Consider the following 57,671-nt stretch of genomic DNA (forward strand, 5'->3'; position numbering starts at 1 on the left):
CCGCCATGCCCACCAAGGCATCGACACCAAGCGGCGCAACCAGCTTGCCTGCCTCGATGGCGGCGAGCGCATCGGGCTTAGAGACCAGCCCCACGCCCATACCTGACATGGTAGCGTGATACAGTGTCTCAGCGTCTTGAAACTCCACCTCACTGATGATGTTCATGGGCAGCTCCGTGCCCAGATAGCGCATCACCTTTTTCCATAGGTTTTTACTCAAGGCAGGACACAGGAGCGTCTGTGACAACAGTTCACTTGGGCTGTGGATGTTTTCTGCGATTTTGGGGATGCAGCACAGTATTTTGGGGTCTTTGACCAAAAGGCGCGGCTCGTATTTTTGCCAATCGCGTCGACCATCGACCACCCAATCAGAGCCGTCTTCAAACCCCCATTGAATAGCAACGTCGATATCATCGATATTGAAATCTTGCACCCGCACCATGGTCGTCAGACGGATATCGATGTTCTCCGCCCGCTCGCGAAACGCGTGCAACCGTGGCATCAAAAAATGCGAGGCAAAATAGGGGCTCACATTGATGTTGATGCGGTTGCGCTGCTGCACTCGCGTGACGCGGCGCACGCCTTCATAAAACTCATCAAAGCCAGATTGCACAAAATATGAGAGTATTTTTGCTTGCTCTGTGGGTTCGATAACCCGCCCTCTGCGCTTAAATAAAGACACCTGCAAGTTGTCCTCCAGCAGCTGTATTTGCTGACTGACGGCCTGCGGCGAGACGGAAAGTTCGGTGGCAGCGCGACGAAAGCTGCCGTGCTTCATCACCGCGTTAAACACACGTAATGAATTTAAGGGTGGTAAACGATTGATTTTACTCATGGCTGTCCTTTGCTATATCCTTGATTATAAAGGAAGCCCTATACCTCTAAGGTATGCAATACAGGCAGTCGCCCGTAGGTTATCTCGCATAATTTACAGTGTTTCATGAATGATGATGGTAATACAGACGACAACTGCTGCATCCAGTGTCTTGTTGGTATCCAGCAGATTGCTATAATCCGTATGAAGTGAATCTTCTGCGTCATTTGACTGCGTGCATTGACCGCGCTGTCACGACTGCCCTGATAATAGGTTGGGCATCGCTGCGGCGAATGACGCTACCTTTTCATGCTAAGGCTTATCCCTGTCTATAGCCATGTCACCGTAATAATGACACGCTATCTCGTTGTCTCAATAGTCCATAATATGGTATGACGCCATCAAGCGCCAAGAGAGATGTTATGACCGTATTGCCATACAGTCAAGCTAAATTGCTGACGCGTCCTTACTTTAGAGGTATGCTTACGCACCTTTTATCGGCATAATAGCTGCATAAACCCTTTATTTTGTTGTTTTTTTAGACACTTCGGAGACCACCATGCGAAAACATCTCTTATACCCGCTTACCTTGCTCTCTGCACTGGCAATCGCAGGCTGCGCTGCGCCCAATGGCACGACCCCAACAGGCAACACCACGCCTACAGGCACCGCAGCAGACATTGGCATGACCATTTTTAAAACCGCAGTCGATAACCAATGCCGCGCCACTTTGCAAAATCAGCAGCTTTGGCAAATCGCCAGTGTCGGCATGACGCCGCAGCAAGAAGAAGTCTTACAAAGTCGCATCTGCGGCTGCGTCAGTGAGCAAGCGCCCAAACAAGTCACACTCGTGGATATGGCAAATGCTGCTATCGACCCGCAATACCGCAATCAGCTCGTCACCAAAGTGGTCGCCAACACCATACAGACCTGCTACAGCAGCTTGGTACGTTAATTATCCATCAGCAAAAACAAAAAAGCGGACGTATAGTGTGCATACGTCCGCTTTTTTTATACCGTATTACGATTTGCCATTAATTATCGGTTAATAACAAAAGGCTCAGCGGTGATTGCTGCACCCATCGGCACTATCTTGCTGCTAAAGTATTTGGAGCGACTGTCCAGCGTCTTATCCACTTCCTTTATCAAGGCGTCAATCACGTCATCGTACACACCGTGATGCAGCTCATATTCAAACGCGGTCAATGGGTGCTTGCGCGGTGCTGAGCGCACATCGGTCACCCCATCTTTGCTATAAAAAATATCCACACGCCCATCGCTGTTCAGTACGCAGTTCAATTGCCCGCCTTCAATCTCCACTTCTATATTTTCTGGCATAAAAATATAGTCATCGACGTTGGTGAGCTCTTTTTCTATCCCTCGTTGTAATAATGATTTGATATCAAACATAGTTATTGTCCTAACTTTCTCGTTATTGTGTCGCATGAATCAATTGGCTGATGGACGCCTTATCTCATCATCTTATAAGATAACCCTGATTTGTTAAGGGGCGATATGTAAAGCTGAGTGTGCTGTTGGTAAAAATGCACAAAAAAAGCAGGTCAACACGCCGCTGACCTGCTTCTATTTTACATGCTATTGTGATGATTGATTACACCAAATACGCTTTGAGCTGCAATACTTTGTCGCGGGTCTTAGCCGCTTCTTCAAACTTCAAGTCGCGCGAGAGTTGCTGCATCTCTTTTTCTAGGCGCTTGATTTCTTTGGCAAGCAAATCAGGACTGCGCAAGATGCTGATGTCCACATCAGGCAGGTCACTCTTCACAGGGATTGCTTGATTGTCGTTGGCATCAAGCGATTCGCCCGTATCAATCTTATCGGTGATACTGCGGCGCGCGCCTTTTGGTGTGATGTTGTGCTCTTTGTTAAAGGCAATCTGTTTTTCGCGGCGGCGGTCGGTCTCTTCAATCGCCTTTTGCATGCTTGGCGTCATTCTGTCCGCATACAGTATCGCCTTACCATGTAAGTGACGCGCGGCGCGACCGATGGTCTGAATCAGTGAGCGCTCCGAGCGCAAAAAGCCCTCTTTATCAGCATCAAATATCGCAACCAAAGACACCTCAGGCATGTCCAAGCCCTCACGCAAGAGGTTAATACCGACCAGCACATCATGCACGCCCGTACGCAGCTCATGGATGATTTGCATACGCTCGACGGTGTCGATATCCGAGTGCAAATAGGCGACCTTGACGTCGTATTCTTTGAGATAGCCTGTCAAATCCTCCGCCATGCGCTTGGTCAAGGTGGTAATCAGCACACGCTCGTCTTTTTCGCGGCGGGTGATGATTTCGGACAGCACGTCATCGACCTGCGTTAATACAGGGCGAATCTCAATCTCAGGGTCAATCAAGCCTGTCGGACGCACCACCTGCTCGACCACTTGCTCGCTATGCTCCAGCTCGTATTGCGCGGGCGTGGCGCTGACATAAATGGTCTTGGGCTTGATGCGCTCCCACTCTTCAAACTTCATCGGGCGGTTGTTCATCGCGCTCGGTAAGCGAAAGCCATAATTGACCAGGTTTTCTTTACGCGAGCGGTCACCCTTATACATCGCGCCCACCTGCGAGACGGTCACGTGCGATTCATCAATAAACAGCAAGGCGTCTTCGGGAATATAATCAAACAAGGTCGGCGGTGCTTCGCCTGTAGGTCGCCCTGATAAATGCTGCGAGTAGTTTTCGATGCCGTTACAGTAGCCGAGCTGCTGAATCATCTCAAGGTCGTACTGGGTGCGCTCTTTGATACGCTGCGCCTCAATCAGCTTGTCATGCTCGCGAAAGTACTCCAAGCGCTCGTCCAATTCTGCGCGAATGGTCTTGCTCGCCGCTTCCAGCTTTTCACGCGGGGTCACGTAGTGCGACTTGGGGTAAATGGTAATACGCGGCACGCTGCGCATGGTCTTACCTGTCAACGGGTCGAACCATGTGATTTTTTCGACCTCGTCATCGAACAGCTGAATGCGTACCGCCAGCTCTTCTGATTCGGCAGGATAAATGTCCAGCACTTCCCCGCGCAAACGGTACGTACCACGACCAAAATCCAGCTCGTTGCGCGTGTATTGCAGCTCAACGAGTCGCTTAATCATCGCGGTACGGTCAACTCGGTCACCCACCACGATATGGAGCAGCATTTTTAGATAGCTTTCAGGGTCGCCCAAACCATAGATGCACGATACTGAGGCGATAATAATGGCATCGCGGCGCTCAAGTAGCGCGCGCGTAGCGGACAGACGCATCTGGTCAATATGGTCATTAATCGCGCTGTCTTTTTCGATAAAGGTATCGCTCGCTGCGACATACGCTTCGGGCTGATAATAATCGTAATAACTGACGAAGTATTCCACGGCATTATTGGGAAAGAACGCTTTAAACTCGCCATACAGCTGCGCCGCCAGCGTCTTGTTGTGCGCCATGATGATGGTCGGGCGTTGGCATTCGCTGATGACCTTTGCCATGGTGTAGGTCTTACCTGAGCCTGTGACCCCGAGCAACAGTTGCTCGTCCATGTCGGCATGGATACCCTTGACCAATTTTTCGATGGCTTTGGGCTGGTCGCCTGCAGGCTCAAAGTCGGTGACCATCTCAAAGGCACGGCTCGATATCTGCGTGCCTGAGGCGTTAACGCCTGTGATTTCTGCTTCGCCTTGCAGTTGGCTTGAGAGTTGCTTGCGTTGTCTTGACGATCTGGGTTCGGGTTGGCGCATAGTCGTTTTCTTCTTTTTTGAATTTATGATGATATGGGGGCAATGCCCCGATTTTAAAGCGCTGGGCAGTGTAATCGGGCAATGTTTTGTGCCTTTTTAGCGGCAAGTTTTGTACGGCTTTTTCGCGTATTTTTTACGGCGGGTCATTCAGATTTTTATCACTATTTTTATTCAGTCATGACTCGCTTATGATAAATGCAGTTGGCGAGACAGACGCAAATCACCCTCAAGAATCGCGCGAATTTTACAAAGCTTTTCACGATTAACAGAGCGGTTACACGAGCACATAACAACACCTAACGCTTGGGGGTTTCTTACACTGCCGAACCTGCTATCATCGGTACTTGATTGCTAAGGACAGTCAGCAAGTGATTTATCACTCGTGAGATAATCATTATGAGTATTGATGGGTTGATGCGGTTTTATTAGTGGCGCTTTTTTGGCGTCATTGTTATGAAACATGAGCCTGACAGTGTGCGGCCATTCGCCACTGTTTTAATGAGTACTGATGCTGGTCATCTTGGATAAATAAAGACAATAATGATTTGCTGATGTCATCTATCTATAACTAAAAACAATTTTAATATCTGGAGAACATTATGAGAGAACGTTTTGCAAGTGGTATCGACGACAGCACCGCACAAGAAATGGTAAAACTGCTAAACGCAAACCTAGCCAATGTGATTGACTTGACCCTTGATGGCAAACAGTGCCATTGGAATCTACAAGGCGTGGGCTTTATCGGTGTACACCAACTGCTAGACGAAACTGCCGAGCGTATCCGCGAAGTATCAGACATGATTGCTGAGCGTATCGTTATTCTAGGCGGCGAGCCAAACGGTTTGGCAAGTCGTGTGGCAAAAGATTCTATCCTAGACGACTACCCAACCAACATCACTAACGTAGAAGACCACGTGGTTGAGCTGACCAGCCGTTATAAAAAAGTAGCCAGCACGCTACGCGAAGCGATTGAAGCGGCAGGCGAAGCAGGCGACGAAGACACCGCTGACCTATTCACCGAAGCCAGCCGTATCGTTGATAAAGACGCATGGTTCATCGGTGCCAACGCGCCACAGAAAAAATAAGAAACATTGACGTCTTAACGACGGACAGTTTCTAACAAAAAGGCTTTAGCATCGCGCTAAAGCCTTTTTTATGGTTGCTATGTTTTACTCGCTTGTTTTGATTCACCTCTACCGACTACCCCTGCCTATTTTATGCCGTTTTAGAAGACGGCTTAGGCAGTGGCTCGGCATTGGGAGAGGATAAGGTCAAAATAGCTTCTTGGAACAATGCTTGCGCGCGGAATTTGTTTTCAATGTTTTCAAACATTTGCGTGAGGTTTTCTTCTTTTTGGTTGCCTGCGATATCGACCGCCGCCACCATAAAGATTTTTTTGGGTCCGACCCACTCAAGGTGCAAATACGAGACACTGTCCACATCAGGATGCGCGTATAGCTCGGTCAACACGTAATCGTGAATGCGCTGATTGACCTTAAGACCGACCAGAAAATCACGGTTGCGACTGATTAAAAATATCGCCACGATACCGAGTAAAATACCGACGATAATAGAGCCAAGCGCGTCCCACCACGCCTGCCCCGTATAAGCGTGCATGCCCATCGCTGCTGCCGCAATGACCAAGCCTATCACCGCTGCCAAGTCCTCAAAGAACACCCCTCGTAAGGTCGGGTTTGAGGTATCGACCACATAGCCGAGCGCGCTCACGTTCACCGCTGCGCCATGTTTTTTGCTTTGGCGATATGCCTGCACCAAGGAAAAGCCCTCTAGCACAAACGCAACCGCAAGAATAATAAAGCCAATGGTGTAGTTGGTTTCGCTCTCGGGCGCATTCCACTCTTTAATGCCCGTATAAATCGACACAATCGCACCTGCGGTAAACACACCAAAGGCGGCAATCATCGACCACACATACGACTCTTTGCCATAGCCAAGCGGGTGGCTGGCATCAGCGGGTTTGACGGCTTTTTTCTCGGCGATGATGAGCAGCGTGCCGTTGCCCGTATCTGCCCACGAATGCGCCGCCTCAGCAATCATCGATGCCGAGCCTGTCATCACGGCGGCGACAGATTTGGCAATGGCAATGATTAAATTGGCACCCACGGCAATCAGAACGGTAATCAGCGAGCCTGAATGCCCCGAATCTGCGTCTTCATGTTCAGGAAGTGGCGGCTGTTGTCCGCGTTTGCTGCTCGTGTCGTGTACGTGCCTTGGGGCATTGGCGACAGATGGTTTTAGACTCATAACGACCTCAATAATCAATAAACTTTGTGCATAGCGCTTAGGCAGTTTGAGCGATAGTGGCTGGATAATAGGGTAAACATCGTGGGCAAGGCATGCCGCAGCTACTTGTTTAAAAAATAGGGCTGGCACGGCTTACGCTACATCACGTGCATCTGGGGCTTGCCTCACGACTGGTGACTTATACCGATATTTTATGACGGGTTTGACGCTGTGGGCATATTTTCAATATCACAGCTTGGGCGTTTGGCCTCTTGCATGTGCAAGCGCTTACGCTCAAGGGCAGCATCAAAGCGGCATTTTTGTTGTGGGTTGTCGAGCTTTAACGGCGGCACTTTTGTGGGCTTGCCTGAGCTGTCCACCGCGACCATCGTAAAATAGCAGCTGTTGGTATGGCGGATGGTACGCTCTTGGACATTTTCAGCCTCAACGCGGATACCTATCTCCATTGACGTTTTGCCCACATAGTTGACACTGGCGGCAAAGGTAACAAGTTCACCCACGTGAATCGGCTCACGAAACATCACTTGGTCAACCGACAGCGTGACCACATAGCTGCCACTATAGCGACTGGCGCAGGCGTAGGCGACTTGGTCGAGCATCTTTAATAGGTCACCCCCATGTACATTGCCTGTAAAGTTCGCCATATCAGGCGTCATGAGTACCGACATGTACAGCTCATGATTGAGCGGGGCTTTTTTTGCAGTTGAGGTTGTGTTTGCTTGAGGCATAGTAATCCTTAACGACGGCGACAATAGATAAAATAAGGCACAAAGCGCACAGCGCTCGTATGCCATCTAGTGTAGCGCAACCCCATGCGCTTTGGATACCGCTCCACCTCGAACGGTATCAATATCCATACCCAATGTTAACCAAGCCAATGAAAACGATACGCAAGCCACGCAACAACGGCACTGACTGAGCCTGTCAGCACTCCGCCCCAAGCAAAGTCTACAAGCGCAGTATCTAAAGTAAAGCCTTTATACAGCGCCAGATTGGTAAAGTCGTACGTGCCGTACGCCATCAGCCCAATCAAACCACCCAATAAGAAAATATAGCCAATCGAGCTGCCCGCCTTGATTTGTGGGTACAAAATCAAGATGCACAGCGCAAAGACGTAAAACATGTAAAACGCGCCTGCGGCAAACATGTTTGGCTCATCGGCCAATAAATGACCGATGCGCGATTCATAAAACGCGCCTTTCATGGTTGTCAGCCAGACGGCATCCACTGCCAAAAATATCACCACCGCCGCGAGATAAATAAATACGTAACCCATGATGTGCTCCTTATTGTGCTTTTGTTATGTCCGGTTGCTGCTGTTGTTATCGTAGGGACGTTCTGCTGTTGCGGCTGGTGCTGATGGTCTTTAGCTGCCCATGCCCAGCCATGTGTCGGTGTTTTTTGGCTTTACCGCCGTCACTTGTACCACGCCGATGGTGCGCTCCAAAAAGCCGCCTTCACAATAGCAAAAGTAAAACTCCCATAAGCGAATAAATGCCTCGTCATAGCCGAGCGCGATAATCTCATCACGCTTGTCCATAAATGCCGCGCGCCAATCACGCAGGGTGTAAGCGTAGTCGTAGCCGTAGTCGTGCAGCTGCTTGATGACCATATCGGTCTGCTCGGTGAACTGCGTGGTCAGTGCTTGATTGGACAATAGGCAGCCACCTGGAAAAATATGCGTTTGGATAAAGTCCACCGACTGTAGATAGCGCTCGTAGTTTTGGTCGTTAAAGGTGATGGCTTGCAATACCATGAGTCCTGTTGGCTTTAGGAGCGCATTACACTTGGCAAAAAACGTCGGCAGGTACTCGTGCCCGACCGCCTCAATCATCTCGATGCTCACGAGCTTGTCATAGGTGCCTGTCAGCTCGCGGTAGTCCTCTTGGAGTAGCGTAATCTTGTCGCTCAAACCTGCCGCTTCCACGCGGCGCATAGCTTCTTGATATTGCGCGTCCGAAATGGTGGTCGTGGTCACGTGGCAGCCGTAATGAGTCGCCGCATAAATGGCAAAGCCGCCCCAGCCTGTGCCAATCTCCAGCACCTCATCGTCTGCAGTCAGTTGCAAACGCTCACAAATCAGCGCCAGCTTGTGCTGCTGCGCCTCAGCAAGCGTGCTGTCAAGACTTGGATACACTGCCGAGGAATACATCATGGTCGGGTCAAGAAAGGTCTGATACATCGCATTACCCAAATCATAATGCGCCAAGATGTTGGATTTGGCATTGGACTTGTCATTGCTACGCAGCTGATGTTTGGCTTTTTCGAAGGTTTTGGTAATGCCTGCAAAGCGCGCTTCTAGATCATTAATCACGCTCAGATTGCGCGCCGCCAAGCGAATAAACCCTGTCAAATCATCAGTGTCCCACTTGCCGTCAATATAGCTGTCTGCTAAGGCAATCGAGCCGCCGAACAACAACTGGCGGTACACGTCATCATCATGAATGGTCAAGGTCACATCAAGGCGATGATGTCCTGCCTCGGAGCTGCTCGGTGTGGTACTGTGTTTGTTACTGCCTTTGGTCTGATGACCCTCTGTCGTCGCCGACCCAAAATGATGGGTTTGATTTGCCTTAATGCTGCGCTCATCTGCGTTATCGGTCTTAAAATCTTCAATAATGGTAATACTGCCAAAGCGAATATTTTTGAGCGCACGAAAGACCACTTGCTTGGCGGCATAGTTCACGCCATGACTGAGCGGTTTCAGCACGGCGGTATTGTTCACCGTTTGGCTGATACGCGCAGTGGCTTTTTCAAAAGTCGAGCTTGGGGTACGGTCGGTCGGTCGTGTCGGCATAGGTCTTGTTCCTTGTCCTTAATTGTTGTTATGCGTTGTTCAATGGCGTTTGGTTTTATTACTCTGCGCGCGTTTTGGTTGTTTTTTGCGCGCTGTCTTTTAGCGTCTGATCGTACTGAACATAGGGCACGCGCTTGATGGCATAGAGCTTAAAGGCGTGCCAATAGATACGTAGCAGCGAGGTCATGTTCATCAGCGGGTTTTTGCGTAGGCTGTGCTGAATGTTCTCGGCGGTCATGGCTTGTCCTTGCAGCTTCACGCCTGCGCGCATCACCTCGCCGCGCGCATCATGAATGGTAATCAAGATGCGCGTGTATAAGCCAGCCACCTCGTCTTGCTCGCGCTGCTGCACCGTCACCTGCCAGCAATACTGCTGATCAATGGGGTTAAAGGGCGAGACATGAAAATCCTTGCCATGACAAAATTCGCTTTCTTGCCCTGTTAATAAAAACCCGTAGTAATGGCGCTTGTTCCATGGGGTATTGGACACTTCTGCCAGCAAGTGACTGGGCGCGCCCAAAGCATCAAAGCCAATGTAAAAATTCACAGGGCTAAAGTACATGCCCAGATTGCGGCACACCACCAGCGCCATAATGTCACCGTCAGGGGCGCTGCCCGCATGATTGTGAAAGGCAAGACGCAAGCGCTGCTCAAGTGCTTGATAGGCGTTGGTATGTGGCGCATCTTTACTTTGGTTGGGCGCGGCTGTCTCGTCCTCAGACAAATGAATATAGTCGCTGGAACGAAACTGCTGCACCGCGCGGCGCGTACCTGAGAACAGCGGAATGCCCCATGCGCTTTTGACTTCGGGCAACGACTCACCCGCCGCCAGCGCACGAACATTAATGCCCCAATAGCGGTACGCGTAACAAAACTGATGGGGGCTGGGCAACAAGCGCTGATGCCACGTACTGCCCGCAAACAGCTGATGCGGATATGCGCCAGCGGCTTGAGCATGAGCGGGTCGGGATACGTAGGGCATAGATATCTATTACCATTGGTTTTTGGATTAAGGGCGCTGCTGTTTTAGCCAAGCGCGTTTGCTGGTTTTGCTTTTTGGTGCGCTGTTTGCTGCCTCAGATTTAATCTGCTCAATCTGTTTGATTAGGTCTTGATTGGTCGCGGCACGGATGACTTGGCGGCGCTTTAGGTCGCGTGGTTTTTTGTCCGCTTTGACTGGCAAATCCCGATAGCGAAAGGGCGTGGTCGTTTGCTTCGCATCGGGGATGTGCTGCGCATCGACGTCATCTTTGATATCAATATCCGCGCCCAATGCCTGACAGACGCGCAGCGCACTGCGTACGCCATCTTCGTGAAAGCCATTGAACCAATACGCGCCGCAAAAGTGCGTGTGCTGCTGCCCTGATATGCGCCCCCATTGCCCTTGCGCGGCGACCATCTTGTTCGTATATACAGGATGGCTATAGTCAATGCATTTAATGACATGCTGCGCGTCAATGTCCTCATTGAGCGTTACCAAGTAATTGTGCGCTTTGGTCAGGCGCTGCAAGATATTCATGTGATAAGTCAAGACAGGCTTGTTTTGTGCGCTTTGTGGCGCTTGGCTGTCGGTTTGCTTTGTAGGCGCATCGGTCAGATAGTTCCAGCTTGCCCACGCTAAGGATTTTTTAGGCAGCACGCGGGTATCGGTATGTAGCACTGCCGTATTGGGCGTAAAGTAAAAATGTCCCAGCACCTCTTTTTCATCATCACTGGCATCCGCCAATAGTCGCAGCGCGGTATCTGCATGACAGGCAAAAATCACCTCGTCAAAGTCTTCGCTCTGTACACGCGTTGTCTGTTCGTCTGCTTTACCAAGCGTCTTAAACTCAATACGCACACTATCGCTATTACGCTGCACGCTCTGCACAGGGCTGTTGACCCGTATCGTGCCACCAGCTGTGACAAAGCGCGTGACCAGCGTATTTACATACTGCTTTGAGCCGCCTTTGATGGTGAACCACTGCGGGCGATTGACCACGTCCAGCAGTCCATGATTGTCAAAAAACTGCGCAAAAAATATCAGCGGAAAGCCTTGTACCTCTCGTAGCGAGGTTGACCAAATCGCAGACACCATCGGTAATAAATAGTTATCGGTAAATAATGCGCCGTAACGCTGACCTACCAAGTAATCGCCCAGCGTCTGCGTGGACAAAGCACTGGTATCCTGACCCGCTGCACGCGCAACATCATAGTCGGCGCGCAGCTGGCGGATATGTTTATTAAACTTCATGATGTCACTGATAAACTGCCAAAACTGCGGGCTGAGCACATTTTTGCGCTGTGACAATAAGGTGTTGAGCGTGTGTCCATTGTATTCAAAGTTGCGGGCGCTGTTTTTCACAGAAAAGCTCATGTCAGTTGCTTGAAACGGCACGTCCAATTCATGCAGCAAGCGCAAAAAATTTGGATAGGTGCGCTCATTAAACACGATAAAGCCTGTATCAATGGCGCTGGTTTCAACCTTGCCCTTTTTACCTGTCTGTAGTGCCACATCAATGGTATTGACGTGCCCGCCGATATAGTCATTGGCTTCGAATATCGTGACGTCATAATCCCCATTTAAGTAGTGCGCGCAGGTCAGTCCCGATACGCCAGAGCCAATAATGGCAAGCCGCGATTTTTGCGGCACAGATTCTGCGGCTTGCTCATTTGGCTGCGCCTTACTGCGCGTTTTTAGCGTCTTGCCTAGTTTTTTGATGGCGTTTAGTTTTGGGCGCGCAATGGGCATTAATATGTCCGTCCTTTTTGGTGGTCTTTTACAAGATTTTGTATTTATTTTTGTTCTGGTGCGCCTATTACTGATCGCCGCTTTGTTTTTTGTTGATTCTTTCGCTAACTTGCTGCCAGACCAAATCAGGCAGCGCGCCCAAGGCTTTGAGTGGTAAGGTGAGTTTTTTGGGAAACTCAATCACCTCGTCACCATCCGCGATACCATCGCGAATCGCTTGGCTCGCTTGCTCAGGCGTCTGCAAAAACGGCATCGGAAAGTCGTTTTGCTTGGTCATCGGTGTCTCAACAAAGCCTGGGACGACCAAACTGACCGCCACATCATGCGGCGCTAGGCTGATTTGCAAGGTTTTCATAAGGTAATGAATCGCCGCCTTTGAGCTGCCGTATGCTTCGGCGCGGGCAAAGGGTACATACGCCGACGCTGAGCCGATACCGACCAGACGACCCTTGGAGGCAATCAGCTTGGGCAATACTGCATCGATAGCATGCGCAAGCGTACCGATATTGACCGACATGACTTTCATCAAAACCTCACTGTCAAAGTCGGGCATGTCCAAATACTCGCACATCCCCGCGCCGCAGATGGCAACGTCGATGGTCTCAATCGGCGCAAAGGCGGCTTTGACCTTTTCTCTATCCATCAAGTCAACATTGATGCTGGTCGCACCCAGCGCTTTTAATTCAGCGAGCGCATCTTCGTCACGTCCGACTGCGTAGACCGTGTGCCCCTCTTGCAGATAGTCGGTCGCCAGCTGCTTGCCGATACCTGAAGTCGCGCCTGTGATGAGGATATGGCTGTTGTTTGCTAAGGCGTGCTTTTTGGTGTCGGTGGCGTGCTCACGTTTTGCATCGTTATTGGCGGTTTCTGTGGTGGCGCTACTCATGGCGGGCATCCTTTTTTATGCGTTTATAGGTGTTTGTCAGTTTTTTAGATGGTTTATAGATTGTGGGCATGTACGGGCGTTAAGCGTTTCATTCTTCTTATATTTATGTGCTTTTTTTATTGTTTTTAATAAGTACTCACCACTGCATTCTTGAGTGTATCTTAATGAGCTTGTTGTCAGTATAAGACATGATAAACGAACGAATGTTGTAACTTCGCAAGCAGTAGCGCAGCAATGGTATTTTTTGTAACCGATGACGTGGTTTTTATTAAAATACAGCGCAATTACGTTACTATTGGTCATGTCATATCGCTTTGATGCTTGTCTTATCGGGCATCTGCGCTGTATCAGCTGCGCAAAAATACGACAGAAAACGTCACGTTTTTTTACATGCCTGCATGCGCTGTTAGTTAGTATGACCGTCCTACGCGCCCATCTGCCATGAGCCTGTATGGTCGCGTTGCCATGCCCAATTTTGCAGTACCTTGGTGATATGACCTGCTGTATTTTATAACTATTATCTAAAAAAGGATTTCTAATGAGCGAATTACAACTGTCTAACCGCGTTAATAACATCAAGCCCTCACCGACGCTCGCGATTACCAATAAAGCCAAAGAGCTTAAAGACTCAGGCAAAGACATCATCGGTCTGGGCGCAGGCGAGCCTGATTTTGATACCCCAGAACACATCAAACAAGCGGCGATTGAGGCGATTAATAATGGCTTTACCAAATACACCGCTGTTGATGGCACGCCTGAGCTAAAAAAAGCCATTATTGATAAATTTGCTCGCGACAATGACATCAGCTATCAGCCCAATGAAATCCTAGTGTCGGTCGGTGGCAAGCAGTCGTTCTTTAACCTTGCTCAAGCCTTGATTGACAAAGATGATGAAGTGATTATCCCTGCGCCGTACTGGGTCAGCTATCCTGATATGGTCAAGCTTGCCGATGGCGTGCCAGTCATCGTCGAATGCCCACCTGAGCAAAACTTCAAAATCACCGCCGAGCAATTAGAAGACGCAATTACAGATAAGACCAAATTGCTGGTCTTAAACAGCCCATCGAACCCTACAGGCATGATTTATACCCTAGATGAGCTAAAAGCCATCGCTGAAGTGCTTAAGAAAAACCCACACGTCTATGTTGCCTCAGACGATATGTACGAGCACATCCGCTGGACGGGCGATAAGTTTTACAACATTCTAAACGCCGCGCCTGAGCTAAAAGAGCGCGCCATTATCCTAAACGGCGTGTCAAAAGCCTATGCCATGACAGGCTGGCGCATCGGCTACGCGGGCGGTCCTGCCAAGCTGATTGGCGCGATGAAAAAAGTACAATCGCAGTCTACCTCTTGCCCGACCTCTATCAGCCAAGTGGCAGCAGCGGCGGCAATCTCAGGTGACCAAAGCGTCCTTGAGCCAATGCTCAAAGCCTTTGAGCAGCGCTGTGACCTTGTGGTCGATGGCTTAAACAACATCAAAGGCATCACCTGCTTGCGTCCAGATGGTGCGTTTTATGTGTATCCAAAAATTAGACCACTGCTTAAAGCGGCAGGTCTAAAATCATGCACCGCGTTTGCTGAATGGCTGCTCGATAAAGTCGGCGTCGCGGTCGTACCAGGCGATGCTTTTGGCTTAGGCGGCTTTATGCGTATCTCGTACGCCACGGACGAAGCCACACTAAAAGAAGCGCTAAAGCGTATTGAGCAGGCGGTCTCTGAGCTGGACGTTAAAGAAGACGACGAATAAGCCAGACGCTTGATACGCTCCTATTAATAAGAGGCGCTGGTCATCAGCGCCTTTTTTATTGATGCCCTCACTGATGCGATTGCAAGGGCGCAAACACTCGGCAATGACCGTTTTTTTATAAAAAATGACTTTTTTGGCAAAAAAGTGATAAAAAGTGCTTGACCTATTTTTTATCTTTGCTATCATACGCTCCACTTAGCAACGACGAGCATCGCTGCTTTGCTTAGCACAAGGACATTGTCCTTATCGCTTATTCCTCAATAGCTCAGTTGGTAGAGCATCGGACTGTTAATCCGTGTGTCCCTGGTTCGAGCCCAGGTTGAGGAGCCACATTCTTGCCTATTTAGGCAAACCCTGAATCCTACTAGATTCAATTATGGCACATGCCAAGACCCTCATCGCTTTGATGAGGGTTTTTTTATGCCTATGGTTTTGTGGTTCATACGTTTTGCTAAGCGCCTTTGTCATGCCCTGCGTATATCTTGTTAAATGTTAGGGGCAAGCACGATAACCAAGAAGTGTCATAAACCTGCCTGCTGTGGCTCGTTTTTGGGATAAGGTCATGGGCGATATCAAGGCATACAAAACAAAATAGCAAAAAATGCATTATTTTTACTATTTTTTCTTGACACCTTTTAAACCCTTGGCTACAATGTGCCCCACATAACGAGATGGCAAACGCTAAACGGCAGTTATCTCAACGTTATGACCAACTATTCCTCAATAGCTCAGTTGGTAGAGCATCGGACTGTTAATCCGTGTGTCCCTGGTTCGAGCCCAGGTTGAGGAGCCATATTCAAAAAGACCTTCATCATAATGTGATGGAGGTTTTTTTATGCCTACAGTTTTATATATCGTTTAAAAATCAAAGGTATAGACATTTTTTATACTATTTATGTCGATGCTTACAGATTATTGATAACATTTGGTTTATAATAAGTGTCTAAAATATTGATTATTAACGTTATAATAACGTGTTCATACACCCCTTATTCCCATTCATTAAAAAATAATGGTTTATTATGATACCGATACGCGTAAAAAATAAGTTTTCTGATCATCCTCAAAAGGTAATGCGCCCTATTAGTATTCGTCTGTCTGAAGAGATGATTGAGCTGTTAGAAGCCACGACCAAAGATCTTGGCTTTAAGCGCATTCAGGGTTTGATTCGTCTGTATATCCGTCAGGGTTTGGATCGCGACCACGCGGATTATACGTTGGCACATGATGAGATGTTTATTGAGACGCTACGCAAAAAGGGCGTCAGCCAGCGTATCATTGATGAGGCGATTGTGGTCACGCACAACAAGCACACCTCACAGCCGCTATGTGAGCTACAAGGCAATCCTGAGTCAAAGTAATCTGCCCGACCTCTTTTTTATAGTATGCTGTACTGATAGTGACCAAGTTCTGATAGCACTTGGTCTTTTTTTGTGCGTAAGATGTGCCACGACGCCGTTATTTTTGGGCGCTTAGGTATGTAACCTTTCATACAGCCATTGCAAAAGGTAACACAATCTATCATAAGCCACGTTCTTATCTCTTCACAAAACAAGGTATATTAAAAACGATAGTTGGTAGTTCTTGCCGCTATTGCTACCAATACGACTATAATAAAAATGTGATTATCGATACTGCAAAGGAGGGCTATCATGACGCAACATCTATCCACCAAACGTGGCTATGCCCCTATCCTTGCCGCTGTATTGGCGCTGGTGGCAGTGCCGACGCTCACAGGCTGCGATATGCTCAAAAAATCGCCTGATGAGCAAACCATCCCGACCGACTCCAACCGCTGGCAACAAAAACTCGGCGATACTTTTGAGAATCTGCCTGAAGAAGAGCGCCAGCTGCTCAGCCGCTATATGCTGCGCATGAAGCTGAGCGACGCCTACGAGTCGGGGGCGATGCCACGTACCACGATTAAGAATGCCATCATGCAGCAGCGCGAGTATGAGCGTCTGCACCCCAACAACCCAACGGGTAAGAAAAGCCCTGTGGTGGCTGACAACAACGCGCGGTCGCTCGCTGAGCGCTACCCCATTGCCCTACTGCCTGTCAAACCAAGCGACAACGACAGCCTAAATCAAGTCAAGCTACAGTTTATGCTCTCAAACCATGGCAAATCGCCGATTACCCACTTTGAAGGTGAGCTGCTGATGCAAGATGCCAACCTAAAGATTGGCAAGCGCTTTGTGATTCCGAGTACGGCATTTGAGCCAGCGGTTGCGCCTGAACAATCGGGCAAAATTGTGCTAGAGAGCAGTATCGAGGACATCAACGTCATGCGCGCCATTCGTAACGCGCAAGATGTGACCATCGTGATTGTCGATGGCACGCTCATGCTCGAAGATGGACGCACGATTCGATTTTCTCAGCGTTAAATAAAGTTTCTGGTCGTTAAATAGAAACGCGTACGCGGTGCAAACCGACGCTATAAAAAAACAAGCAATCAGCTCTAAAAAAGCGCCAAGCGGTATGTGCATATCGCTTGGCACTATTATATCGTCTCTAAATACAAGCAAAAAGACGACTACTCTGTTATTCATACATCAAAAGTATCAGTCGTCATCATCGACCATCTCAGCTTGGCTACGGACAATCTGACCCGTCATGCTATCGACGACCACATCATAGACTTGGTTGCCTTTGACTATCTCAATCTCATAGACAGACTTGCCAGCATCTACATCAAACCCTGCCTCAACGATGGTACCATTGATACGTTGGTTCGCCTTTTTGATGGCTTGGTTGAGACTGAGGTTGGACTTTTTCATGGCATTGTATTCAGCAATGTCCTCGTTATCCATCTTTTCTTGTTTGCTGGTCGAGACTTGACCATTCTTTGCGTCCACCTTGACATCATATTCGCTATTGTTAGCGACAATCGTCACCTCGTAGTTGCCTCCTGCTGAGCGATCGTACTGATCAAACTCAGCACCAATGACGTCTCCTTTTACGGTCTTTTGAGCGATACTCATTGCCTGCTCGAGGCTGATTTTGCTTTGTACTGCGGCTACAGTTTCACTGACTGGCAGCTGCGTGTTGCTCTGTCCTACCGCAATAGCCGTGGTACTGATGGCGGTAACGCTGAGCACGGTAATGATGGCTTTATTTAAAGTTGATAATTTTTGCATGAATTGTCCTTTATCGTTCACTATTTTTTATGGGAAAGAAGCGTATTCTTTTAGGAATCCTACGCAGAAGGCGGCGCTATTATGAAAACTTTAGCGAGCTGTTTTGTAGGCATAAGTTTGTCATTGTAGTGCGTCAATATTGCTGCAAATACCATTGAACGTATTTGTCTTGCAACACTATAAAGGAAGACTACATAAAGAATGAGAACGTGCGAAAGGAAACGCGGTGGAAAGAGAACGTATACCGCTCTTGGAATGAAGTTTTTTAACGTGGTTTGGATTGACCATGTTTAAGAAATGTCATACGTAAGTATTAGATTGTTGTAAACAGACGATATAAGTGAAAAGCGGAATGGCAATATTATAATAAAGTATGCTATCGCTGTATGGGCAGCTATATACTTTTAAAAAAGAAATAAGTACGCTAGTTAAACTCTATATTTGCTAAAGGAAAAAGAATGCAACTCGAAATGAATGTCGTTGACGCTTTCACCAACACCGTTTTTAAGGGAAATTCCGCAGCAGTTATTATCACCGATAGTTGGCTAAGTGACGGTTTAATGCAGTCCATAGCAATGGAGAACAACTTATCTGAAACAGCTTTTTTAGTGCCGAATCAGTCGAAAGAAAAAACGCATTATGATATTCGCTGGTTTTCTCCAACGACTGAGATTGCCTTTTGTGGTCATGCAACCTTGGCGGCTGCCTTTGTTTTATTTAGTAAAAACCCTACTTTGAAAACAATTATGCTGTCGGCAAAAGCAGTCGGCATTCTGACAATCCTACAAACAAGCACTGGTGAGATACAAATGGACTTCCCAAACAATAAGCCTGAAAAAGTAACTGATATTCCTGACAGCTTATTGCAAGGTCTATCGATTGCTCCTATCGAAGTCTATCGCAACTCACAAGCATATTTTGTTATATACCATACCAAGTCCGATATTTTAAATATAATACGTAATAATGAGATTCTAAAACAACTTGCGCCTCTGAATATCGTTGTCACTTGTCAGTCTGAATCAGAAAACCTCCAATCTTATGATTTCATCTCTCGATACTTTTCACATGCCAATGGTGGTAGCGAAGATCCAGTAACTGGGTCAGTTCATACTGGTCTTGCTCCATTTTGGGCAGAGCGCTTAGGTAAAGATGAGTTAATAGCGTACCAAGCCTCAAATCGAGGTGGCATGCTCAGATGTGTTGTAAGAGGCGATAGAGTACTTATTTCTGGCAATGCGGTACAGTACTTAACTGGACATATCACTGTTTAAATCAAAGAGACTAATTAACTAAATAACGGTAGTGTGAGACGTGCGTGGCATCATCACACTACTTTTAAAGTCAGTATCTAGTGCAGCATGGGTTTTAAATCAATACAGAATAAATTCACCACCACGAAATTTTATGCATAAAAAAACCCCAGTCACTGTAATGACTGGGGTTTTTAATATTTGGCGGAGACGGAGAGATTCGAACTCTCGAAGGGCTATGAACCCTTGCCGGTTTTCAAGACCGGTGCATTCAACCGCTCTGCCACGTCTCCATAGGTGCATCATTATAGCGATATATTTTTTTTATGCAAGCCCTTTTTTCAAATAATTGAATTATTTTTTCAGCCCTTTGTTTTCGCGGGTTGCGGACAGGTGCAGGCACATATCCAGCAGGCGATTGGCATAGCCCCACTCGTTGTCGTACCACGCAAAGACCTTGTACTGATTGCCCACTTGCATGAGCTGTAACCCATCGACGATTAAGGACTCGGTCTGATGTACAAAGTCGCTGGAGACAAGCGGCAGCTCGGTATAGCTCATGATGCCTGCGAGCTGATTGTCGCTCGCGGTGATTAAGGCGTCTTTGATGGCGTCGATGTCACTTGGCGGCTTACTAAAGACAAAGGTCACGTCTATTGCGGCGACGTCGATGGTCGGCACGCGGATGGAGTGTCCGTTGATTTTGCCCGTCATCGCAGGCAGCACACGCTCGGTGGCGGCGATACTGCTGGAGGTGGTGGGAATGATGTTGTGCCCTGAAGCGCGCGCACGTCTGGGGTCGCGGTGTACTTGGTCGAGGACGTTTTGGTCTGCGGTCACCGCGTGTATCTCGGTCATCATCGCCGACTCGACGCCAAAGCTGGCATCTAAGGTCGCAATCAGCGGCACAAGCGCCTGTGTGGTACAAGAGACGCTCGAGACAATCGGCAAATCAAGGCGCAACGCCTCGGTATTGACGCCCATGACGATGCAGGCATCGACATTATCAAAGGGCGCAGCGCCGATGATAACTTGCTGCGCGCCTGCACTAATGTGCCGATAGGCTTGGTCATAGGCGCGAAAAAAACCTGTGCACTCAAGCACAACATCGACATCGAGCGATTGCCATGGCAGAGACTCTGGCTCAGGCTGCGACAAGAGGCGGATACAATAGGTGTGCCCGTTTTTGCTGAGACACAGCTGCGTTTCGCCCTCATCACTGAGGATGTGCGCGTCGATACCCAGACGGCTAAGGCGTCCGTGCGTGCTGTCAAACTTTAGCAAGTGCAGCAAAATGTCCGCGCCTGCCACGTCATTGATGGCGACGATATGTATCGCCCGCCCCAGCATTTCAAAGCGCTCGAGTAAGGCGCGCAGCACGTTGCGACCGATACGCCCAAAGCCATTAATCGCGACCCGTAGCGGACGGTGTCCTTCGTTAGTGATGTAGGTGGGCGCGCTGGTACTGCTCTCGGGACGATAGGTGGTGCTGGTAAAACTTGGCATAGTTGGTGTTCGCTGTTGGTCGCTAATGGTGAGGCTAGCTATATAAAGGGGGACACGATGCGCTGACGTATCAAGATTAAGGCGCGTTTTTAGTCATTAATAAAAATCAGCGCCAAACGGATGGTGTTGTAGCTGATGCGCCCTTCTAGATACTCATGCAGCGGGCGCAGCTTGATATCACCATCATCGGTGGTGTTGTTTGGGTCATTTTCTGCCTGCACGCTGGTATAGGCGCTGTACACCGCGTCGATGATGTCGTCATCAGGGCGCAGATGCTCACAGGCAAGCGTCGGGTCACGTTGTTTTAGCTCACTGATATGGCGCATGATGGTCGATTGCGCCAGACCGCGCGCTTCGGCAATTTCAGCAATACTAAAGCTCTCTTCGAGCAACAAGCGGGTTGCCTCAAGGGTGGTTTCGGATTTATCGGCGACTTGGTTGCCTTGTTTTTGCTGTTTTTGTTGCAGCTCGCGGCGCTTTTTTTGCAAGCGCTCGTAGCTGTCGATGACCGTTTGGCTGAGCGTACCGCCCGATGTGAGTACAAAGTCAGTATGCGCTTTTGTCATGCTTTTTTCATCGAGCATGGCGTAGTTGGTTTCGGCCTCCTGTGAGAGCGCCAAAAACCGCTTGTCCGCGCCGCGTGCTAAGGGGTCAAGCTGCAAACTCATGGTGTTCATGCCGAGCAATTTTAGCCCTGAGAGCGACTTGAGGCGTGACAACGCCACGTAGCCTTGTCCCAGCTCAAAGGTGCGCGATAGGTCAATCTCGGCGGCATCCAAGGTCATGCCTTGGGATTTATGAATGGTAATTGCCCAAGCCAGACACAAGGGCACTTGCGAGTAGCTTGCCAGCACTTCCCCGCTTTCATCTTCTATCATCCATTCTTCAGGCTCGGCGATGACTTCTTTACCTGAGTTAAGACGCACGACGGGATATTTGACGGCGGTTTTTTTGTCACTTTTTTTGCTGTCTTTGTTGTCAGTATCTGTATCTGCGTCATCTTGCTTATCATTGTGCTGCTCATCGTCTGCCGCGTCTTGCTCGGCGCGCTTGGTTTTACTGTCCATGCGGTTATCCGCCTTTAGACTCACCGCGCGAAAGCCGACCAGCTCGCCCATCGTGCCGTTAGAGACGCCAAGCTCGGCATTGTTTTTAATAAACATCACCTTTGCGCCCACGGTGAGCGTCAGTTGCTCTTGAGTGCGCACGCTTTTTTTGAGTGTTTCGACCAGTTTGTCATCGCCATCACTGACCGCTTCAAAACAATAAGTCTCGCCATCGAGTTTGAGCAGCTCATTGTCATTGATCTTATTGACGTTTTGATTGTGCGTATATAGACGGGTGCGGCTGGCATGCACGTCTTGCACAGCGGTTTCTTCGAGCGCGGCAATGGCGTCAAAGCTTACGTCTTGGCGGCGGATTTGGTTTAGGATGTCATCAAGCCCCAGCGTCCCGTCTTGCTCGGCGTCATTTTGGCGATGCTGCTCGCTCAAATAGCAAATATGAAACTTGGCATCGAGCCACGCCTCAGACATAAAGGCAAATTTGTCGCGGTTGCTCTCCCCGCGCTGACCGATGGGCGGCAGCTGAAAAAAGTCGCCTGCGACCACCACCTGAATCCCGCCAAAGGGCGCATCGTCTTTACGCAAATGTTTTAAAACTTGATTGACCGCGTTTAGCTGCTTGGCATGCAGCATAGAGATTTCATCAATAATCAGCACCGAGGTTTCTTTGACCCGCTCCACCAGCGGCTTTTTGCGCGCCAAAATACCCAAGTCCTTTTCGCTCAAGGTGTCTTTGATACCAATGCCTGACCAGCTGTGAATGGTCGTGCCGTTCATGTGTGTCGCCGCAATACCTGTACTGGCAGTCACTGCCACAGGTACCCGCCGCGCACGCAGATAATGAATATACTGATTAAGGGTATACGTTTTTCCTGCCCCTGCCGAGCCTGTCAAAAATACATTTTGACCCGTTTTTAAGATATCTAAAGCCGAAGACTGACGCATATAAAGAACCAAGCAAATAAAAATAACGGCGCAAAACGCCAATCTCGTTACTAAAAATGTCTAACCTGTAAGCCGAACATAACCCTGCACTATAAAAACCTTTACTTATCCGTACCTTGTACAATAAGAATCCCACACATAACGAAAGGTTTTATTTGTTAGTTACAAACATTAGCAAATATTATTATTCCTCTAGGCAAAAGCCGAGTACGATGGAATGAGCGCCAACAAATGACAAGGATATTAAGTCATGGTGACGGATGTATGCTGACTTGTCAAAAAGGCGCGTCTGTATTATCTGATAAAACCAATAACACAACAAGGAGTTGTTTCATGCTGTATACCAATCCCAATACCGATGGCAGTGCTGTCCAGTTTCGCGACACCTATGATAACTTTATTAATAACGAATGGGTCGCACCTGCAGATGGCGAATACTTTGACGCTACCAGCCCTATCAATGGGCAGCTTATCTGTAAAGTGGCGCGCTCGAAAGAAGCTGACATCAATAAAGCGCTGGACGCCGCGCACGCTGCCAAAGACGCGTGGGGCAGCACCAGCACCACAGAGCGTGCCAATATTTTATTAAAACTTGCCGATAGCATCGAAGCCAACCTTGAAAACATCGCCATCGCCGAAAGCTATGACAATGGCAAACCTGTCCGCGAAACCTTGAACGCTGATATTCCTTTAGCCGTTGACCATCTGCGCTACTTTGCAGGCTGTATCCGCGCGCAAGAAGGCGGCATCAGTCAGATTGATGAAGACACCGTCGCTTATCATTTTCATGAGCCACTCGGCGTGGTCGGTCAGATTATCCCTTGGAACTTCCCCATTTTGATGGCGATTTGGAAAATTGCCCCTGCCCTCGCAGCGGGTAACTGCATCGTCTTAAAGCCTGCCGAGCAAACCCCTGCGTCACTCATGTACTTACTCGATGTGGTCGGCGCGGCGGATATCTTGCCAAAAGGCGTACTCAACGTGGTCAATGGCTTTGGTGTCGAGGCGGGCAAACCGCTTGCATCCAGCCCGCGTATTAACAAGATTGCCTTTACTGGTGAGACCACCACAGGTCGCCTCATCATGCAGTACGCCAGCGAAAACATCATTCCTGTGACGCTCGAGCTTGGCGGCAAAAGCCCCAACATCTTCTTTGCCGATGTCATGGATGAAGACGATGACTTTTTGGACAAAGCGATTGAAGGCTTGGTGCTGTTCGCCTTTAACCAAGGTGAAGTTTGTACCTGTCCCTCGCGCGCGCTGGTCCATGAGAGCATCTATGATAAGTTTATCGAGCGCTGCGTTGAGCGCGTCAAAGCCATCAAGCTTGGCAACCCACTCGACACCAATACCATGGTCGGCGCGCAAGCCAGCTCAGACCAATTAGAAAAAATCCTATCGTATCTCGATATCGGTAAAAAAGAAGGCGCAAAAGTGCTGGTCGGCGGAGAGCAAGCCAAGCATGACGGCGATCTGAGCGATGGCTATTATGTCCAGCCCACGATTTTTGAGGGCACCAATGACATGCGTATCTTCCAAGAAGAAATCTTTGGTCCTGTGCTTGCCGTAACCACCTTTAAAGACGATGAAGAAGCGATGAGTATCGCTAACGACACCCTATACGGTCTGGGCGCTGGCGTCTGGACGCGTAACGGTACGCGCGCGTATCGCTTTGGTCGCGGTATCAAAGCAGGTCGCGTCTGGACCAACTGCTACCACCATTACCCCGCACACGCGGCGTTCGGCGGTTATAAACAATCAGGCATCGGCCGCGAAAACCACAAGATGATGCTCGATCATTATCAACAGACCAAAAACATGCTGGTCTCTTACAGCGACAAAGCGCTGGGCTTCTTCTAAATCCTAGGGCATGTCATCATTTAGATAGCGAGGCTTAAAATGAGATAAATCGCAGTCAAACAAGGAAAAAATTGCAGAGAATATAGTCATATTCACAAGATTTTCGACGCTGTTTGGCAAGATTTAGCCATTTTAAGACCGCTAAATCACTTGATGGGCTAATTGATGACATGTCCTAGGCCCCACGCAATACCTCCTATTGCTCATCCACCCTAAAATGATTACTAGAATGCCTTTTTTGCAGATGGTGTGCCAAGCGCACACTGTCGGCAAAAATGCGCACGCCAGCCTTGTCACTCGTCTTTTTGTTGTTGCGTCATCACGGATTGGCAATAGCGCTGCTCTATTTTTCAATGTTTGTGCGATAACCGTTTTAGAAACCATCACCCTTTAATAATTTATCATAACTAAGCGAGCACACTATGAGCACTACCATGAAAGCTGCCGTCCTCCATGAATTTGGTCAATCTCTGCAAATCGAGCAAGTCGCCATCCCTACCCCAAAGGCAGGACAAATCGTCGTCAAGCTGCGCGCCTCAGGCGTCTGTCATACCGACTTGCACGCCGTAGAAGGCGACTGGCCTGTCAAGCCAAGCCCGCCGTTTATTCCCGGTCACGAAGGGGTCGGCGTGGTCTCTGCTGTGGGCGAAGGCGTCAAGCACGTCAAAGAAGGTGACCGCGTGGGCGTGCCGTGGCTGTACTCTGCCTGTGGGCACTGTACGCACTGCTTGGGCGGCTGGGAAACCTTGTGCGAAGAACAAGAAAACACAGGCTACTCGGTCAATGGCAGCTTTTCTGAATACGTGCTCGCGGATGCCGACTATGTCGGACACATCCCTGACAATGTGGACTTTATCGAAATTGCGCCCGTCTTGTGCGCAGGCGTGACCGTATATAAAGGTCTAAAAATGACCGAAGCACGCCCTGGCGAGTGGGTGGTCATCTCAGGCATCGGCGGCTTGGGGCACATGGCGGTACAGTATGCCGTTGCCATGGGACTCAATGTCGCCGCTGTCGATATTGATGATGACAAGCTCGACTTGGCAAAACGCCTCGGCGCAACCGTCACCGTCAATGCCAAAAACACCGACCCTGCAGAATACCTAAAAGAAGAAATCGGCGGCGCCCATGGCGCATTGATTACCGCCGTATCCGAAAAAGCCTTTGAGCAAGCGCTTGGCATGGTGCGCCGTGGCGGTACTGTGGTGCTAAACGGTCTGCCACCAGGCGACTTCCCGCTGTCTATCTTTAATACTGTATTAAACGGCATCACCATTCGCGGCTCTATCGTGGGTACGCGCCTCGACTTGCAAGAGTCGCTGGACATGGCGGCAGCGGGCAAAGTCAAAGCCACGGTCAAAGCCGAACCGCTTGAGAACATCAATGATATCTTTGAGCGTATGCGTAACGGTAAGATTGAAGGGCGTATCGTCATTGATTACAACATGTAGTGATGAGGGCGTGTCCCTGATGCGCTAACAGCATAGCAAACAGCGCACACCAACCCATCATGCAGGTCGTAATGCCCATCGCCATCTTCAATACAAGGTGACGAAGGGTACTACGACCTTTTTGCATTTATGGCATACTAGGGCGTGTCTTCAATTCAAACGTCTATGACTAAATGGGCTAAAAATGGCTAAATCTTCGGCAAACGGTGTCAAATAGCTGGTTAATATCTCGATATTATCTGCGCTATTTTCCTTGTTTGCCTTTAATTTATCTCATTTTTATCACCATTTTTAAAATGAAGACACGCCCTAAACAAACAAGAAACTCATTATAAAGACAACAATAACAAGGAGTAGACCATGAAACTACAAGCCACCGATGCCTGCCGCGAGCTGATTGACCTACTAAAATCCAAGCATGGCGAGCTGATGTTTCACCAATCGGGCGGCTGCTGCGATGGCAGCTCACCCATGTGCTATCCGCTTGGCGAATTCAAAGTCGGCGGGCAAGACGTGCTGGTCGGCGAGCTGGCGGGTTGTCCGTTTTATATGGGGCGCGCGCAGTACAAGCTGTGGGAGCACACCGACTTGACCATTGATGTGGTCAATGGGCGCGGCGCGAGCTTTTCTTTAGAAATCCCTGAGGGCAAACGCTTTATCGTACGCTCGGATGTGTGCGCTATAGATTGACCATGCCACGGCATTTCGGGAAACTTGTGCAGCCATAAAACGCTTGCCCTGCCCGCGTACCTGTCTTTGCCACGCGCTTGACCATCGCGCCCTGACACTTTGGGCATATTGGTGCGCTGAGCTTTTCTTGACTTGGCTTGTCTTCGTTGACGGTTTCTTCTTTCAAGGTTTCTTGGCTTAGGACTTCTTTTATCACCGTATTTTGATTTGCTGGCGTTTCTTGAGCTGGCGTTTCTACTTCGGTTTGTCCAGACCAACGCTCATAGACATGGACTTTGGGACGTTCTTTGACAACTTCTCGCGCGCTGTCTTTTTCTTCTACTTGTGACTGATTTGCGGGCTTGTTTGGCTCAGCGTGCTTTTCTTTTAAGTAGGTTTTGTGCTGTTGATTCGTGCGCCACGACTTGCTAAAACGCTGGCTATGAATCTGCTCGACGATGGCGTGTACCTCATCAGGCGTTAATAGTACGTCTTGTTTTTGCTTAATATAACTGATGATGCCGCTATCAAGCACATGCGCGGGCAAGGCGTCACGCGTCTTGATTTTTGCCTCACCAATAAAGGCAATGACGGAGTGAAAATACTGCGGCTCTAGCGCCAAGACGTCCGACAATGCCTTGATGTGTAGATAATTCTGATGCAGTGGGTTTTGAAACTTGTACTTTTTACCCATAATCGTCTGTGTCCATTGCCGCTGATGCTCGCTACCAAATATCCAGCCTTTATAATTTTTGGTCTCAATCACAAAAATACCATAGGGCGAGACGATGATATGGTCGATTTGCGTGCTGCCGCCATTAGCCAGCGGCAACGTCACATTGTTGATGCGCTGATAGATCGTCTTATCGAGCGCCAGCCACGTGGCAAGGTTAATGACGCCCTCGCCCAGCATCCCTTTTACCGTAGACATCAATGACATAGCGCGCCCCTTTTTGTTATTTAAACCGTTACCCTAGCCATTAAGCGCGGTCAATCAATGCCGAGCACTGGCTGATTTTTGAAACTCAAACCTTGAAGATGACCCTAGCAGCAAATGCTTTTGGTAATCCCCATCAATCATGCTCTATTTTTGCGTTATTATGAGCGATAATCGGGAGAAAGGCACGGGGTTTGGTGGGCGTTATTCAATTGAGTGATATGTTTTTTTGCTCTTATACGCTAGAAAATTTAACCCGCTATTTGTTATCGCACTATCGTTTTTATCCATAAATCTAGGTATATTAGATGACAAATGTACGCCATATAGATTACTCATGATGAAAAACCCATATTACTTATTACCCAAAGCCGTCTTTATAACCTGTGGTCTTGCTGCCACTGCTTTATTACCTATTATCGTTCAAGCCAATGATTCTACAGGCTATGTGGGAACGGGCGGCGTTGAATATATTAAAAATAAAAACATCAGTATGCACAGCGAGGACTTGTATATTTCAAAAGATGAAATCCGCGTCAATTATGAGTTTAAAAACCTCAGCAATAAGGACATAACCGAGACGATTTTATTTCCTATGCCTGCTGTACCCAGCTTTCTCGACTCAGATTATGCCGACACAGATTCCACTTATGATAGCTTTAAAGTATGGGTCAATGGACGCGCCATTCAGCCAAAATTGCATGTACGCACCTTTATGAGTCCTCTTGTTATAGAAAATGGCTACTCTACCCATACAGATGAGGCAGTCGATACGACCGATATATTTAAATCTTGCGGTATCACCGATACGGATATGCTCGCTCCTTGGACATATCAAGTGTATGCGGAAGACGTGAATCGAAAGCTGTTGGCTTGTGATAATCCACAATTAACTCGGTTTATTAAGGATAGGACAGATTCTTATATTTTTTGGGATTCACAAATCATCTATAGCTGGCAGCAAACCTTTAAAGCCAATAGCACAACCACCGTTAAGCATACCTATGCCCCACTCGTGGGCGGCTCTGTACATTTAGGAGAAGAAGAATTTGGGAATTTTTGCGTAGATGACTATACGCGACGTGGGTTTCATAAGAGTGGCGCACGCCCTTATCAAGCGCTGAGCTATATTCTAACGACAGGTGCAAACTGGGCAAAACCCATCAAAGATTTTACCTTAACTGTCGAGCGTGATAAGAACGAGCTGGTATCGTTTTGTTGGCAGGGCAAAGGCAAAGTGAAAAAAATTGCGCCCAACACGTTTCAAATCAAAGAGTCTGATTTTGTACCCACCCATGATTTTGATGTGATATTTGTTCATAAATAACTTTTGATGGTGTGGGTTAGCTTTCTCAAGTATCTTCTAAATCTTATATTTTTTCATATCTAGCTCACTTCGACTCACATTTTAATCTAGGAGATAACTTATGAACTCTAAACACGATATAGCCCAATATATGGAAGAGATAAATCTTGCCCTCCAACAGGACTATTTGCAAATACAGAGTAGAGTTAAACAAGATCCTGGAACTGCTGGTGATCAAGCTGAAGAAACATGGGCTGAGGTTCTAAGGAAATGGCTTCCCAGTCACTATCACATTGTTACGAAAGGAAGAGTTCTAGGTCTAGACGGAACAGCATCTCCACAAATCGATATTCTGATTCTTTGGCCACACTACCCTCCTTTTTTATTAAATAAAAAGCTTTATATAGCATCTGGTGTTGCTGCTGCTTTTGAGTGCAAACTTACTTTCAAGCTAAGTCATTTGAAAAAATTATTTGAAAATGCAAAATCTTTGACCGAAATTACTAACAGTGAATACTGCAAAAGAAGAAACAAAAGAAAAAGGGAGGGTGGCAATTACTCCTATGAAGAGTATCATAGAATTTTCGATTATGGATTGTTAGCTCATTCTTTTGAAGAAACAATAAAAAGTCCTAGTAAAGTTACTGATAAAATAGTTGAGTTAGATAAACATATTGCGAAACATCCTAATCAAATGGTCGATTTAATTTGTGTTCAAAATCTCGGTTCTTGGTCTAGTGAAAAGTACGCTATCACTTCAGCGCCGATAGTATCGGAAAACAATACTTATTCAATGTCATATTTCCCGTTCCCATCTACAAATTACACATGTCTATCAAAGGAAGATTGGAATGTAGACTCCGACGTATATAACAACTTCTCTCCTTTAGGTTCATTTATCGCTAGATTATATACTAAGCTATCTAGAACTGACACAAGTTTAGTACCTATGAAAGAATATTTAGTTAGCTCTCTTTCCGCTGGAAAAAGTAGTAGTTCACGAAGGCTTTGGGAAGATCTTGAGATCCCGAATGATTTATGGCGGTTAAGTGAAGTAAATAGAAATAGAGGCGACTTTTTTCTTTATGACTTTACCTTTTTAGGATACTGATAATACAAAATTTGAGTATCGCACACTTTTTTCAATCTATATTGAATCAATTTTCACTGTCTTCAATTAAAAAAGCCACCAGATTTCTCTGATGGCTTTTTTTAAACACTAACTAAGTTAAGTTTATTAAACCAAACTATTCACCGCATCAACCACAGCTTCGGTCGTGATACCGAATTCTTTGTACAGCTCGCCCGCTGGTGCAGATTCGCCATACGTGGTCATGCCGATGACTTTGCCATCTAGACCAACGAACTTAAACCAGTAGTCCACGTGCGCCGCTTCGACTGCCACGCGAGCGCGAATGTTGGCTGGCAATACTGACTCGCGGTAGTCTGCGTCTTGTTTGCTAAACACTTCAGCACAAGGCATAGACACGACACGCACACCAACACCGTTATTGCTTAGCGTCTCATACGCTTCCATCGCTAGACCCACTTCTGAGCCTGTTGCGATGATGATGGCTTGTAGCTCGCTCTGCTCTTTGGCTAGCACATAGCCGCCTTTTGCGATATTCGCGACTTGCTCAGCGTCACGGTCTTGGTGTGGCAGACCTTGACGGCTAAAGATTAGCGCTGATGGCGTGCTGGTCGCTTTAATCGCTTCGATCCACGCGCTGGCGGATTCGGTGGTGTCGCATGGACGCCATGTGTTTAGGTTTGGCGTGCTGCGTAGGCTGGTCAACTGCTCGACAGGCTGGTGCGTTGGACCATCTTCGCCCAGACCGATTGAGTCGTGGGTGTAAACATGGATGATGCGCTGCTTCATGAGTGCGCCCATGCGTACGGCGTTGCGTGCGTATTCCATAAACATCAGGAACGTTGCCACATAAGGGATAAAACCGCCGTGCAAGGCGATACCATTGGCAATCGCGGTCATGCCGAATTCACGCACACCGTAAAAGATATAGTTGCCCGCAGCGTCTTCTTGAATGCCTTTTGCGCCTTTGAACAAGGTAAGGTTCGAGCCTGCCAAGTCTGCTGAGCCGCCCATGATTTCTGGAAGTAGTGGCTGCAAGGCATTGATGGCGTTTTGGCTGGCTTTACGGCTGGCGACGTTGTCACCTGCTTGTTGGCATGACTGTAGGTACGCTTCTGCCTGAGCCGCGAAGTCTGCTGGCAGCTCGCCTTCTAGGCGGCGTTTTAGCTCTGCCGCCAGCTCTGGGTGCGCTTGCTCATAGCGCTCAAAGTCCGCTTGCCAGTTATTTTGTAGCGTCTCGCCTTTGGCTTTGCCGTCCCACGCTTCGTAGATTTCGTCATCCAGCTCAAATGGTGCGTGCTTCCATGACAGTGCGTCACGCGTTAGCGCGATTTCGTCATCACCAAGTGGTGCGCCGTGGCTGGCTGCCAGACCTTGTTTGTTCGGGCTACCTGCACCGATGGTGGTTTTACAGATGATAAGGCTTGGCTTATCCGTTTCAGCAATCGCCGCTTTGGTCGCGTCAGTAATCGCATCCATATCGTGACCGTCGATGCTGATGACTTGCCAGCCATAGCTTTCAAAGCGCGCTTTGGTATCGTCAGTGAACCAGCCTTCGACATTACCATCGATTGAGATGCCATTGTCATCATAATAAAAGACCAGCTTGCCAAGACCCAGCGTGCCTGCAAGCGAGCACACTTCGTGGCTGATGCCTTCCATCAAGCAACCATCGCCCAAGAATGCGTAGGTGTGATGGTCAATGATGTTGTGCCCGTCGCGGTTAAACTGCGCGGCAAGGGTCTTTTCAGCGATAGCAAAGCCCACCGCATTGGCTATACCTTGACCGAGTGGTCCTGTGGTGGTCTCTACGCCTGGCGTGTAGCCGTACTCTGGGTGACCTGGGGTCTTAGAGTGCAACTGGCGAAAGCCCTTTAGGTCATCCACGCTGACATCGTAGCCTGATAGGTGCAATAGAGAATAAATCAGCATTGAGCCGTGTCCGTTTGAGAGAACAAAACGGTCGCGGTTGTGCCAATTTGGATCTGCTGGGTTGTGCTTTAAAAACTTGCGCCACAGTACTTCCGCAATGTCTGCCATGCCCATCGGCGCACCAGGGTGTCCTGAATTGGCTTTTTGTACCGCATCGAATGACAGTACACGGATGGCATTGGCTAGTTTACGTTCGCTAATTGGAGCTGGCATAGAGTGTCCTAATATGGAGGATAAGAGGAGAGTTTACTCATAGGTCATCCATTAAGTGCGCATGACGCGTCCTTTATGGATAGGCGATAAAATAAAAATGCAATATTAACATATTTGCGCCGCGTCACGCCAAAAAATGGCAACGATGGCTTAGGATAAGTGTACTCCTTACCCCAATTCATCATTGCCATAAGTCTAACTTACACATGCAGGCGCAAAAAATTACGCTTCAATACGCTCAGCACCGCCCATAAATGGACGCAGCACTTCAGGAATGGTCACGCTGCCATCAGCGTTTTGATGGTTTTCCATCACCGCAAGCAGCGTACGCCCGACCGCCAAGCCTGAACCGTTTAGCGTGTGCGCCAGCGTGGTTTTTTTGCCGTCTTTGATGCGTGTGCCCATACGGCGCGCTTGGAAATCGCCACAGTTTGAGCAGCTAGAGATTTCGCGGTACGTGTCTTGGCTTGGTAGCCACACTTCGATGTCGTAGGTCTTTTGCGCGCTAAAGCCCATATCGCCCGTACACAGCTGTACCACACGATATGGCAAATTAAGCTGCTGCAAGATGTATTCAGCCTGCCCTGTCATTGCCTCTAGCAGATCGTCTGACTGCTCAGGCGTGCCGACATTGACCATCTCGACCTTTTCAAACTGATGCTGGCGAATCAGACCGCGCGTGTCGCGACCGTGCGAGCCTGCCTCACTGCGAAAGCATGGCGTGTGCGTGGTGAATTTTAATGGCAATGCTTTAATGTCCAAGCGCTCGCCGCGTACGAGATTGGTCATCGGCACTTCAGCGGTTGGGATTAAATAAAAGTCCATCTCATCATTATTGGTGTGGTTGCTAAGTTTGAACAAATCATCTTCAAACTTCGGCAGCTGACCTGTACCCTTTAGGCTGTCTGAATTGACAATATACGGCACATAAGTCTCGGTATAGCCATATTTGACGGTGTGCGTGTTTAGCATAAACTGAATCAAGGCGCGGTGCATTTGCGCCAACTGACCTTTTAGGACGTTAAAGCGGCTGCCTGTCAATTTGGTCGCCGCTTCAAAATCGAGTAGACCCAACGCTTCACCAAGGTCGCTGTGGTCTTTGACCGCAAAATCAAACTGACGCGGCGTGCCCCAACGACGCAGCTCGACATTGTCATCCTCAGACGTGCCGACAGGTACGCCGTCAGCAGGTAGGTTTGGCAGTTGCAAGGCGGCATTGGTGATGCGCTCTTGTAAGTCACGTAAGGCGTCTTCTGCCGCCTTAATCTCACCGCTGATGCTTTGCATTTCTGCGAGCAGCTCACTGGCATCTTCGCCCGATTTTTTGAGTGCCCCGACTTGTTTTGCGCCCGCATTACGGCGCGCTTGTAGCGCTTCGGTCTGTACTTGTAGCGATTTGCGCTCTTCTTCGACCGCTTGCCAAAAGTCCACATCCAGCGTGTAGCCGCGCGTTGCTAAGCGCTCTTGTAGCGCGTTTAAATCACCGCGTAAAAGTTTAGGGTCAATCATATTGTCTGCCTGTCATACCAAAATAAGTTAAGCACTCACTGAGCTGTGCGTGTCATTGTCGTTGTGTGCCGCCACGTGGTGTGTTGTTACCGAGGTAACCATAACCAACCAAAACCCCTATCATAACAAGACCCGATAGATTTGACCACGCTTACACAGGCTCAGACGCACAATCTTAACGCGTCTGCATCCTTTAGCGCGCAATTATATGGGCAGATGTTATGGTCATATGCCAAGCGCCCCCTTTTGTTGCCCGTCACACCGCTAGATGCGGCAAGGATGTTTCTTTTGCCCCCAGTTTTCGGTAAGATAAGTGCCTGTCTTATTATTGGCATCACCGTCGGCGCAGGCTTGCCGATGGTCATGGCCTAACCTTGTGTATTTGAGAATCCTTTATGGCACTGTATCCCTACACCTTACAACCGGTTGCACTCAACCTGTCTGAAGCTGAATTTAAACAAGCGCAGCACGAGCTATTTAACAACACCAGTCAATCCTTTGGACTCTCAAACATCAAAACCAAAGAGTGGATCATCATGGCGGTTGTGGTCGCGCTCGCGATTGCAGGCTTGATTTTTGTTTCAGGCTATTCGACCATTTTGTTTTGGCTGATGCTGGTACTGGTCGTGGCATACATCGCCGTGCGTACCTTGGGCTTTAAATGGTATGTCAAAAGAGAGTTTGAAAAACAACTTGCTGAACAAGAAATGCCAGACGAGATGCGTACCATCAAGCTGGGGGTACAAAAGCACGGTCTGATTATGACCATTCCTACCAATCAGCCAGACGGTCTAAAGGCTTCACAAGTACGCGGCATGCAGATGCGTGCGGCCACCTCACAGCAAGCAGTGATTCCGTGGACGGCGGTCAAAAGCTGGGAAGAGACGGACGACTATATTTTTGTACTGTTTGAAATGCAAGGTCAAAAAGGCAGCCAAATCATCCCAAAACGTATCCAAGCACAAAAATTCCCTATCGATACTGTGCGTAAGCACTTGCAAGAAGTCGTGCCTGAGCCAGGTCTTAAGCCTGAGCAAATCCAAGCGCCATAAGACGTACTGACCAAGTCAATAAGCCAATAGCGGATAAATAGGCACACAAAAAAAGCTGGAAGTCATGATTTCCAGCTTTTTTATTGCCCAAATATTCGCTCATTATCATTTTATATCACCCAACGCCAAGCTTATGCCCATCTAGGCGCATGCGGCGTACTTTTTTTTAACCCATAAGGCAATCGACACCGAAAAATCACTTTTAATCGTTTGCTTTTTAGAATAGAGATTATGATGACTACCAAAACACTCCCGAAACTGGTCCTGCTGTTGTTACCAGCGATTATCCTACAGTCATGCGCGACGGGTTCAGAGCCTATTGAAGACATCGCCACAAGCCATGCGCATGGCGTGCCGACTGAGGGTAAGCATATCGGGTTTGGTCCTCAGTCTCCCCGTGATATCGATAGTAAGCTCGGAGATAACCGCTTGGTATTTAGCTCAGCCCCAAGCAAAAACACCATGAACTTGTGTAACATTCACCTACACAAAAATGCTGAGCATAAAGGCGGCGAGTTCAGCACCTATGCTGGCGATGGCAATGCTCATGGGTACGACACGGGCTATCGGTACTCAGGTCAGCTGACAGCCAAAGAGCGCAAGCCTCTATCAAAAGCCGTATGTACAGGCAAGCACAGCGCCATACAATCGGGCGATACCCTTGAGGTGCATTATGTCTACTCTACCTCTCAGATAGAGCCTGGCGTCTCTTTGGCTGCGTGCGTGGCTGACCCTATCCTCAATCCACAATTGCGCGTAGAGGGACAAGTGATTGTGGCTGTCAATGACGAGAACGCCGCAAACTTCATGGAAATGACCCAATATGATGTGCGCGACCAGTACATGCAAGCCATCAATATCCCAACCGATACGGGCACACCCGTTCAGTATGCAGGCTCGACCACAGGACCAAGTTATAACCAAAAACACTCCCCCTACCAAGTGACGTGGAGCGTGCGTCCCAAAGTCAAAAAGGTAAACATCAAGTCTTTAGGTCAGTGGTGTGAGAAAAATGTGTTTGAAGAAGACCATGCGCACGGGGTTCGTAATCTTGTGACCAACCCCAAGTCACTGTCCCCCATTCTGTAGCGACCGTCAAAGCGTAAATACCCCTTTGCTGTATGCATCAATAGACCGTAAGCGGCTTTTGGTTTGATAGAATATAATGATATCTTTGGTTATATTCATTTAACTTATCTATAGATAGCAGGTATGATGGCTATAAATCGATAGGCCACAGCCTCTGAATTTGTTAACAGGGTTAATAAAGACATCGCTTTGGTCAATCCGCTACTATAAGCCGCGCTTTATGGTATTTGTCATCCATAAGCGCGGCGATAAATAAGACACATAAATAATAAACGATAAAAGGACATCTCTATGAGCACTGACAATACCAACCAAATCGGTCTAGAAAAAGCAGAAATGGGCGAAGTCATCAGCAAACTAAATGCACTGCTTTCAAGCTATCACATGTTTTATATCAACGTGCGCGGCTACCACTGGAACGTTAAAGGCGAGCATTTTTTCTCACTGCATCCAAAGTTTGAAGAGCTGTACAACGCTTTGCAACTACAGATTGATGAGATTGCCGAGCGCATCTTGACCTTGGGTGGCACGCCACTACACGCGTACAGCGACTTTGCCCAGCACACCAGCATCAAAGAAGACAAGAACGTCCATCAAGGCAATACCTGCGTAAAAGGCGTGGTTGCAGGCTTGCAAACCTTGATTGAAGAACAGCGTGCGGTATCCAGCCTAGCCGCTGACGCCGATGACCAAGGCTCAGCCGACCTTGTTGATGCGTACGTACAAGAGCAAGAAAAATTGGTTTGGATGTACAATGCCTTCTTAGGCTAATCTGCCAAAAGCGTGATAAGAAAAAAAAGCACCCAGTTTCGGGTGCTTTTTTTATGCCTGCCTTTTTATATAAAAATAAACGGCTATGGTTTATTGTTCAATCCACTGACGCATTTTTTCGCGCTCCGCAGGTGTCGCTTGTAGCCACAGCTGCATAAAGCTGTCTAGGGTGTTGGTGGGTTTTGATGCGGCGAGTGGCGCAATCGCTTGCGAGCCATTTGATTCAAGTGACGCGATGACGCTTTGGTTTTGTGCTTCGGCATCGCCGCCACCGTTAAACACACCGCCGAGCGCCTTGCCCAAGCCTGCGAACAAGCCGCCGTCATTGGCACTGCCTTGCTGACTTGCGATGATGGTATTGCCCTTTTGTACCGCAAGCGTAGGGCGCTTGGCGTATTCTCGCGCCGCTTCATACGCTTCTGGATTGTTGGGCATGGTCAGACGATAGGTCTGATTGTCCATCAGCTCTGCCGCCACACTGATGTTGCCTGAGCGCAGATAATCGTGCTCATCATGACTGAGGTCATACAGACGGTCATATTTTGCAGTAATGACGTGCTGACCTGGCTTTAGGTTGAATTTTTTGGGCGCAGATTGAAAGATGCTTTGCTTTAGCTCTTGCCCATTGACGGCAGTTACTTTGATGTGGTCATCGACCAACAAAGTCGCATCAGCATGCGACAGCGCAGAGACGCTCGCGCCTGAGAGCAATACGGCAGCTACAGACATTCCTTTGAACCAAGATGAGGCGTGTGTCATGACATATCCTATGTGTAATCAATAAAACGATGAAAATAATGATGATAAAAGCTGACGCCTGCTGCCGCCTATACCAGCGCAGTGACGCCACCAATGGCTATCAATATACCATTATCACAGCGGCGCATCATTAGCAAAAGTCGGTATGGATTAAAAGTCTAGCGGAATGGTCTGATTGTCTTGGTCGGTATCAGGGTCATCGCTTTGGCGTGCGCTGGTAATGTCTGCCAGCTCAGCCGCGAGCGTCTGCTCATCAATGGTGCGGATGGCGTCATTGATGACGGCTTTAGAGATGTTGTTGCGCCCAAGGTTAGAGAACATCGGCTGAATATAGTTCAGGACGTCCATCATACCGCCGATACGGTGCGGACCATCGCTCAGCAAATGATTGATGATACGCTCATCGAACTGCCAACCACGGCGGCGCAAAATAGAGTCAATCAGCGCCTGTCTGTCCGCCAAATCGTGACCATTCGGCACTTTAAAAGAAGGGGCTTGCGCCAAGCGGGTGAGCAAATCGGTCAAGGCAAATGGCAAATCACTGGCAGGCTGATTGGCCGCGAACAACAGCTGGCGCTGCCCTTCTCGGCTGCGGTTAATCAGATGAAACAGCGCCTCTTGCCATTGACTGCTGCGCTCTAGGACTTCTAAATCATCGATAGCAATGACATCAAAGTTTTCGATAGAGGACAGCACATTAACATCGGTGTGTATCAGCTCATCAAGCGATAGGCAAATGGCCGACCTGTCCATTTCGATAAACGATTCACAAATGGCGGAGAGCAGGTGCGACTTGCCCGTTGCGGGACTGCCAAACAGATACAGCTGACCAATGAGGCCGACGTGCAGCTGGCGCACCGCATCAATGATGGACATCCAGCCAGGCCCGCCAAAGTCACTTAGACTCGCGTCATGCTTGATATCTAAATTGAGACTTAGCTGTGCTTCTGCCATGAATCATCAACTCGTGTTACGTAGTACAATAAAAAGGCTGCACCAGTGGTTGTCCATGATGCGCCTTGAAGTGACTGAGTCGTCTGTATGCCCGCGCTATTATACCTGATTTTGGCGGTACAAAGGGGCGCGGCGTGCGTCACAAGCGCACAAATACCGCGACTATATATAACACACTTACAAAATCACTGACAAGTTTTTTACGTAGTCGCTGAGGGATGCGACAGCCCGCCTAATCAAACAAATCAGGCTGGCGGCGACTTTTATAAAAATCGGTGGTCAGGTAATAATCGTACGCATGATGGAACAACACATTGAGCACCGCAGAGACAGGCAGCGCAATCAGCATGCCGACAAAGCCCAATAAACTGGCACCCGCCAGCACCGAAAAGATAACCCACAGTGGCGACAGACCAATCTTGTCACCGAGCAGTAGTGGCTGTAGCACATAGCCTTCAGCCGCTTGACCCACCAAAAACGCGCCGACAATCAATGACAAATGCAGCCAGTCCAGACCAAACTGGAACAACCCTGCGATAATCGCGGCAATAAACCCAAGACCAAAGCCCAAATACGGCACAAAGCTTGCGATACCCGCGCCCATACCGATAATCAACCCCAGCTCAAGCCCAATCAGCTGCAGCTGTACCGCATAAATCACGCCCAAAAGCACCATCACCAGCAGCTGACCTTTAATAAACGCCATCAGCGCGTGGTCACAGTCTTGCGCAATTTCGATGACCTTTTTGCTACACGACGCAGGAATTGCCATTTTCCACTGATGCAGACGCTTGTCCCAATTAAACAAGAAATAAAACGTCAAAATCGGTACCAAGACAATCAAGCCTGCATTGTTGATAAACACCATACTTGAGGTCAGTACCTGACTCATCATGCTGCTGGCGTCTGAAAAATTATAATTGGTCTGCATGTACTGCACCAAGGTTTCAGACAGCCCTTTGACTTCCATTTCTGGCAGACGCAAGCGGCTGTTGTCAGTCACCCAAGCGCGCAGCCCGTCATTGTACCAGTCGAGTACTTTGGGCAAATATGCCCACGCCGACTGCAACTGATACCACAGCGTGGGAACCAACCACCACAACAGCAGCACCATACCGACCGTGATTGCGGCATAGACCAACACAATCGCAATCCAGCGGCGGGTGTAGCGCGATAGCTTTTTAACCAAAGGATTGAACAGATAAGCGAGCACAAAGGCGACCAAAAACGGCACAATTACGGGCAATAAGGTATATAGCAGCACGACAGCAATCACAATCGCTGTCACGATAAATAAACGCCGAAAGAAAGGGTCTATTGAGCGGTGAATCATAGTAGGACAATCCTAACAATCAGTAGGCAAAGGGGGTATGGGTTGCGGTTTTTATTATCGCAGAGTCCATAAAAAAAGCAGTCATTTTTTGTGTCTGTGCTGTTTTGGGCAGATTTTGGCAAATTTGCCGCTTTGTGCAGCGATATGGCGAAGTTGTTTTGCGAGTGTGGTCGGTTTTTGGGTATAATGCGCGCATTATCTTATTTATGTCATTGCCTACAATGACCCACCTCCTAAATCTGTGAGATGACCATGAGTGACAAGCCTTCGTTAAGCTATAAAGATGCCGGTGTTGATATTGATGCTGGTGACGCACTGGTACAACGTATCAAGTCGGTAGCCAAAGCCACCACTCGCCCTGAAGTGGTGGGTGGCTTGGGTGGTTTTGGTGCCCTATGCCGTATTCCGACAGGCTACAAGTCGCCGTTGTTGGTTTCGGGTACCGATGGCGTGGGCACCAAGCTCAAGCTGGCTTTGCAACTAAACCGTCACGACACCATCGGTATCGACTTGGTCGCCATGTGTGTCAACGATTTGCTGGTGTGTGGTGCTGAGCCATTGTTTTTCTTAGACTACTACGCAACGGGCAAGCTGGATGTCGATACCGCAGCGACAGTGGTTAGCGGTATCGGTGATGGCTGTAAGCTTGCCAACTGTGCGCTTATCGGTGGTGAAACGGCTGAGATGCCAGGCATGTACCAAGACGAAGACTACGACTTGGCAGGTTTCTGCGTTGGCGTGGTTGAAGAAGAAGAAGTCATCACAGGTGCAAACGTTGCCGAAGGCGATGCGCTGATTGCCCTAGGCTCAGCAGGTGCGCACTCAAACGGCTACTCGCTCGTACGTAAAGTCATCGAAGTCAGCGGCATTGATGTCACCACCAGTGACAAAACGCTAGACGGCATGCCGATTCAAGACGCCTTGATGGCACCAACGCGCATCTATGTACAAGCGGTGCAAGCATTACAAAAAGCGCTTGGCAATGACAACCTGCACGCCATGTCGCACATCACAGGTGGCGGCTTGACCGACAACCTACCGCGCGTCTTGCCAGAAAATCTAGCCGCGAGTATCGATACGCAAAGCTGGCAGTTTTCAGAACTATTCACGTGGCTACAAGACAACGGCAACATCGACACCCGCGAGATGTACCGCACCTTTAACTGCGGCGTAGGCTTTGTGATTGTCGTGCCACAAGACAAAGCAGAGCAAGCGATTGACACCCTAACCGCTGCGGGCGAAAAAGCATGGCAAATTGGCACCATGGTCAGCCGTGACGCCGACGCGGTGGTATATCGCTAATGTGTGATGCACCCGTGACAAGCGCTGCCAATACGAATACAAGTGCTCAGACCCCGCTACGTGTGGCGGTCTTGGTCTCAGGCAGCGGCAGTAACCTACAAGTCTTAATCAACGCGATGCAGCAAAAGGCGCTACCGATTGAGATTATCGGCGTCATCAGCAACCGCGAAGACGCCTATGCCATCACCCGTGCCAACGACGCGGGCATTGAGGTCGCCGTACTCTCGCACGTGGAGAGTGGCAAGCGCATGGGCATCAAAACCTTTGAAAAGCACGCCACCGCCCAGCTTGAAACGTGGCAGCCTGACTTGGTCGTTTTGGCAGGTTTTATGCGCGTATTGAGCGCAGATTTTATTGATAATGCGCCCGCGCCGATGATTAATCTGCACCCGTCGCTACTGCCCGCTTATAAAGGGCTAGACACGCACACCCGCGTACTGCGTGCTGGCGAGCGTGAGCATGGCTGTAGTATCCATGTGGTCACCGCCGAGCTGGACGCAGGACAAGTGTTAAGCCAAGCGGTCTTGCCGATTCGTCATACCGACACGCCTGATGGCTTGCAAAAGCGTGTACAAGTGCTGGAGCATCAGCTATTGCCATGGACGATATTGCAAATCGCCACTGGCGGCTTGTCATTGACGCCAAGTGAGCAAAAATCTAGCATCCTGCCTGCCCTGCCACTACGTTTATTGATTGACGCTTAGTTGTTTTAAAATATTATCTTTAGCCGCACAAAAAAACCCAGCTATCAATAGCTGGGTTTTTCTTTTTAGTCTTTAACGATTTTACGCGTTAGTCACTATTATTTTCCAAACACGTGCAATGCTTTGATGTTTACAAACTCTTTGATACCAAAGCCGCCATGCTCACGACCGTAGCCTGAGTTTTTCACGCCGCCAAAGGGTAGCGCTGGATTGGCAAGACCATAGCCATTGATGTAGACCATACCTGTATCAAAGCGGGTACGCGCAAGCTCAATCGCTTTGTCTTCATCTTTTGAGAAGATAGCACCGCCCAAACCGTAACGGCTGTCATTGGCAATGTTCATCGCATCGTCTTCATCTTTGGCGCGAATGAGTGACGCAACAGGACCAAACAGCTCATCATCATACGCAGGCTGACCTTCGGTGATGTGCTCTAGGATGGTGGCGGGATAGTAGCTGCCTTCGCCTTCTGGCAGTTTGCCACCTGTGGCAATTTTTGCGCCTTTGCTCACGCTTTTTTCAACTTGTTCATGCAGCTTTTCTTGCAAGTCTTTACGCGCTAGTGGTCCAATGTCGCTGTCTTCGCTCATTGGGTCGCCGACTTTTTTACTTTCAAAGGCTTTGACCAAGCGGTCACGGAACTCGTCATATAGGCTATCGACGACGATAAAGCGTTTTGCGGCGACGCACGTCTCGCCATTATTGTACAAGCGGGCATGGGTACAGGTTTCAACCGCCAAGTCCAAGTCGGCATCGCCCAATACGATAAAGGCATCGTTTGAGCCCAGCTCAAGCACGGTTTTCTTCATTACTTTTGCGGCTTGCTGACCGATGATGCTGCCGCCTTTGTCACTACCTGTCATGGTGACGCCGCGTACTTTGTCGTTTTCGATGACTTTTTCTGACTGATCATGGCTGATAAGCAGCGTTCTAAACAGATTCTCTGGCAAGTCTGAATCTTTAAAAATCTCTTCGATAAGTAAGCCTGAGCCTGTGACGTTTTCGGCGTGTTTTAGCAGCACGCTGTTACCTGCCATCAAGTTAGCGATGGTATAACGGAACACTTGATACGCTGGGAAGTTCCAAGGCTGAATACCATAGATGATACCGATAGGCTGATAGGTAACGATGCCTTTTTTCATGCCCTCGACTTCGCGCTCATCATCTGCAAGGGCGGTGATCCCGTGCTCGGCAGTGTAGTCACAGATACCTTTACACAGCTCAATCTCGTCCATGCTTTGTTGGTAGAGTTTGCCGCGCTCTTCGGTCATTAATTTTGCGAGCTGCTCTTTTTTGTTCATCAGGCTCTCGCCGATGCTTTTAATGACACGGGCGCGCTCTTCGTGGCTGGTGTCACGCCATTGTAAAAAGGCGTCGTGTGAGGCGTCGATGACCTTGTTTACTTCATCGTTGCTCATATGTTGATAGGTTTTAATCGTTTCGCCTGTAGCGGGATTGATTGTAGTAATATCTGCCATGGAAATTTATCCTTTTATTTATTGCTTTATTGGTTGTTGTCTTATTAATGACCTGCTTTAGTACGCTCTATATTTGCTTGAGCGCGCAGGCTTATGGTTATGAACGGTAAATTAAATTTAAAAAATTACCGCAGCGACTTGAGTAGACTTAATGATAATCACGTGTATTTTTCCACATATATTATTAAGTAAAAATTTACAATGATTACTGCTGATGTAATTTTTCTTTTCATTTAATGCTTAGCCATCATAGCAAAATAGGAATAAATGTCGTTTACAAGATATTGTAAAGTGTGTTGAACGTGTTAAGAATGTGACCAGCCAAATAAGGAATTTAGCAAACACAAAAAAGCCAGCATTGGCGCTGGCTCATGATGTTAAAGGGCTGCATAGCTTATAAGAAGCACAAAAGACGCAGAACGAACCTAAGTGCAGACTACATATTATTAAAACAAATGATTAATCACGGGGACTTGCTGCGCCTCGCCCTCTTCTTCAGCGACCACTTGACGCGCCACGTGCATAATCAGCTGACGCAACCAGCGATGCGCAGGATGGTGCTGCAAGAGTGGCGACCATGCCATGGTCAGCTCAAATTCAGGGATAAAAAACGGCGGCTCTTTCATAACGATGCTGTCATTGGTCGCCTGCATCCGCGCCACACGCGTGGGCAAGGTAGCAATCAAGTCTTTGTTCGCCGCGAGCATGGCGGGCATCTGGTAGTGACGGGTAAAGACGCTGATTTGGCGCTTTTGCCCAAGGCGCTGCAAGGCTTGGTCGATTGAGCCCAGACCGCCTGATTTTTCAGGATTGACCCCAAATCCCACACCCATGCCTGTCTTAGATACCCACACATGCTGAGCTTTTAGATAGCTTTTTAGGTTAAAGCGATTGACGTAAGGACTTTCGGCAGACAGCAGGCAGCTAAAGGTATCACGCCACACCAAGACTTGGTGAAAGCTCTGCGGAATCTCGTTAAAGCGATTAATCGCTAGGTCCACACGCCCCTGCTCCATGTCGCGGTAAGAGACGTCTGAGGGCGTCAAAAAATCCAAGATGACGTTGGGCGCTTCTGAGCGCAATGCCTTGACCAGCTTGGGTACGAGTGTCGCTTCGGCATAGTCTGAGGTCATGATACGGAACACGCGCGAGGTGCTGTACGGACGGAACTCGGTACGCGGCTCTAATACTTGGGTCAAGTCTGCCAAAATCTCGCGGATACGCGGCTGCAATTCGAGCGCGCGCTCGGTCGGGGTCATGCCTTCTGACGAGCGTACGAGTAGCGGGTCGTTAAATAGTTTGCGCAGGCGGCGCAAAATGTTACTCATCGCAGGCTGTGTGATACCCAGTTGCTCAGCGGCACGCGTGACGTTTTTTTCTCGGAGCAGTACATCAAGATGTACCAGTAAATTTAAATCCACCCGCTGCAAATTCATACTTGTTTCTCTTTATCCCAATCTAGCGCATCTGTATCGTATGTTGTGCTGTGCCAGTTATGGCACATCCACACACCCTTGTCACCCTGTTTTGGTGGTCTGACCGAATCACTTTATCATTAGCGCTGTTTTTTAATCTATAAAACCTTGTTTTTATTATACTATAATTAAAATAAATACCAAGGATAACATTCATAAACTAGCTAAATCTTACTTGGGTCGATATAGTGATTTTCATGGACACACGGACACGTCATCTGTTTTTTGCGGCGTTTGCCACCGATACTGCCCCTAACATAGCGACTTATATCAAACTTTTGTTTATATTAATTGCTATGGTGGCGCGTATCCATCATGATGACCTAAGGCATAGCGACCTTATTCGTTCTGGCGCTATTGTAGCATTTCTTGTCCCCTCATAGGGGCGCGCCCGTGCAACAACCTGTTTTAGCAATGACTGCTTTTCGATATCACCCAAGGAGGACTTTCGATGTCAACTTACACTTCAGCAATCGACCATATCCGCGAACTCAAACAGCGCTACGGCAACTGGCAAAACATCAGCGAGACCGATGCGGCGCGCATGCTGGTACAAAACCGTTTTAAAACTGGTCTTGATATCGCCCGACACACTGCCGACATCATGCGTCAAGATATGGACGACTACGACAATGACCCTGCGCAGTATACCCAGTCTTTGGGCGCGTGGCATGGTTTTATCGCCCAGCAGACCATGTATGCCAATAAAAAGTACTTTAATACCACATCTAAGCGCTATATCTACCTCTCAGGTTGGATGATTGCCGCACTACGCTCTGAGTTTGGTCCACTACCCGACCAATCTATGCACGAAAAAACGGCTGTGCCAAAATTGATTGCTGAGATTTATACCTTTTTGCGTCAAGCCGATGCCAAGGTGCTAAACGACTACTTCCGCGAGCTGAACAAAGCGGTCGATGCGGGCGACGACACCAGCGCCATTCAAGAAAAAATCGATAACTTTGAGTCGCATGTCGTGCCGATTATCGCCGATATTGACGCAGGTTTTGGTAATGAAGAGGCGACCTATTTGCTTGCCAAACAGATGATTGAAGCAGGGGCTTGTGCCATTCAAATCGAAAATCAGGTGTCAGATGCCAAGCAATGCGGACACCAAGCGGGCAAAGTGACCGTCCCGCACGAGGATTTTATTTCTAAACTAAACGCCATTCGCTATGCGTTCTTGGAACTGGGCGTCGATAACGGCATCATCGTGGCGCGCACCGACTCTGAAGGCGCTTCACTGACGCAAAAAATTCCTGTATCGCAAACGCCTAGCGACTTGGCTTCACAGTACATTGATTTTATTGCGGTGGAAGAGATTGATATCAGTGATGCAAAAGACAATGACGTGCTGCTCAAGCGTGATGGCAAACTGGTACGCCCTGTACGCATGCCGAATGGCTTGTACAGCTTTCGCGACAATACCAACATTGACCGCGTGGTACTCGACTGCGTCACCGCGCTCGAAAATGGCGCTGACCTATTGTGGATTGAGACGCCGACCCCTGATGTCGGGCACATCAAGATGATGGTCGACCGCATCAAAGAGACGCACCCCAAAGCCAAGCTGGTGTACAACAACAGCCCATCGTTCAACTGGACGCTGAACTTCCGCAAACAAGTCATCGCGCAGTGGGAAGCAGAAGGCAAAGACATCTCAGCGTACGATAAAAACAATCTGATGAGCACCGACTATGACCATACGGAGCTGAACACCGCCGCTGATGAGCGCGCACAAAACTTCCAAAAAGAAGCCTCAAAAGAAGCAGGCGTGTTCCATCACTTAATCACCTTGCCAACTTATCACACCACCGCGCTACACATGCACGAGCTGTCAAAAGGCTATTTTGGTGAAGAAGGCATGCTCGCTTATGTGGCTGGCGTCCAGCGCAAAGAGATTCGCGAAGGCGTCTCATGCGTCAAGCACCAAGCGATGGCGGGCTCTGATTTGGGCGATGATCACAAAGAGATTTTCTCAGGTGACAATGCCCTAAAAGCAGGCGGTGAGAAAAACACCATGAACCAGTTTTAAGACCTGAGGTGCGCTCGCACCTCTTTAATAACCAGAAAATGACTATATATGACTGTACTGCTTGTTTGACCTTTCTTCTTTCTCAGCCCCTTTTAGCCGCCGACGTCCTATAGGCGGCTTTTTTTATGGGATTTTATTAAGGTATTTGTGTTACTTAGACTTAAGGTTTGTCTTTATCATCGCTCTCGTTTAAAAACACCTTTTTTTGTGGTGGGTTCTCTTTTGTTAATGATGGGGTTTGTGCCGCGTTAGAGGGCTTGGTCCATCGAGTCACTGCGAGAACAATGACCTTTAGCACGCGATAAATGAGATATAAAACCCCTGCAAACACCAGCAGCCACCAGCCTTCAGCCAATACCAGTAATGCCGTTCTGAGTGTCTCCCATCCTTTATAAAGCTGATTGCTAAGCTGACTGCCAAAGCTTGGACGCTCATCGATCATCAGCTGTGTCATACTTTGGGTGACTTCTTTATAGCTGCTCACGGGCTGATTAAATTTTAGCTCGATGGTGCTGTACCTGACTTTGTCCTCAATCGCTAGTCTTTGTAATTTGGCGTAGTCGGCACGCGCTCGCGCATTGTAAGTACGGTCGATGGTATGGATATTACCGCGCTGAGTCTTGGTGCTTTCATTCTCCAGCTGCTGCTCAGACAGGGCGGCGCTGATGTCGGTATTTAACTGAGCGGCGAGCTGCTCGCGGTAAATATCAAGGGTCACGTCTTTGGCGCTAAAGGCTTGCTCGTTTAAAAACACCACTTGTTTACGCATCGCGGTTAAGAAGGTATCGACGTTTTCTTTAGGCACACGTACGGTCATGGTTGCTTGACGATAGTAATTGGTAAGGCGAATTTGTTTGCCATCGACTTCATAATCTCGACTGCCCGTCTCTACATTACTAATCAAACTCTCAGCCACATAGCCGCCTTGCTGCTGAGTCAACTTTTCAATGGCAATACTGCTATCGACCACATCTTTGACTTTAAAATCCGCACGCATATTGACCAGCAAGGTCTTGCCAGCCACGTTTTGATTGACGCTTTGACTGCCAAGCGTCATCTCACTATTGCCGCCAAGCTCGGTCACGGTGCCCGCATCGTCTGCCCCTGCTTCCAAATCTGCAACCGCTTGCACTTCTTCTGTAGCGCTCTCTTCATAGCTGTCTTGCGTTGCCATCTCCTGCTCTGGCGCACTACAGCCTGCCAGTGCTGTGAGCAGCAGCATACTACTCGCCAGCAGCTGCCAGCGTGCATGAGGTGCGCTCGGCGCTGTTGTGGTGGGTGATGCGGATAAATGCATAAAAAGTGCCTTTTATTGAGTCAGGTGTCAGATACATCGCGGTCAGCGGTGTTTATTTAATATTTTTCTTGAGGGATTTCGGCTTCTATCAAGCCTGTGGTATTGCGCGTGGTCTCACGATAGACCCCTTCCATTTGGCGAAACGTCAGCTCAATCAAGCTGTACTCGCTGTTGGTTTGCGCGTCATGGGTGATGATGCGCACGCTTTGCTCGCTCTCTGAGGCGTCCTCACTGCCGTTGTCGTATGCTGCCGCCGCTGCCGTTGGTGCTTCTTCTGTCGCCTGTGGGTCTTGCGGCGCATCCTCGGTGTTGGGGCGGTTTTCGACATCAAAAGACTGACTGTTTAATAACAACACATGCTTTTGTACTTGCGCAAGCATGGCATTGGTCTGCGCTTTGGGCACGCGCAGGGTCATGGTGGCTTGACGGTAGTAGCTGACCAGTGCGACGTTGTGCCCCTGTTTGTTGGCACTGTCGCTATAGGTGCTGACGTTGTTCAGCTGTTGTCCTGCCACATAGCCGCCAAAACCTTTGGTCGCTTGCGCAATCGCTCGGCTGGTCTTTAGCACATCAGCGACTTGAAAGTCAGCGGCTACCCAGACCATGGGCGCATTTTCTAGCACCGCCGCTTCGATAGCTAAGTCTTTAAACTGCTGCGGCGCTTCGCCTGTCAGATTGCTGACTTGATAGGTTATCGGCAGTGTGGGGCTGACTGCCGCAGGCGACTCGCTATTGGTCTGCTGCACGACATCCTCTGCCATTGGCATGCTCGAATCTATCTCGGCGGTGTCTTTTGGTTTGCGCTCGCCACAACCTGCCAGCAGTAGCGCCAAAAGCGTACTGCCCAGCAGCACACGGCATACTGGCGAGCGCGTCCTTGATGTCGGTGCTTTGTACAATGATGATAGATACATAAAACGATGCCTTTAAATAACTGCGGGGCGCCAAGTGCCTGCCGCGTTTCGTCACGGGCTGTGCAGCGCCTATAGTAACGGTTAGAAAACCTTGATTATAGCGACTATTGTTTATTTTTACACGCTTCATTGCCATGTGTACGCGTGTGCATACATGCATTTGTAGGCATTGGCACATTTCAGCGCTTGTCTTTTTGTGGTCAGGCTCATACGATGACAGTATCCGCCGCACTCATTGTCTGAATCCCAGACGTATTTTATTAGGAGCTGTCATGCAAGAAATTGAACTGAAGTTTTTGATACCCGAATCACGGCTCAAGGGCATGATGCGCCAAATTGACGTAAAAGCCGCCAAACACACCCCGATGCGCGCGCATTATTTTGACACGCCCGACCAGCAGCTGGCGCAGTCGGGCATCGGTTTGCGTATCCGCCAAGAGGGCGATACATGGGTGCAGACCATCAAGGCAGGCGGCGCAGGGGTGGTCGCCCGTACCGAACACAATGCTGTGCTCGACAGCGAGCAAGTCGAGGCGATGATTGCCGCCGATACCTTATCGCCCAATCTAAAAATGTACAAGCACACCGACATCGCGCCTGCACTCGCCCCATTTAAACGTAAAAAACTAGAAAAAGCCTTGGTCTGCCAATATTTAACAGACATCGAGCGCACCACACGCGTGCTCAAAGACGGGCACAACAGCATTGAGCTGGCGTATGACACAGGCGCTATCATACATGGGCAAGCGCGCGAGCAGCGTACCCAGATTCATGAGGTTGAGTTTGAGCTGCTCTCAGGCACGCCCGCGTATCTGTTTAGCACCGCAAAAAAATGGTGCAAACGCTATAAGCTGTGCCTGTCCACGGTGACCAAAGCCGAGCGCGGCAGCTTGTTATTAAAAGAAAAAGCACACAGCAAGGCGACGCACGTCAGTATCAGTACGCTTGATATCGCCAATGATTGGTCTGTACCTGCTTATGTGCAAGCGCTGATTCAGCACACCTTGCTACAAATACTGCCGAACAGCAGCGCGATTGTCGAAGGCAGTCTCGCCACTGAGCACAGCTGGCAGCTGTATTTGGGCTTGCGCCGCTTGCAGGCGATTTATCGCGCCTATCAGCCGCTGTGGTCTGCGCTATCGAATGACGCGCTGCCTGTCATTATTCAAACGGCAAATATCTTAAAAGAATATCATGACGCTACTGTGCTGCGTGACGATATCGAGCCACAAATGAGCGCACGCGGCGCACCAGCGACCGATTGGCAAGCGCATATCGATGCCATCAGCATCACGCCTATTGATGCCATAGAGGCCAATGACTTTCAGTGTTTGCTGCTCGATATGTTGGCGCTTAGCATGCAAGCTATAGATGCAGATACCGAGGACGCGTGCCCACCGCTACAAGACGCCATTGCGAGCGCTTTGGACAGCCAATATGCAAAAGTAAAAGAACACCTGACACCACTGCTTGAATGGGACACCGCAAATGATGGCTCGGCTGAGACGCTAGCGCAGTATCAAGACAGCGCGTCCGCGCTATTAAATCTGTATTATCTGAGCGCCTTTGCAGCGCCCTGCCTACCCAAAAAAGCCAAACGCTGGCAAAAAACCATCAAAAAGTCCAACAAGCACATGCAGCGTTATTTGCAACGCCTTGAGCAGCAGCACGCGTACCGCAACTTTGCTGATGAACAGCCCGATGCCTTGTTTGCCGCAGGCTGGTTGCTGGCGGACTTACCCAGCAGCGCGCACAAATGGCACAAGCACAGTACCGCATTATTAGACCAAGAGCGCACGTGATAAACCTTGCGCCCACAAAAAAAGACAGCGCCGAGACGCTGTCTTTTTTTATTATCGCCTGTCTATTACGCAGATTATGCGTTTAGACCAAAGACACGCATACGCTTGTCTAGCGGCTCAAATTCTTTGTCGCCTGCTGGCGCTTCGATGCTACCAAATGGCATCTGTGCAATCAGCTCCCAGCTCTCTGGAATATCAAAGGCTGCTGCCACATCCGCGTCGATAAGCGGATTGTAATGCTGCAAGTTTGCACCAATCTCTAGCGTGCGCAGCTCAGTCCACATCGCATACTGATGCATCGCTGAGGTGTGCTCTGCCCATACAGGGAATTTGTCAGCATACAGCTCAAACTGCTGCTGTAGTGATTTGACCACGTCTTGGTCTTCGTAATATAGCACTGTGCCTGCCGCTGCGCGAAAGCCATCTACTTTTTGCTTGGTGCTAGAAAAGTCACCATCGCCTACCGCTTCACGCAGTTTTTCTTCTGCGATGTCCCATACTTTTTTGTGCGCATCACCGAACAGTACCACAAGGCGTGATGACTGTGAGTTGAATGATGATGGGGTGTGCAGTACCACGCGCTCAGCGATGTCTACGACCGCTTGTGGCGCTACAGGTAGGTTGTCGCCCAGCGCGTAGATAGAACGACGGTCGATAAAGGCTTGTTGTAAATCAGATAGGCTCTCGTTACTCATAATACGTACTCTCTATAGTGGTGTGATGGTTACAATCACAAAAATGTAAGGGGCTCAGCAGCGGCTTTTATTATTGCGACCCGCTTGCTGAATCAACAATGCACTTATTATAGCGCTTCAATGCAAACTCATTATAGCATTTAACTTAATATGTGTTAATAATTGTTAACCACAGTTTATTAATAGCACTCAGTTATTCGATGAAAAATTAACAGTGAAACATCATCATCGCGCGGTACTTAATGACTATACGTCATCTGTGGCGCGGGTTTTGTTGGCTTTCATTCACAATATGTACCGCTGTACCCACCGAAACACTATCAAACAGCTCAAGCATGTCGGTATTGCGCATGCGTATACAGCCGTGCGATAGCGGCGCGCCCATCGGCTCGGTATCGGGCGTGCCATGGATATAAATATAGCGCTGATAGGTATCACAGCAGCCGTGCGCGTTGCTGCCTTGATTCACGCCTGCCTCATCGCCTGCCAGCCATAAAATGCGCGTCAATATCCAATCGCGCTCAGGATGCTCAGCGCCTAACTTTGGCGTATATACCTCACCTGTCGGCACACGCCCGACAAACACACTGTTCATGGGCAAGTCTGTGCCGATTTTTTCGGCGATATGATGACGACCCAGTGGCGTACAGCCGCTGTTTTCTTGGCTACCAATACCATTTTTGGCACTGGAGATGCGATAGCGCTGCTGAGGCGTGCCGTCCTTATAGACGCTCAAGGTTTGGGTAGCGATGTCGATATGTAAATAAGGATTCGTAGCGGCGGGCTGAGACATAAAAGACGTCCAATCGGTCAGGTGGTGGGCACGCTCGCCCAGCGGTAGAATTTTCTAGGTTAAGGGATTGTATCGCGGCAGTATGCACCGTAAGATAGAGCCATACTTTTTGATGCTAGCAGATTATGACGTATATTTCACCGACACGTGTGTCGATGTATGATTTTTTATATCAAGATATTCAGCCGACCGTCTCCCTTTTAGCCGACATCACCCGTCTGTCATTGCCCCAGACCCGCTTGGTCATGGACGAGGCGCTGCAAGCCATTCTCAGTGCATTATTGGCGTATCAGCAAGCATATGGCGGACAGGCGGTGTGCAAAAAGCTGTTTGCCCGCAGTGCCATCAAAGAGCTGCGCCAATACAATTCGATGAATTTTAAAACCATCAATGCTGCCTTTTATCATCGCCATGACGTGACGGACGCCTTGTTTGGCGACAGCGCGCGGGTCGCTAAGGCGAGCGAGCGTATCAGCGCGCGCACCCAAGTGCCAATCGCCAAGGTACAGATACTGCTGTGTACACTTGGCGCGATTGCGCTGCGCGAGCTTGCGATTTTGGCGCATTATAGCCGCCTCGACTTTGATGAAGTGGACACGTGGTTTGCCTTGCAGCCGCAGTTTTTATACAATCAAAAACGCGGTATTGAAGCCCTGCCTGATGAGGTACACGCGCTACCGACCATCACCTGTATCGTCTCTGAAGACGTGATTCCGCCTGACTTTGACCGCGATTGGCATACGCTGACGGGTTTTAACAGCACGGGCAATCCGGCGCATAATGTCCCGCAATCCAGCTCGCATTATCTGACCGCGATTGGTCGCTCGCCGAATCACCTGTTGCAAAACAACCAAAACGATATGCTGATGTTTTTGCAGATACCGAACATCAATGTACCGCATCAGCGCTGGCTGGTACAGCTTGCCAAGGTCTCTGATATCTACCTCAGTCGCAACCGTTTGCGCATCAACTCAGAACCCGCGACCCCGCCCGCCCCGCCATTGGTCAGCTTGGCGCTGTTAAGCGGGATTAACAACAGCGTGCCGAACGAGCAAATCAACCATGATGAAGCACCGAATCCGCCGCTGTGGCGTCATCCTGTGATTTTATTGGTCATCGTTGTTATCGGGATTTTGGGCGCGCTTGCAACCGTAAAGTACCAAATGAAAAATGACCACTTACAGCCGCAGCCCACCGTACAAACTGCCGAGCGTACCGCTGAGCATTAGTACTTGGCATGTTCGATAACTCTAAGCTTTTAGATTCATAATAAAACGAGCATAAAAAAAGCAGAAGCGTGATGCCTCTGCTTTTTTCTTACACGCGTTGTCGCTCGGTCAGTATCTTACTTTGACAAGTCGCGACCACGGCTCGCTTCAATCGCCAAACGCAGACCGTTTAGACGGATAAAGCCTTCGGCGTCTTTTTGATCGTACGCGCCTGCATCGTCTTCAAAGGTCGCGATTTTTTCATCGAACAATGAATCGTCAGACTTACGACCGACCACGCTGACCGCGCCTTTGTACAGCTTCACGCGTACCGTGCCGTTGACGTATTCTTGAGATTTGTCAATCAAGGCTTGTAGCATTTCACGCTCTGGGCTGAACCAGTAGCCGTTATAGATGATTTTTGCGTAGCGTGGCATCAGCTCGTCTTTTAGATGTGCCGCTTCACGGTCAAGGGTCAATGACTCGATGCCGCGGTGTGCTTTTAGCATAATTGTGCCCGCTGGCGTCTCGTAGCAGCCGCGTGACTTCATGCCCACGTAGCGGTTTTCTACGATATCTAAACGACCGATACCGTGCTTGCCGCCCAACTCGTTCAGCTTAATCATCACTTCATATGGCTTGAGCGCTTCGCCATCAATCGCTACGATGTCGCCTTTTTTGTATTCCAATTCCAAGTATTCTGGCTCATTTGGCGCTTCTTCTGGGCTGACTGACCAGCGCCACATGTCTTCTTCAGCTTCGGCGTACGGGTCTTCTAGCATGCCGCCTTCGTATGAGATGTGCAGTAGGTTGGCATCCATTGAGTAAGGTGACTTTTTCTTCTTATTGGCAAAGTCGATAGGAATGTCATGCTCAGCGGCATAGTTCATTAGGCTTTCACGGCTTGATAGGTCCCACTCGCGCCATGGGGCGATGGTTTTTACGTCTGGGGCTAAAGCGATTGCACCCAGCTCAAAACGTACTTGGTCGTTGCCTTTACCTGTTGCGCCGTGGCTGATGGCATCCGCGCCATGCTCTTTTGCGATTTCAATCAAGCGCTTTGAGATCAGTGGACGCGCGATTGAAGTACCAAGTAAGTACTCGCCCTCATAGATGGCATTGGCACGGAACATTGGGAACACATAGTCACGCGCAAACTCTTCGCGCAAGTCTTCGATATGAATGTGCTTGACGCCCATCGCTTCAGCTTTCGCGCGTGCTGGCTCAACTTCTTCGCCCTGTCCGATGTCGGCGGTAAAGGTGATGACTTCAGCATCGTACGTCTCTTGTAGCCAGCGAACGATGATTGAGGTGTCCAGACCCCCTGAATACGCCAAAACGATTTTATTAATATTTTTTGGATCAAGCTGAGCCATGCAAAACTCCTAATAATCAGTGATAGATTTTTGATAACTGTAATAAAAAAATACGGTCGTAATAAAACATGCGTACTTATGACGAATGTCTGGGCAATAAAAAAATACGTCGAGCATAAATACGCTCGACTGCTTGAACAGTGTACATCATATTACAGATGGGCAAAAGTGCCAGCAGCAGTTGCGCATCATATTTGACGGTATTTTGTCAGCGAATCGCTGCTTTTGTTGTCATTCTCCTTGCTATATTTTGTCTGCTGGATGCCGCGCCTGTGTTTAGCCCTTTGGGCAAACCTGTTATGATAGCGCATCCTTTTTATTTTCTGATGTGACGACTACCATGACTGTGACCTCTGCCGCCCCAAACGAAATCACCCTACTTCAGCCTGATGATTGGCACATTCATCTGCGCGATGATGGCGCGCTTGCCACTACGGTGCCGCATGCCGCCAAGCGCTTTAACCGCGTGATTTGCATGCCCAATCTTGTGCCGCCTGTCAAAAACACCACCGACGCGCGCGCCTATCGTGAGCGTATCTTAACAGCCCTAGTCGCAAGCGACATTGATGCCAGCCGCAAAGATGCCTTTGACCCGCGCATGACGCTCTATATGACCAATCAAACCAGCGCCAATGACATTCAAGAAGCGGCAGAATCAGGCATCGTGCAAGCGGTCAAGCTCTACCCTGCGGGCGCAACCACCAACTCTGCCGATGGCGTGACCGACATCATGGCATGCGCTGAGGTGTTCGCAGCGATGGAAAAATACAATCTGCCGCTACTCATTCATGGTGAAGTCACACACGACCACGTTGATATTTTTGACCGTGAAAAGCGCTTTTTGGATGAAGTGATGAACCGCATTATCCGCGAGTTCCCGACCCTAAAAGTGGTCATGGAGCACATCACCACAGGCGATGCCGCGCAGTTCGTCGAGGCGCAGGGCAGCAATGTCGCCGCCACCATTACCCCGCAGCATTTGATGTTTAACCGCAATCATATGCTGGTCGGTGGTATCCGTCCGCATTTTTATTGTTTACCGATTTTAAAGCGTCAGTCGCACCAAGAAGCGCTACTTGCTGCTGCCACCAGTGGCAATGCCAAGTTTTTCTTAGGCACAGACTCAGCCCCGCATCCGACACATAAAAAAGAAGCCGCCTGTGGCTGCGCGGGTTGCTACAGCGCCGATATCGCCTTGCCGCTATACGCCACCGCTTTTGACAGCGTTGGTAAAATTGAAATGCTCGAAGGCTTTGCCAGCCGTTTTGGCGCGGCATTCTATGGCTTGCCTGAGAATACCAGCACCATCACCCTAACCCGTACGCCAATGCAAGTGCCCAGCTACTATCCGTACTTTGATGGCAGTCAGCTGACCCCACTGATGGCAGGTGAAACGCTGCCGTGGTCACTTAAAGCATAACCTACTGGCAATTGACCTTTTAATCAGCCCTGCTAAGTACAGGGCGCTGACTAACCAAAATTCCTAATGCGGCGCGCTGATTAACCTTGCGGCGCGCCGTGCTTGCGGCGCGCCGTGATTGGGCTGATTGGGCATTGCTATAAGGCTGCCCAATCGCCACAATACCGACCGTTCTCTTTCTTGATACCTTTTTATAACAGTGATGTGACCCATGACCAGCACTCAGACGCAACCGACCCCTGAGACCACCAACGAGACCGACGCACCAATGGCGTTAAAAGACCGCTTTCGCAAGTTTATGCCTGTCATCGTCGATGTCGAGACCGCAGGCTTTAACGCACAGACCGACGCGCTATTAGAGATTGCCTGCATTCCTATCTTAATGGATGACACAGGCACTTTTTATGCAGGCGACGCCCTAAACGCACACATCGAGCCGTTTGAAGGCGCGAATCTTGAGCCGCGCGCGCTTGAGTTTACAGGCATTGACCCGAACAATCCCCTGCGTAAAGCCATCGCCGAAGACGAAAAGACTGCCCTACGGCGTATCTTTAAAGCGCTCAAAGACGTGCGCCGCGATGCCGATTGCCGCCAGTGTGTGCTGGTCGGGCACAATGCGCATTTTGACTTAAACTTTTTGAATGCCGCCGTCGAGCGTACCAACAGCAAAAACCACAACCCGTTTCATCAATTTTCAGTCTTAGATACCGTTAGCTTATCGGCGCTTGCCTTTGGGCAGACCGTGCTTGCCCGCGCTTGCAAAGCCGCTGGTTTGGAGTTTGACGGCACGCACGCGCACTCTGCGCTATATGACACACAAAAGACTGCGGAGCTGTTTTGTCATATCTTGAATAGTTACCCAATGTTGCCCAATGCTTTACATATCGAGCAAACAAAGGTAGAGTTAAAAGACGACGATAAGGTATCAAGTACCCAATAGATTCGTTTTGATGGTTAAAGCGTGCCTTCTTGGGCAGTAGTAGGAATGGATTATGTAAAACGCACTGATGCTTGGCTCTATACACGTCTGTGTCTTATCACCGCTTTTATTTATTAAAGGATAAGCCACAAGACGTACCGACCACGTTGCTCATACCTTGTCTGTTATCTTCTGTTAGGCAACCTATGGAGGGACATTTTATGGAGCCGCATCATGTCGTCTGGTCCACCATCATTGGTTATATGATATTGGCCATCAGCATCAGTATCGTAACGTCCATGTGGATACGCTATCATCTAAAGCGCAACGACCTAAAACCACGCCGCGCCCTTAAAAAACGCTACTTAACCTTAAAGAAAAAACGCCGCGCCAAAAGAAATCAAAAAAATATAAAAAATATAAAAAAAAGTGAAAAACACGCTTGACACCTTTTAT

47 protein-coding genes and 3 tRNA genes (1 of these 50 only partly in view) are annotated in these 57,671 nt (G+C 48.9%); 23 read left to right on the forward strand and 27 right to left on the reverse strand.

What is annotated here, in order from left to right:
* Window positions 1-835: the 5' portion of a LysR family transcriptional regulator gene (locus JMW05_RS03050; protein WP_201503932.1), read on the reverse strand. The gene continues 125 nt to the left of window position 1, outside the view; only the first 835 of its 960 coding nucleotides appear in the window; the start codon lies at window positions 833-835; its stop codon lies beyond the left edge, outside the window.
* 538 nt (window positions 836-1,373) lie between these two features.
* Between JMW05_RS03050 and JMW05_RS03055 the strand changes: the two genes are divergently transcribed.
* A complete protein-coding gene (locus JMW05_RS03055) occupies window positions 1,374-1,769 on the forward strand; it encodes a hypothetical protein (protein WP_201503933.1) in 396 nt (131 codons plus the stop codon).
* Window positions 1,770-1,852: 83 nt separating this feature from the next.
* Here JMW05_RS03055 and JMW05_RS03060 read toward each other — a convergent pair whose 3' ends face one another.
* Together JMW05_RS03060 and uvrB are read right to left on the reverse strand one after the other, a co-directional pair.
* Complete coding sequence (locus JMW05_RS03060; RefSeq protein WP_201503934.1) at window positions 1,853-2,224, reverse strand: hypothetical protein; 372 nt, start codon at window positions 2,222-2,224, stop codon at window positions 1,853-1,855.
* Between the two features lie 202 nt (window positions 2,225-2,426).
* Window positions 2,427-4,538 (reverse strand): excinuclease ABC subunit UvrB, encoded by a 2,112-nt coding sequence (uvrB, locus tag JMW05_RS03065; protein WP_201503935.1) that lies wholly within the window; start codon window positions 4,536-4,538, stop codon window positions 2,427-2,429.
* A gap of 599 nt (window positions 4,539-5,137) precedes the next feature.
* Here uvrB and dps point away from each other — a divergent pair.
* A complete protein-coding gene (gene dps, locus JMW05_RS03070) occupies window positions 5,138-5,623 on the forward strand; it encodes a DNA starvation/stationary phase protection protein Dps (protein ID WP_201503936.1) in 486 nt (161 codons plus the stop codon).
* Between the two features lie 130 nt (window positions 5,624-5,753).
* Here dps and JMW05_RS03075 read toward each other — a convergent pair whose 3' ends face one another.
* The 7 genes from JMW05_RS03075 to JMW05_RS03105 all read right to left on the reverse strand — a co-directional run bounded on the left by JMW05_RS03075 (window position 5,754) and on the right by JMW05_RS03105 (window position 13,217).
* Entirely contained in the window at window positions 5,754-6,803 is a 1,050-nt protein-coding gene (locus JMW05_RS03075) for a cation diffusion facilitator family transporter (protein WP_201503937.1), read from the reverse strand.
* 191 nt (window positions 6,804-6,994) lie between these two features.
* Complete coding sequence (locus tag JMW05_RS03080; protein WP_201503938.1) at window positions 6,995-7,531, reverse strand: acyl-CoA thioesterase; 537 nt, start codon at window positions 7,529-7,531, stop codon at window positions 6,995-6,997.
* A 137-nt stretch (window positions 7,532-7,668) separates the two neighbouring features.
* Entirely contained in the window at window positions 7,669-8,079 is a 411-nt protein-coding gene (locus tag JMW05_RS03085) for a DUF2177 family protein (RefSeq protein WP_201503939.1), read from the reverse strand.
* Window positions 8,080-8,169: 90 nt separating this feature from the next.
* Window positions 8,170-9,600 carry an SAM-dependent methyltransferase gene (locus tag JMW05_RS03090; protein WP_201503940.1) on the reverse strand — a complete coding sequence of 477 codons (1,431 nt, stop codon included), beginning with the start codon at window positions 9,598-9,600 and terminating at the stop codon, window positions 8,170-8,172.
* A gap of 58 nt (window positions 9,601-9,658) precedes the next feature.
* Entirely contained in the window at window positions 9,659-10,582 is a 924-nt protein-coding gene (locus tag JMW05_RS03095) for a DUF1365 domain-containing protein (RefSeq protein WP_201503941.1), read from the reverse strand.
* Between the two features lie 27 nt (window positions 10,583-10,609).
* The gene (locus JMW05_RS03100) at window positions 10,610-12,331 is read right to left on the reverse strand and encodes an NAD(P)/FAD-dependent oxidoreductase (RefSeq protein WP_201503942.1); all 1,722 of its coding nucleotides are present in this window, start codon (window positions 12,329-12,331) and stop codon (window positions 10,610-10,612) included.
* 67 nt (window positions 12,332-12,398) lie between these two features.
* Window positions 12,399-13,217, reverse strand: a complete 819-nt coding sequence (locus tag JMW05_RS03105; protein ID WP_201503943.1) for an SDR family NAD(P)-dependent oxidoreductase — start codon at window positions 13,215-13,217, stop codon at window positions 12,399-12,401.
* A 538-nt stretch (window positions 13,218-13,755) separates the two neighbouring features.
* Here JMW05_RS03105 and JMW05_RS03110 point away from each other — a divergent pair.
* From JMW05_RS03110 to JMW05_RS03130, 5 genes are all read left to right on the forward strand, one after another.
* On the forward strand, window positions 13,756-14,967 hold the full coding sequence (locus JMW05_RS03110; protein WP_201503944.1) for a pyridoxal phosphate-dependent aminotransferase: 1,212 nt from the start codon (window positions 13,756-13,758) through the stop codon (window positions 14,965-14,967).
* A gap of 254 nt (window positions 14,968-15,221) precedes the next feature.
* Window positions 15,222-15,297 (forward strand) — tRNA-Asn (locus tag JMW05_RS03115).
* A 387-nt stretch (window positions 15,298-15,684) separates the two neighbouring features.
* A tRNA-Asn gene (locus JMW05_RS03120) sits at window positions 15,685-15,760 on the forward strand.
* A 229-nt stretch (window positions 15,761-15,989) separates the two neighbouring features.
* Window positions 15,990-16,328, forward strand: a complete 339-nt coding sequence (locus JMW05_RS03125) for a CopG family transcriptional regulator (protein ID WP_201503945.1) — start codon at window positions 15,990-15,992, stop codon at window positions 16,326-16,328.
* A gap of 291 nt (window positions 16,329-16,619) precedes the next feature.
* The gene (locus tag JMW05_RS03130; protein WP_201503946.1) at window positions 16,620-17,351 is read left to right on the forward strand and encodes a hypothetical protein; all 732 of its coding nucleotides are present in this window, start codon (window positions 16,620-16,622) and stop codon (window positions 17,349-17,351) included.
* A 177-nt stretch (window positions 17,352-17,528) separates the two neighbouring features.
* Here the strand turns inward: JMW05_RS03130 and JMW05_RS03135 are convergent, their stop codons facing one another.
* Window positions 17,529-18,104 (reverse strand): PepSY domain-containing protein, encoded by a 576-nt coding sequence (locus JMW05_RS03135; protein ID WP_201503947.1) that lies wholly within the window; start codon window positions 18,102-18,104, stop codon window positions 17,529-17,531.
* Between the two features lie 458 nt (window positions 18,105-18,562).
* Between JMW05_RS03135 and JMW05_RS03140 the strand changes: the two genes are divergently transcribed.
* On the forward strand, window positions 18,563-19,378 hold the full coding sequence (locus tag JMW05_RS03140; protein WP_201503948.1) for a PhzF family phenazine biosynthesis protein: 816 nt from the start codon (window positions 18,563-18,565) through the stop codon (window positions 19,376-19,378).
* Window positions 19,379-19,559: 181 nt separating this feature from the next.
* Here the strand turns inward: JMW05_RS03140 and JMW05_RS03145 are convergent.
* The 3 genes from JMW05_RS03145 to JMW05_RS03155 all read right to left on the reverse strand — a co-directional run bounded on the left by JMW05_RS03145 (window position 19,560) and on the right by JMW05_RS03155 (window position 22,872).
* Window positions 19,560-19,650, reverse strand: a tRNA-Ser gene (locus JMW05_RS03145).
* A gap of 61 nt (window positions 19,651-19,711) precedes the next feature.
* Window positions 19,712-20,863 (reverse strand): type I glyceraldehyde-3-phosphate dehydrogenase, encoded by a 1,152-nt coding sequence (locus JMW05_RS03150; protein WP_201503949.1) that lies wholly within the window; start codon window positions 20,861-20,863, stop codon window positions 19,712-19,714.
* Between the two features lie 89 nt (window positions 20,864-20,952).
* The gene (locus JMW05_RS03155) at window positions 20,953-22,872 is read right to left on the reverse strand and encodes an AAA family ATPase (protein WP_201503950.1); all 1,920 of its coding nucleotides are present in this window, start codon (window positions 22,870-22,872) and stop codon (window positions 20,953-20,955) included.
* Between the two features lie 333 nt (window positions 22,873-23,205).
* Between JMW05_RS03155 and exaC the strand changes: the two genes are divergently transcribed.
* From exaC to JMW05_RS03170, 3 genes are all read left to right on the forward strand, one after another.
* Window positions 23,206-24,732, forward strand: a complete 1,527-nt coding sequence (gene exaC / locus JMW05_RS03160) for an acetaldehyde dehydrogenase ExaC (RefSeq protein WP_201503951.1) — start codon at window positions 23,206-23,208, stop codon at window positions 24,730-24,732.
* A gap of 422 nt (window positions 24,733-25,154) precedes the next feature.
* A complete protein-coding gene (gene adhP, locus JMW05_RS03165) occupies window positions 25,155-26,183 on the forward strand; it encodes an alcohol dehydrogenase AdhP (protein ID WP_201503952.1) in 1,029 nt (342 codons plus the stop codon).
* A gap of 360 nt (window positions 26,184-26,543) precedes the next feature.
* Window positions 26,544-26,873 carry a DUF779 domain-containing protein gene (locus JMW05_RS03170; protein WP_201503953.1) on the forward strand — a complete coding sequence of 110 codons (330 nt, stop codon included), beginning with the start codon at window positions 26,544-26,546 and terminating at the stop codon, window positions 26,871-26,873.
* Here the strand turns inward: JMW05_RS03170 and JMW05_RS03175 are convergent.
* The gene (locus tag JMW05_RS03175; RefSeq protein ID WP_201503954.1) at window positions 26,863-27,792 is read right to left on the reverse strand and encodes an NERD domain-containing protein; all 930 of its coding nucleotides are present in this window, start codon (window positions 27,790-27,792) and stop codon (window positions 26,863-26,865) included. The genes JMW05_RS03170 and JMW05_RS03175 overlap by 11 nt on opposite strands.
* 334 nt (window positions 27,793-28,126) lie before the next feature.
* Here JMW05_RS03175 and JMW05_RS03180 point away from each other — a divergent pair, with 334 nt between their 5' ends.
* Complete coding sequence (locus JMW05_RS03180; RefSeq protein WP_227691418.1) at window positions 28,127-29,116, forward strand: DUF4424 family protein; 990 nt, start codon at window positions 28,127-28,129, stop codon at window positions 29,114-29,116.
* A gap of 100 nt (window positions 29,117-29,216) precedes the next feature.
* Entirely contained in the window at window positions 29,217-30,206 is a 990-nt protein-coding gene (locus tag JMW05_RS03185; protein ID WP_201503955.1) for a DUF6602 domain-containing protein, read from the forward strand.
* Between the two features lie 126 nt (window positions 30,207-30,332).
* Here the strand turns inward: JMW05_RS03185 and tkt are convergent, their stop codons facing one another.
* Both tkt and serS read right to left on the reverse strand, forming a co-directional pair.
* Window positions 30,333-32,330 (reverse strand): transketolase, encoded by a 1,998-nt coding sequence (gene tkt, locus JMW05_RS03190; RefSeq protein WP_201503956.1) that lies wholly within the window; start codon window positions 32,328-32,330, stop codon window positions 30,333-30,335.
* A 222-nt stretch (window positions 32,331-32,552) separates the two neighbouring features.
* Window positions 32,553-33,839, reverse strand: a complete 1,287-nt coding sequence (gene serS / locus JMW05_RS03195) for a serine--tRNA ligase (protein WP_201503957.1) — start codon at window positions 33,837-33,839, stop codon at window positions 32,553-32,555.
* A gap of 395 nt (window positions 33,840-34,234) precedes the next feature.
* Here serS and JMW05_RS03200 point away from each other — a divergent pair, with 395 nt between their 5' ends.
* The 3 genes from JMW05_RS03200 (at window position 34,235) to JMW05_RS03210 (ending at window position 36,751) form a co-directional block, all read left to right on the forward strand.
* Window positions 34,235-34,891: a YcxB family protein gene (locus tag JMW05_RS03200; RefSeq protein ID WP_201503958.1), complete on the forward strand. Its 657-nt coding sequence runs from the start codon at window positions 34,235-34,237 to the stop codon at window positions 34,889-34,891.
* A 231-nt stretch (window positions 34,892-35,122) separates the two neighbouring features.
* On the forward strand, window positions 35,123-35,980 hold the full coding sequence (locus tag JMW05_RS03205; protein WP_201503959.1) for a delta-class carbonic anhydrase: 858 nt from the start codon (window positions 35,123-35,125) through the stop codon (window positions 35,978-35,980).
* Window positions 35,981-36,271: 291 nt separating this feature from the next.
* Window positions 36,272-36,751, forward strand: coding sequence for a Dps family protein (locus JMW05_RS03210; RefSeq protein WP_406947446.1), 480 nt, complete (start codon window positions 36,272-36,274; stop codon window positions 36,749-36,751).
* A gap of 90 nt (window positions 36,752-36,841) precedes the next feature.
* Here JMW05_RS03210 and JMW05_RS03215 read toward each other — a convergent pair whose 3' ends face one another.
* The 3 genes from JMW05_RS03215 to JMW05_RS03225 all read right to left on the reverse strand — a co-directional run bounded on the left by JMW05_RS03215 (window position 36,842) and on the right by JMW05_RS03225 (window position 39,797).
* Window positions 36,842-37,510 (reverse strand): DUF2057 family protein, encoded by a 669-nt coding sequence (locus tag JMW05_RS03215; protein ID WP_201503960.1) that lies wholly within the window; start codon window positions 37,508-37,510, stop codon window positions 36,842-36,844.
* A gap of 150 nt (window positions 37,511-37,660) precedes the next feature.
* Window positions 37,661-38,464 carry a DnaA regulatory inactivator Hda gene (hda, locus tag JMW05_RS03220; protein WP_201503961.1) on the reverse strand — a complete coding sequence of 268 codons (804 nt, stop codon included), beginning with the start codon at window positions 38,462-38,464 and terminating at the stop codon, window positions 37,661-37,663.
* Window positions 38,465-38,696: 232 nt separating this feature from the next.
* Window positions 38,697-39,797: an AI-2E family transporter gene (locus JMW05_RS03225; protein ID WP_201503962.1), complete on the reverse strand. Its 1,101-nt coding sequence runs from the start codon at window positions 39,795-39,797 to the stop codon at window positions 38,697-38,699.
* A 237-nt stretch (window positions 39,798-40,034) separates the two neighbouring features.
* Here JMW05_RS03225 and purM point away from each other — a divergent pair, with 237 nt between their 5' ends.
* Window positions 40,035-41,099, forward strand: coding sequence for a phosphoribosylformylglycinamidine cyclo-ligase (gene purM, locus JMW05_RS03230; protein WP_425543620.1), 1,065 nt, complete (start codon window positions 40,035-40,037; stop codon window positions 41,097-41,099).
* The gene (gene purN, locus JMW05_RS03235) at window positions 41,099-41,803 is read left to right on the forward strand and encodes a phosphoribosylglycinamide formyltransferase (protein WP_201503964.1); all 705 of its coding nucleotides are present in this window, start codon (window positions 41,099-41,101) and stop codon (window positions 41,801-41,803) included. The genes purM and purN overlap by 1 nt, the downstream gene beginning before the upstream one ends.
* A gap of 98 nt (window positions 41,804-41,901) precedes the next feature.
* Here purN and JMW05_RS03240 read toward each other — a convergent pair whose 3' ends face one another.
* Window positions 41,902-43,281 (reverse strand): NAD-dependent succinate-semialdehyde dehydrogenase, encoded by a 1,380-nt coding sequence (locus JMW05_RS03240; RefSeq protein WP_201503965.1) that lies wholly within the window; start codon window positions 43,279-43,281, stop codon window positions 41,902-41,904.
* A gap of 446 nt (window positions 43,282-43,727) precedes the next feature.
* Window positions 43,728-44,717: a LysR family transcriptional regulator gene (locus JMW05_RS03245; RefSeq protein ID WP_201503966.1), complete on the reverse strand. Its 990-nt coding sequence runs from the start codon at window positions 44,715-44,717 to the stop codon at window positions 43,728-43,730.
* A gap of 490 nt (window positions 44,718-45,207) precedes the next feature.
* On the opposite strand from JMW05_RS03245, the gene JMW05_RS03250 reads away from it, so the two are divergent.
* Window positions 45,208-46,791: an isocitrate lyase gene (locus tag JMW05_RS03250; protein ID WP_201503967.1), complete on the forward strand. Its 1,584-nt coding sequence runs from the start codon at window positions 45,208-45,210 to the stop codon at window positions 46,789-46,791.
* 160 nt (window positions 46,792-46,951) lie between these two features.
* Here JMW05_RS03250 and JMW05_RS03255 read toward each other — a convergent pair whose 3' ends face one another.
* Window positions 46,952-48,088, reverse strand: a complete 1,137-nt coding sequence (locus JMW05_RS03255) for a DUF4349 domain-containing protein (protein WP_201503968.1) — start codon at window positions 48,086-48,088, stop codon at window positions 46,952-46,954.
* Between the two features lie 56 nt (window positions 48,089-48,144).
* Window positions 48,145-49,002: a DUF4349 domain-containing protein gene (locus JMW05_RS03260; protein ID WP_201503969.1), complete on the reverse strand. Its 858-nt coding sequence runs from the start codon at window positions 49,000-49,002 to the stop codon at window positions 48,145-48,147.
* A 272-nt stretch (window positions 49,003-49,274) separates the two neighbouring features.
* Here JMW05_RS03260 and JMW05_RS03265 point away from each other — a divergent pair, with 272 nt between their 5' ends.
* Window positions 49,275-50,804, forward strand: a complete 1,530-nt coding sequence (locus JMW05_RS03265) for a CYTH and CHAD domain-containing protein (RefSeq protein WP_201503970.1) — start codon at window positions 49,275-49,277, stop codon at window positions 50,802-50,804.
* Window positions 50,805-50,878: 74 nt separating this feature from the next.
* On the opposite strand, the gene JMW05_RS03270 is transcribed toward JMW05_RS03265, so the two are convergent.
* Both JMW05_RS03270 and JMW05_RS03275 read right to left on the reverse strand, forming a co-directional pair.
* Window positions 50,879-51,499, reverse strand: a complete 621-nt coding sequence (locus tag JMW05_RS03270) for a nitroreductase family protein (RefSeq protein WP_201503971.1) — start codon at window positions 51,497-51,499, stop codon at window positions 50,879-50,881.
* A gap of 253 nt (window positions 51,500-51,752) precedes the next feature.
* Complete coding sequence (locus tag JMW05_RS03275; RefSeq protein ID WP_201503972.1) at window positions 51,753-52,292, reverse strand: L,D-transpeptidase; 540 nt, start codon at window positions 52,290-52,292, stop codon at window positions 51,753-51,755.
* 125 nt (window positions 52,293-52,417) lie between these two features.
* Between JMW05_RS03275 and JMW05_RS03280 the strand changes: the two genes are divergently transcribed.
* Complete coding sequence (locus JMW05_RS03280; protein WP_201503973.1) at window positions 52,418-53,521, forward strand: hypothetical protein; 1,104 nt, start codon at window positions 52,418-52,420, stop codon at window positions 53,519-53,521.
* Window positions 53,522-53,637: 116 nt separating this feature from the next.
* Here JMW05_RS03280 and JMW05_RS03285 read toward each other — a convergent pair whose 3' ends face one another.
* On the reverse strand, window positions 53,638-54,876 hold the full coding sequence (locus JMW05_RS03285; protein WP_201503974.1) for an argininosuccinate synthase: 1,239 nt from the start codon (window positions 54,874-54,876) through the stop codon (window positions 53,638-53,640).
* Window positions 54,877-55,216: 340 nt separating this feature from the next.
* Between JMW05_RS03285 and pyrC the strand changes: the two genes are divergently transcribed.
* Both pyrC and rnt read left to right on the forward strand, forming a co-directional pair.
* The gene (gene pyrC, locus JMW05_RS03290) at window positions 55,217-56,296 is read left to right on the forward strand and encodes a dihydroorotase (RefSeq protein WP_201503975.1); all 1,080 of its coding nucleotides are present in this window, start codon (window positions 55,217-55,219) and stop codon (window positions 56,294-56,296) included.
* Between the two features lie 268 nt (window positions 56,297-56,564).
* Window positions 56,565-57,236, forward strand: a complete 672-nt coding sequence (gene rnt / locus JMW05_RS03295; protein ID WP_201505500.1) for a ribonuclease T — start codon at window positions 56,565-56,567, stop codon at window positions 57,234-57,236.
* Window positions 57,237-57,671: the final 435 nt, after the last annotated feature.

Origin of the sequence: Psychrobacter aestuarii, from assembly GCF_904846035.1 — a bacterium.
Classification (GTDB): Bacteria; Pseudomonadota; Gammaproteobacteria; order Pseudomonadales; family Moraxellaceae; genus Psychrobacter; species Psychrobacter aestuarii.

Excerpts from the sequence above, each read along its gene's own strand:
- purN (WP_201503964.1), top strand. The coding sequence starts at position 41,099 with ATGTGTGATGCACCCGTGACAAGCGCTGCCAATACGAATACAAGTGCT.
- serS (WP_201503957.1), bottom strand. The coding sequence starts at position 33,839 with ATGATTGACCCTAAACTTTTACGCGGTGATTTAAACGCGCTACAAGAG.
- JMW05_RS03125 (WP_201503945.1), top strand. The coding sequence starts at position 15,990 with ATGATACCGATACGCGTAAAAAATAAGTTTTCTGATCATCCTCAAAAG.
- JMW05_RS03205 (WP_201503959.1), top strand. The coding sequence starts at position 35,123 with ATGATGACTACCAAAACACTCCCGAAACTGGTCCTGCTGTTGTTACCA.
- exaC (WP_201503951.1), top strand. The coding sequence starts at position 23,206 with ATGCTGTATACCAATCCCAATACCGATGGCAGTGCTGTCCAGTTTCGC.
- JMW05_RS03175 (WP_201503954.1), bottom strand. The coding sequence starts at position 27,792 with ATGTCATTGATGTCTACGGTAAAAGGGATGCTGGGCGAGGGCGTCATT.
- JMW05_RS03150 (WP_201503949.1), bottom strand. The coding sequence starts at position 20,863 with ATGCCAAGTTTTACCAGCACCACCTATCGTCCCGAGAGCAGTACCAGC.
- JMW05_RS03285 (WP_201503974.1), bottom strand. The coding sequence starts at position 54,876 with ATGGCTCAGCTTGATCCAAAAAATATTAATAAAATCGTTTTGGCGTAT.
- uvrB (WP_201503935.1), bottom strand. The coding sequence starts at position 4,538 with ATGCGCCAACCCGAACCCAGATCGTCAAGACAACGCAAGCAACTCTCA.
- JMW05_RS03055 (WP_201503933.1), top strand. The coding sequence starts at position 1,374 with ATGCGAAAACATCTCTTATACCCGCTTACCTTGCTCTCTGCACTGGCA.
- JMW05_RS03215 (WP_201503960.1), bottom strand. The coding sequence starts at position 37,510 with ATGACACACGCCTCATCTTGGTTCAAAGGAATGTCTGTAGCTGCCGTA.
- JMW05_RS03155 (WP_201503950.1), bottom strand. The coding sequence starts at position 22,872 with ATGCGTCAGTCTTCGGCTTTAGATATCTTAAAAACGGGTCAAAATGTA.
- JMW05_RS03245 (WP_201503966.1), bottom strand. The coding sequence starts at position 44,717 with ATGAATTTGCAGCGGGTGGATTTAAATTTACTGGTACATCTTGATGTA.
- JMW05_RS03100 (WP_201503942.1), bottom strand. The coding sequence starts at position 12,331 with ATGCCCATTGCGCGCCCAAAACTAAACGCCATCAAAAAACTAGGCAAG.
- JMW05_RS03240 (WP_201503965.1), bottom strand. The coding sequence starts at position 43,281 with ATGGCAGATATTACTACAATCAATCCCGCTACAGGCGAAACGATTAAA.
- JMW05_RS03105 (WP_201503943.1), bottom strand. The coding sequence starts at position 13,217 with ATGAGTAGCGCCACCACAGAAACCGCCAATAACGATGCAAAACGTGAG.
- JMW05_RS03260 (WP_201503969.1), bottom strand. The coding sequence starts at position 49,002 with ATGTATCTATCATCATTGTACAAAGCACCGACATCAAGGACGCGCTCG.
- JMW05_RS03130 (WP_201503946.1), top strand. The coding sequence starts at position 16,620 with ATGACGCAACATCTATCCACCAAACGTGGCTATGCCCCTATCCTTGCC.
- JMW05_RS03210 (WP_406947446.1), top strand. The coding sequence starts at position 36,272 with ATGAGCACTGACAATACCAACCAAATCGGTCTAGAAAAAGCAGAAATG.
- dps (WP_201503936.1), top strand. The coding sequence starts at position 5,138 with ATGAGAGAACGTTTTGCAAGTGGTATCGACGACAGCACCGCACAAGAA.
- JMW05_RS03170 (WP_201503953.1), top strand. The coding sequence starts at position 26,544 with ATGAAACTACAAGCCACCGATGCCTGCCGCGAGCTGATTGACCTACTA.
- JMW05_RS03180 (WP_227691418.1), top strand. The coding sequence starts at position 28,127 with ATGATGAAAAACCCATATTACTTATTACCCAAAGCCGTCTTTATAACC.
- JMW05_RS03085 (WP_201503939.1), bottom strand. The coding sequence starts at position 8,079 with ATGGGTTACGTATTTATTTATCTCGCGGCGGTGGTGATATTTTTGGCA.
- JMW05_RS03250 (WP_201503967.1), top strand. The coding sequence starts at position 45,208 with ATGTCAACTTACACTTCAGCAATCGACCATATCCGCGAACTCAAACAG.
- JMW05_RS03140 (WP_201503948.1), top strand. The coding sequence starts at position 18,563 with ATGCAACTCGAAATGAATGTCGTTGACGCTTTCACCAACACCGTTTTT.
- JMW05_RS03080 (WP_201503938.1), bottom strand. The coding sequence starts at position 7,531 with ATGCCTCAAGCAAACACAACCTCAACTGCAAAAAAAGCCCCGCTCAAT.
- JMW05_RS03135 (WP_201503947.1), bottom strand. The coding sequence starts at position 18,104 with ATGCAAAAATTATCAACTTTAAATAAAGCCATCATTACCGTGCTCAGC.
- JMW05_RS03275 (WP_201503972.1), bottom strand. The coding sequence starts at position 52,292 with ATGTCTCAGCCCGCCGCTACGAATCCTTATTTACATATCGACATCGCT.
- JMW05_RS03200 (WP_201503958.1), top strand. The coding sequence starts at position 34,235 with ATGGCACTGTATCCCTACACCTTACAACCGGTTGCACTCAACCTGTCT.
- JMW05_RS03265 (WP_201503970.1), top strand. The coding sequence starts at position 49,275 with ATGCAAGAAATTGAACTGAAGTTTTTGATACCCGAATCACGGCTCAAG.
- rnt (WP_201505500.1), top strand. The coding sequence starts at position 56,565 with ATGGCGTTAAAAGACCGCTTTCGCAAGTTTATGCCTGTCATCGTCGAT.
- JMW05_RS03270 (WP_201503971.1), bottom strand. The coding sequence starts at position 51,499 with ATGAGTAACGAGAGCCTATCTGATTTACAACAAGCCTTTATCGACCGT.
- JMW05_RS03255 (WP_201503968.1), bottom strand. The coding sequence starts at position 48,088 with ATGCATTTATCCGCATCACCCACCACAACAGCGCCGAGCGCACCTCAT.
- JMW05_RS03110 (WP_201503944.1), top strand. The coding sequence starts at position 13,756 with ATGAGCGAATTACAACTGTCTAACCGCGTTAATAACATCAAGCCCTCA.
- hda (WP_201503961.1), bottom strand. The coding sequence starts at position 38,464 with ATGGCAGAAGCACAGCTAAGTCTCAATTTAGATATCAAGCATGACGCG.
- JMW05_RS03280 (WP_201503973.1), top strand. The coding sequence starts at position 52,418 with ATGACGTATATTTCACCGACACGTGTGTCGATGTATGATTTTTTATAT.
- tkt (WP_201503956.1), bottom strand. The coding sequence starts at position 32,330 with ATGCCAGCTCCAATTAGCGAACGTAAACTAGCCAATGCCATCCGTGTA.
- JMW05_RS03185 (WP_201503955.1), top strand. The coding sequence starts at position 29,217 with ATGAACTCTAAACACGATATAGCCCAATATATGGAAGAGATAAATCTT.
- pyrC (WP_201503975.1), top strand. The coding sequence starts at position 55,217 with ATGACTGTGACCTCTGCCGCCCCAAACGAAATCACCCTACTTCAGCCT.
- JMW05_RS03075 (WP_201503937.1), bottom strand. The coding sequence starts at position 6,803 with ATGAGTCTAAAACCATCTGTCGCCAATGCCCCAAGGCACGTACACGAC.
- adhP (WP_201503952.1), top strand. The coding sequence starts at position 25,155 with ATGAGCACTACCATGAAAGCTGCCGTCCTCCATGAATTTGGTCAATCT.
- JMW05_RS03095 (WP_201503941.1), bottom strand. The coding sequence starts at position 10,582 with ATGCCCTACGTATCCCGACCCGCTCATGCTCAAGCCGCTGGCGCATAT.
- JMW05_RS03090 (WP_201503940.1), bottom strand. The coding sequence starts at position 9,600 with ATGCCGACACGACCGACCGACCGTACCCCAAGCTCGACTTTTGAAAAA.
- JMW05_RS03225 (WP_201503962.1), bottom strand. The coding sequence starts at position 39,797 with ATGATTCACCGCTCAATAGACCCTTTCTTTCGGCGTTTATTTATCGTG.
- JMW05_RS03060 (WP_201503934.1), bottom strand. The coding sequence starts at position 2,224 with ATGTTTGATATCAAATCATTATTACAACGAGGGATAGAAAAAGAGCTC.